General features: G+C 57.1%; 39 protein-coding genes and 1 pseudogene (1 of these 40 only partly in view). 23 read left to right on the forward strand and 17 right to left on the reverse strand.

The annotated features are described in order from the left end of the window. The 3 genes from PEH01S_RS14835 to PEH01S_RS14845 all read left to right on the forward strand — a co-directional run. Window positions 1-855, forward strand: the 3' portion of a protein-coding gene (locus tag PEH01S_RS14835; RefSeq protein ID WP_127486332.1) for an MBL fold metallo-hydrolase. It extends 18 nt beyond the left edge of the window; only the last 855 of its 873 coding nucleotides appear in the window; its start codon lies off the left edge, out of view; the stop codon is at window positions 853-855. Between the two features lie 296 nt (window positions 856-1,151). Further along, entirely contained in the window at window positions 1,152-1,952 is an 801-nt protein-coding gene (locus PEH01S_RS14840) for a putative protein N(5)-glutamine methyltransferase (RefSeq protein ID WP_127486334.1), read from the forward strand. A 309-nt stretch (window positions 1,953-2,261) separates the two neighbouring features. Beyond that, complete coding sequence (locus tag PEH01S_RS14845) at window positions 2,262-2,720, forward strand: hypothetical protein (RefSeq protein ID WP_127486336.1); 459 nt, start codon at window positions 2,262-2,264, stop codon at window positions 2,718-2,720. An 87-nt stretch (window positions 2,721-2,807) separates the two neighbouring features. On the opposite strand, the gene PEH01S_RS14850 is transcribed toward PEH01S_RS14845, so the two are convergent. After that, complete coding sequence (locus PEH01S_RS14850) at window positions 2,808-3,449, reverse strand: hypothetical protein (RefSeq protein WP_025845757.1); 642 nt, start codon at window positions 3,447-3,449, stop codon at window positions 2,808-2,810. 204 nt (window positions 3,450-3,653) lie between these two features. On the opposite strand from PEH01S_RS14850, the gene PEH01S_RS14855 reads away from it, so the two are divergent. From PEH01S_RS14855 to PEH01S_RS14895, 9 genes are all read left to right on the forward strand, one after another. Continuing rightward, the gene (locus PEH01S_RS14855) at window positions 3,654-4,670 is read left to right on the forward strand and encodes an NAD-dependent epimerase/dehydratase family protein (RefSeq protein WP_127486338.1); all 1,017 of its coding nucleotides are present in this window, start codon (window positions 3,654-3,656) and stop codon (window positions 4,668-4,670) included. Window positions 4,671-4,673: 3 nt separating this feature from the next. Further along, a complete protein-coding gene (locus PEH01S_RS14860; protein ID WP_127486340.1) occupies window positions 4,674-5,741 on the forward strand; it encodes a dihydrodipicolinate synthase family protein in 1,068 nt (355 codons plus the stop codon). A 101-nt stretch (window positions 5,742-5,842) separates the two neighbouring features. After that, a complete protein-coding gene (locus PEH01S_RS14865; RefSeq protein WP_127486342.1) occupies window positions 5,843-7,045 on the forward strand; it encodes a M20 metallopeptidase family protein in 1,203 nt (400 codons plus the stop codon). A 106-nt stretch (window positions 7,046-7,151) separates the two neighbouring features. Next, the gene (locus PEH01S_RS14870; RefSeq protein WP_025845751.1) at window positions 7,152-8,504 is read left to right on the forward strand and encodes a hypothetical protein; all 1,353 of its coding nucleotides are present in this window, start codon (window positions 7,152-7,154) and stop codon (window positions 8,502-8,504) included. A gap of 47 nt (window positions 8,505-8,551) precedes the next feature. Then, complete coding sequence (locus PEH01S_RS14875) at window positions 8,552-9,421, forward strand: sugar phosphate isomerase/epimerase family protein (RefSeq protein ID WP_025845749.1); 870 nt, start codon at window positions 8,552-8,554, stop codon at window positions 9,419-9,421. A gap of 40 nt (window positions 9,422-9,461) precedes the next feature. After that, complete coding sequence (locus PEH01S_RS14880) at window positions 9,462-10,520, forward strand: Gfo/Idh/MocA family protein (protein ID WP_127486344.1); 1,059 nt, start codon at window positions 9,462-9,464, stop codon at window positions 10,518-10,520. A 15-nt stretch (window positions 10,521-10,535) separates the two neighbouring features. Then, complete coding sequence (locus PEH01S_RS14885) at window positions 10,536-11,420, forward strand: sugar phosphate isomerase/epimerase family protein (RefSeq protein WP_127486346.1); 885 nt, start codon at window positions 10,536-10,538, stop codon at window positions 11,418-11,420. 4 nt (window positions 11,421-11,424) lie between these two features. Further along, complete coding sequence (locus tag PEH01S_RS14890; RefSeq protein WP_127486348.1) at window positions 11,425-12,327, forward strand: Gfo/Idh/MocA family protein; 903 nt, start codon at window positions 11,425-11,427, stop codon at window positions 12,325-12,327. A gap of 220 nt (window positions 12,328-12,547) precedes the next feature. Continuing rightward, window positions 12,548-13,711 carry a cation:proton antiporter gene (locus PEH01S_RS14895; protein ID WP_127486350.1) on the forward strand — a complete coding sequence of 388 codons (1,164 nt, stop codon included), beginning with the start codon at window positions 12,548-12,550 and terminating at the stop codon, window positions 13,709-13,711. A gap of 149 nt (window positions 13,712-13,860) precedes the next feature. Here PEH01S_RS14895 and PEH01S_RS14900 read toward each other — a convergent pair whose 3' ends face one another. The 6 genes from PEH01S_RS14900 to PEH01S_RS14925 all read right to left on the reverse strand — a co-directional run bounded on the left by PEH01S_RS14900 (window position 13,861) and on the right by PEH01S_RS14925 (window position 21,278). Then, window positions 13,861-14,625, reverse strand: a complete 765-nt coding sequence (locus PEH01S_RS14900; RefSeq protein ID WP_246062925.1) for an SDR family oxidoreductase — start codon at window positions 14,623-14,625, stop codon at window positions 13,861-13,863. After that, on the reverse strand, window positions 14,586-14,996 hold the full coding sequence (locus tag PEH01S_RS14905) for a MerR family transcriptional regulator (RefSeq protein WP_246062926.1): 411 nt from the start codon (window positions 14,994-14,996) through the stop codon (window positions 14,586-14,588). The genes PEH01S_RS14900 and PEH01S_RS14905 overlap by 40 nt, the downstream gene beginning before the upstream one ends. A 162-nt stretch (window positions 14,997-15,158) precedes the next feature. After that, on the reverse strand, window positions 15,159-16,748 hold the full coding sequence (locus tag PEH01S_RS14910; protein ID WP_025845737.1) for an extracellular solute-binding protein: 1,590 nt from the start codon (window positions 16,746-16,748) through the stop codon (window positions 15,159-15,161). Between the two features lie 82 nt (window positions 16,749-16,830). After that, window positions 16,831-17,706, reverse strand: coding sequence for a carbohydrate ABC transporter permease (locus PEH01S_RS14915; RefSeq protein ID WP_025845735.1), 876 nt, complete (start codon window positions 17,704-17,706; stop codon window positions 16,831-16,833). Window positions 17,707-17,735: 29 nt separating this feature from the next. Next, entirely contained in the window at window positions 17,736-18,716 is a 981-nt protein-coding gene (locus PEH01S_RS14920) for an ABC transporter permease (protein WP_036712629.1), read from the reverse strand. Between the two features lie 279 nt (window positions 18,717-18,995). Next, on the reverse strand, window positions 18,996-21,278 hold the full coding sequence (locus PEH01S_RS14925; RefSeq protein ID WP_127486354.1) for an AraC family transcriptional regulator: 2,283 nt from the start codon (window positions 21,276-21,278) through the stop codon (window positions 18,996-18,998). A gap of 189 nt (window positions 21,279-21,467) precedes the next feature. Between PEH01S_RS14925 and PEH01S_RS14930 the strand changes: the two genes are divergently transcribed. The 3 genes from PEH01S_RS14930 to PEH01S_RS14940 are packed head-to-tail and all read left to right on the forward strand — an operon-like array spanning window position 21,468 to window position 24,870. Continuing rightward, window positions 21,468-22,550 (forward strand): glycoside hydrolase family protein, encoded by a 1,083-nt coding sequence (locus PEH01S_RS14930; RefSeq protein WP_127486356.1) that lies wholly within the window; start codon window positions 21,468-21,470, stop codon window positions 22,548-22,550. Further along, entirely contained in the window at window positions 22,547-23,302 is a 756-nt protein-coding gene (locus PEH01S_RS14935) for an N-acetylmannosamine-6-phosphate 2-epimerase (protein ID WP_127486358.1), read from the forward strand. Before PEH01S_RS14930 ends, PEH01S_RS14935 begins: the two co-directional genes overlap by 4 nt. Further along, window positions 23,299-24,870 carry an FAD-dependent oxidoreductase gene (locus tag PEH01S_RS14940; protein ID WP_127486360.1) on the forward strand — a complete coding sequence of 524 codons (1,572 nt, stop codon included), beginning with the start codon at window positions 23,299-23,301 and terminating at the stop codon, window positions 24,868-24,870. Before PEH01S_RS14935 ends, PEH01S_RS14940 begins: the two co-directional genes overlap by 4 nt. Window positions 24,871-25,619: 749 nt before the next feature. Here PEH01S_RS14940 and PEH01S_RS14945 read toward each other — a convergent pair. The 3 genes from PEH01S_RS14945 to murQ form a co-directional block, all read right to left on the reverse strand. After that, a complete protein-coding gene (locus PEH01S_RS14945; protein WP_127486362.1) occupies window positions 25,620-26,564 on the reverse strand; it encodes an ROK family protein in 945 nt (314 codons plus the stop codon). Further along, entirely contained in the window at window positions 26,557-27,522 is a 966-nt protein-coding gene (locus PEH01S_RS14950) for a DUF4434 domain-containing protein (protein ID WP_025845723.1), read from the reverse strand. The genes PEH01S_RS14945 and PEH01S_RS14950 overlap by 8 nt, the downstream gene beginning before the upstream one ends. 74 nt (window positions 27,523-27,596) lie before the next feature. Next, window positions 27,597-28,514, reverse strand: a complete 918-nt coding sequence (murQ, locus tag PEH01S_RS14955; protein ID WP_025845721.1) for an N-acetylmuramic acid 6-phosphate etherase — start codon at window positions 28,512-28,514, stop codon at window positions 27,597-27,599. Window positions 28,515-28,719: 205 nt separating this feature from the next. On the opposite strand from murQ, the gene PEH01S_RS14960 reads away from it, so the two are divergent. From PEH01S_RS14960 to PEH01S_RS14995, 8 genes are all read left to right on the forward strand, one after another. Next, window positions 28,720-29,850 carry a mandelate racemase/muconate lactonizing enzyme family protein gene (locus PEH01S_RS14960; RefSeq protein WP_127486364.1) on the forward strand — a complete coding sequence of 377 codons (1,131 nt, stop codon included), beginning with the start codon at window positions 28,720-28,722 and terminating at the stop codon, window positions 29,848-29,850. A gap of 60 nt (window positions 29,851-29,910) precedes the next feature. Then, window positions 29,911-30,705, forward strand: a complete 795-nt coding sequence (locus PEH01S_RS14965) for a M55 family metallopeptidase (RefSeq protein ID WP_127486366.1) — start codon at window positions 29,911-29,913, stop codon at window positions 30,703-30,705. 37 nt (window positions 30,706-30,742) lie between these two features. Next, window positions 30,743-31,603 carry a MurR/RpiR family transcriptional regulator gene (locus PEH01S_RS14970; protein ID WP_010495463.1) on the forward strand — a complete coding sequence of 287 codons (861 nt, stop codon included), beginning with the start codon at window positions 30,743-30,745 and terminating at the stop codon, window positions 31,601-31,603. A 186-nt stretch (window positions 31,604-31,789) separates the two neighbouring features. Next, window positions 31,790-33,136, forward strand: a complete 1,347-nt coding sequence (locus tag PEH01S_RS14975; RefSeq protein ID WP_127486368.1) for an ABC transporter substrate-binding protein — start codon at window positions 31,790-31,792, stop codon at window positions 33,134-33,136. 64 nt (window positions 33,137-33,200) lie between these two features. Then, window positions 33,201-34,130 (forward strand): carbohydrate ABC transporter permease, encoded by a 930-nt coding sequence (locus PEH01S_RS14980; protein ID WP_127486370.1) that lies wholly within the window; start codon window positions 33,201-33,203, stop codon window positions 34,128-34,130. After that, window positions 34,130-35,011, forward strand: coding sequence for a carbohydrate ABC transporter permease (locus tag PEH01S_RS14985; protein ID WP_025845712.1), 882 nt, complete (start codon window positions 34,130-34,132; stop codon window positions 35,009-35,011). The genes PEH01S_RS14980 and PEH01S_RS14985 overlap by 1 nt, the downstream gene beginning before the upstream one ends. Window positions 35,012-35,074: 63 nt before the next feature. Then, on the forward strand, window positions 35,075-36,826 hold the full coding sequence (locus tag PEH01S_RS14990; RefSeq protein ID WP_127486372.1) for a DUF4855 domain-containing protein: 1,752 nt from the start codon (window positions 35,075-35,077) through the stop codon (window positions 36,824-36,826). Window positions 36,827-36,855: 29 nt separating this feature from the next. After that, window positions 36,856-37,872: a zinc-dependent alcohol dehydrogenase gene (locus PEH01S_RS14995; protein WP_127486374.1), complete on the forward strand. Its 1,017-nt coding sequence runs from the start codon at window positions 36,856-36,858 to the stop codon at window positions 37,870-37,872. A 63-nt stretch (window positions 37,873-37,935) separates the two neighbouring features. Here PEH01S_RS14995 and PEH01S_RS15000 read toward each other — a convergent pair whose 3' ends face one another. The 7 genes and pseudogenes from PEH01S_RS15000 to PEH01S_RS35415 form a co-directional block, all read right to left on the reverse strand. Continuing rightward, window positions 37,936-38,232, reverse strand: coding sequence for a spore coat protein (locus tag PEH01S_RS15000; RefSeq protein WP_127486376.1), 297 nt, complete (start codon window positions 38,230-38,232; stop codon window positions 37,936-37,938). A gap of 15 nt (window positions 38,233-38,247) precedes the next feature. After that, window positions 38,248-38,448, reverse strand: coding sequence for a type III PLP-dependent enzyme domain-containing protein (locus tag PEH01S_RS15005; protein ID WP_025845706.1), 201 nt, complete (start codon window positions 38,446-38,448; stop codon window positions 38,248-38,250). Window positions 38,449-38,482: 34 nt separating this feature from the next. Further along, window positions 38,483-39,619, reverse strand: a complete 1,137-nt coding sequence (locus tag PEH01S_RS15010; RefSeq protein WP_025845704.1) for a zinc-dependent alcohol dehydrogenase — start codon at window positions 39,617-39,619, stop codon at window positions 38,483-38,485. 20 nt (window positions 39,620-39,639) lie between these two features. Continuing rightward, the gene (locus tag PEH01S_RS15015) at window positions 39,640-40,002 is read right to left on the reverse strand and encodes a spore coat protein (RefSeq protein WP_025845702.1); all 363 of its coding nucleotides are present in this window, start codon (window positions 40,000-40,002) and stop codon (window positions 39,640-39,642) included. Between the two features lie 18 nt (window positions 40,003-40,020). Then, window positions 40,021-40,197, reverse strand: a complete 177-nt coding sequence (locus tag PEH01S_RS15020; RefSeq protein WP_084159430.1) for a spore coat protein — start codon at window positions 40,195-40,197, stop codon at window positions 40,021-40,023. 105 nt (window positions 40,198-40,302) lie between these two features. Then, entirely contained in the window at window positions 40,303-41,181 is an 879-nt protein-coding gene (locus PEH01S_RS15025) for a serine/threonine-protein kinase (protein WP_127486378.1), read from the reverse strand. Between the two features lie 170 nt (window positions 41,182-41,351). Further along, a pseudogene (locus PEH01S_RS35415) lies at window positions 41,352-41,516 on the reverse strand (transcriptional regulator); the annotation flags it as partial.

A 41,516-nucleotide genomic window follows, 5' to 3' on the forward strand; every position in this document is an offset into this window, starting at 1 on the left:
GATCGAAAAATGGAAAATACATTGGAGCACCGGTATATTCCGATCACTTCCGTCAACAGCGGAGCATTGCAGACGGTGGCGGAGCGGGTCTCTTGCTTGACAATTCAAGTGGTTAACGTATGCTTCATCGGGAACCGCGAACCGGTCGACGGATGGGTCCTCGTTGATGCGGGAATGCCGGAGTCGGCCGGGACGATCCAACAAGCCGTTCGGGAGCAATTCGGAGAACACAGCAAACCGAAGGCGATCGTGCTGACTCACGGTCATTTCGACCATGTGGGCGCCGCTGTCGAGCTGGCGGAGGCCTGGGAGGTACCGGTATACGCCCACGAGCTGGAGCTGCCGTATGTAACCGGGCGGCAAAGCTACCCGGACCCCGACGCGTCCGTTGAAGGGGGGCTGCTCGCCAAGCTGTCCCCCTTATTTCCAAACGAGCCGGTCAATTTGGGCAAGCATGTCCGGGCGCTTCCCTCCGACGGCACCGTTCCGGGACTGCCGGAGTGGCGTTGGATATCTACGCCAGGTCATTCGCCGGGCCATGTGTCGCTGTTCCGGGAGGACGACCGCACGCTGATCGCCGGCGACGCTTTCGTCACGGTACGGCAGGATTCCTTGTTTAAGGTTGTTTTGCAATATGAAGAGATTTGTGGCCCGCCCCGCTATTTTACGACAGATTGGAAGGCGGCCAAGGAATCCGTGCAGAGACTGGAGGCGTTGAAGCCCGCGGCCGCCGTAACGGGGCACGGGGTGCCGGTCTTCGGCGACGAGCTTGCCCAAGGGCTCGCCAAGCTGGCCGGACAATTCGACCATCTGGCGGTTCCGGATTACGGACGCTATGTCGACCGTACGCATTAGCGTACACATATAGCTGCAAAGATCGCATTGAACCGTCCTCAGATAAAGGAACGGCAAAGAGAAAAGCAATAGGTCTTACACTGCCTTATTTAGGATCAAGAGAGCCCATTCCCTTGCAAATTGGAATTTATTAACTTCCAAACTAGGGTGATGGGTTTATTTATTTTTTTCGGACTGACATATCGTTAAGCTGCCGTGCAGGATAGTTTAAATATAAGAGAATTCTACATTTTGAGAAACAGCGATAACTTGTAGACTGGTGTTGATACAAAAATCTATACAAAGTAGGATGAGATGTGGATTATCGCGAAGATGGAAGTGCCATATGGAAAACGATCGTTAGAAAGCTTCGTGCGGCCGGTTGTGTTTTTGCTGAGGATGAGGCCCGGTTGCTTATGTCTTCTTCAAAGAATACTGCCGAACTAGCCGAACTGGCGGATCGCAGAGTTGCTGGTTTTCCCCTTGAGCACATTATCGGATGGGCGGATTTCTGTGGTTTGCGGATTGAGTTGGATCCCGGAATTTTCGTACCCCGACAACGAACCGAGTTTTTAGTGCGACAGGCCGTGGCGCTCACACGACCAGGAGACGTAGTCGTTGACCTGTGCTGTGGTTCTGGGGCTGTGGGCGCGGCGCTTGTCGCTTCGATGGAGTGTATCGAATTGCACGCGGTTGATATCGACCCTGCTGCAGTACAATGCGCCCGTCGTAATATTCAGTTAGGCAAGGGCTTTGTGTATGAAGGGGATCTATACGATCCAATACCTGTTCAACATTATAACCGCGTCAATGTTATTATAGCCAATGCCCCATACGTACCTACCGAGGCCATAAAATTCATGCCAACGGAAGCCCGCGTCCACGAGGCAAGGATTGCGCTTGATGGAGGAGTTGATGGACTTGACGTCCAACGAAGAATAGTAGCTGAAGCTCCTCACTGGCTTACAAAGGGAGGCTTTCTGCTAGTCGAAACTAGCGAGAAGCAGGCGCCGTTGACTGCCGAACTCTTTGCTCAATACGGATTAATTCCAAAATGGGTTCGTTCCGAAGAACAGGACGCTAACGTTATCATTGGAATCCGAACAGACCAAGACTAAGTTAAGAAGAAAGTTGCTTCACTAACGAAGTCGATAGCAGTATGACGAGCAGGCTGCCGGGAATCATTGGCAGCCTGCTCAACTATCTCGAATCGATGTCCTTCATTCAGGAGCAGCTTGGTCAATACGGCACCCTCGATATGATATAGTTTTCTTATTCAGGACCATGAGTTCGCCTTAGGCCGCTGTCTTTTTGGCTTTAACCGGAAGAATGCTATGATCATCGAGTGTCTTACAAGGAATTATGTCTTTCCACGAAGAAGTTATGTAATTGGTTCGCTGACAACAGGAAGAGTGGGGGGGGAAACCATGACGGAAGAAGAGGCAAAGCGGCTGCTGATGCTGCACAGTTTCTCAATTGATGAGGCGATCGACCATCCGAAAGGTCAAACCGGATTTCTGATGTCGCTGCGCCCGTACCGCGGCTTGATGGAAGAGAATTTGCATGAGGTCATGTATGCTCTGTACATCCTGCAAAAGAAGCTTGGACCGGACGCCCCGCATCTGGATCGGGATATTGTCACCGCCGTGTGGGGGATGTGCCACTTAAGCCGGGCTTGGGGCGTTCATCCGGACGGCATGCTCCGTTCCAACCGGTTGATCTCGGACGAAGAAGTGTGCCGCTTGGAGGAGTGGATCGATATGATTTCGTATGCGTTCCTGAACCTGTTGGAAGGAAATGCGGAGGAGGCGTTCTTCGAATACTTGGAAAGCTATGGCGCATTCCGAGAGCCGAAGCTTGAAGAGGAAGGGGACTGTGATGCCTGACAATGATATACCGTACGGATTGCCCGAGGCGCAATTTCTGCAAACGGAAGAGCGCGGCTCGGGCTTGGGGGGATATCCAACCCGAAATTAAGCTTTAAAACGGCATTTCAACAGATAAACCTCGTCGTATGTTTTGATTAATTGTTCAGGGTCTGGTTTGAATATCATCACGCCCTGCTCCTTCTTTCGTATGATCGCGCTTAAGGTCATGGGCTCGTCCGGTACGATCATCTCTTGACTGCCAATGATCGAGCCCGACATGGAGGAAATATAGGCTTCTTTAGGTATGGAACCCTTACTGGAAGAGAAGCTGCCTCCGTCCCGCACCGAAACAATCCACATTTGCTCCTTATCGTTTACGTTGGTCAGGCTCCAGTACAGCTTATTCTCACGCTTGGGCCTGATACTTGTCCCCATCGATGCCATAGTTTCCTTAAACGCTCCGTTCACGTAATGCTCCACCCAGCAATCGATCTGGGTCATACTCTCGTCATCCGTTTGAAACTGATAAATAAATAAATTGTCCGTACCTGCTGCGCTTTGGATCGACGTATATTCGCCATCCGTCATTGGAATATAGCTTATCGTATTTGCTTTTTCAGTCGGAGAAGCATTGGCATTCGGGCTTGTATTCGCCGGCTTCGCAGGCTGCCTCTTCGGTGTGTCATGCCAGATCCCGGCCGCAAAGGCAAGCGCAAACAAACAGGCGAGCATTACTTTTATTTTCATAAAGATAAGACCTCCAAAAATGTACTTGAAAACGGAACGTTCCAGCACCAATATACCACGATTTGGTTATTTGTACCAATTGTGCAGCAAGTCGCTTGCCGGCTTGAATTAAAGACAATTTAAAGATTTGTCTCTAAATATCCGGTAGCGCTATGATGATATTGAAATCGTTATCAATCGTGAAGAAGGGAGCTGTCTTGTACGATGAGAACTGTGGAGGAACTGGAGCACAAGCTCGCCGAGCCGTCGCCTGCCTTGGTGCAGGAGATGAAGTCGCTGGAGGGAGACATCATGCTGCTTGGGGTGGGTGGCAAAATGGGACCGAGTCTCGCGAAGCTGGCGATCAACGCGATCCGGGAATCGGGGGTCGAGCGTAAAGTTTACGGCGTGTCGAGATTTTCCGAGCAAGGGCTGAAGGAAGAGCTGGAGAGCTTCGGCGTCGAAACGATTGCGTGTGATCTGCTGAACGATGAGCAGCTGCAAAAGCTGCCTGACGTGAAAAATGTCGTCTATATGGCCGGTACGAAATTCGGCACCACCGGCAGAGAATATTTTACATGGGCGATGAACGCTTATTTGCCGGGCCGCGTGGCGGAGAAGTTCCGCAATTCCCGGATCGTCGTATTCTCCACCGGCAACGTCTACCCGTTGACTCCTGTCATACAGGGGGGAGCGGCCGAATCGACAGCTCCGTCGCCGGTCGGCGAGTACGGACAGTCGTGTCTCGGGCGGGAGCGGGTGTTCGAGCATTTTTCCCATCAATACGGAACGCCGGTTTTGATCTACCGTCTCAATTATGCGATCGATCTGCGGTACGGGGTGCTGCTGGAAATTGCAAAATCGGTAAAGGAAGGCCGGCCGATCGACGTGTCGATGGGGCATTTCAACTGCATCTGGCAGGGCGACGCCAACGAAATTGCGCTTCGTTCGCTGCTGCGCTGCAAGCAAGGGGCGGAGGTGCTGAACGTGACCGGTCCGGAGACGGTATCGATCCGGTATGCGGCCGCGGAGCTCGCGAAGCGGCTCGGGACGGAAGCGGTGTTCACCGGCCAAGAGGCGGACACGGCGCTCCTCAGCAATGCGTCGAAATGCATGCAGCTGTTCGGGTATCCGCGGGTGTCGCTTTTGCAAATGATCGATTGGGTGGCCGACTGGGTGCTGCACGAAGGCAAAACGATCAACAAGCCGACGCATTTTCAGGAAAGGGAGGGGAAGTTTTAACGTATGGACGGCAGAAAACAATTGACGCCGGAGCAACTCCGGGCGCTTCATGAAGGGCTGGTCATACCGGCTCACCCGCTTGCGCTGGACGAACAGCGTCGGCTCGACGAGCGCAGCCAGCGCGCTTTAACCCGCTATTATATAGCCTCCGGCGCCGGAGGCGTCGCGGTGGGCGTGCATTCGACGCAATTTGAAATTCGCGATCCGCAGTTCAACTTGTTCGAGAAGGTGCTGCGGATGGCTTCCGAGGAGGTCGACCGGGCCAATATCGCGCGTCCGTTCCTGAAAATCGCCGGCATTTGCGGCCCGACCGAGCAGGCGCTGAACGAAGCGGAGACGGCGATCGGACTCGGGTATGACGCAGGGCTGTTAAGCATGGGCGGGCTGCAAAGCTTAAGCGAGGCGCAAATCCTCGAACGCACGGCGCGGATCGCCGAAAAGATGCCGGTTGTCGGCTTTTATTTGCAGCCTTCGGTCGGCGGGAAGGTATTCAGCTTCGACTTTTGGAAGGAGTTCGCCACCATCCCCGGCATCGTGGCGATCAAAATGGCGCCGTTCAACCGGTACCAAACGATCGACGTGGCGCGGGCTGTCTGCTATTCGCCGCGGCGCGACGAGATTGCGCTGTACACCGGCAACGACGATAACATCGTGAACGATCTGCTGACCGTATACCGCTTTATGGTCGACGGCAAGCCCGTGGAAAAGCGGATTGTCGGCGGGCTGCTCGGACATTGGGCGGTTTGGACGCGCAAAGCCGTCGAACTGCTTGAAGAGATCAAGCAAGTGCGGCAATCGGGTACGATCGGCAGCGAGTGGCTGACCCGGAACGTGACGGTGACCGATGCGAACGCGGCGTTTTTCGATCCGGCGCACGGGTTTGCCGGCTGCATCCCGGGCATTCACGAAGTGCTCCGCCGTCAAGGGCTGATGCAAGGCGTCTGGTGCTTGAACCCTCACGAAACGCTGTCCCCGGGACAGGCTGAGGAGATCGACCGCGTGTACCGGGACTATCCGGAATTGAACGACGATGCGTTCGTCCGCGAGCATGTGGCGTCCTGGATGGCTTGAGTAAGTTGAGTAAGCTAAGCCGGAGCCGCGGGCGAAGCTTGGAAGGAGATGCGCACGATGCATTTCCAAAAACGTATTTTCCAGGAAAAGGGGGTGAACGAATGAATCCGAGCATGGAGGAAGGCCAAGAACTGCTGGCGGCCGCAGACCGGCTTGCGGACTCGCTGGTTGCGTTTCGCCGCGACCTGCACGCCGAGCCCGAGCTGAGTCTCGACGAGCGGGAAACGTCCCGCAAGGTCGCGGAGCAGTTGACCGGGCTCGGGCTTGAGGTGCGGACCGGCGTCGGCGGCTACGGCGTGACGGCCGAGCTTCACGGCCGCGGACCCGGGCCCGTCATTGCGCTGCGCGCCGATATGGATGCGCTGCCGGTGACGGAAGAGACCGGCCTGCCGTTCGCCTCGCGCCGCCCGGGTGTCATGCACGCCTGCGGCCACGACGGGCATACGGCGATGCTGCTCGGCGCGGCCCGGCTGCTCGCGGAGCGCCGGGAACGATTGAACGGCAGCGTGCGGTTCCTGTTCCAAGCGGCGGAGGAGATCAACGCAGGCGCCAAAGCGATGATCGCGGACGGCGTGCTGGACGGCGTCTCGGAAATTTACGGGCTGCACAATTTACCGACGCTTGCGGCGGGCAGGATAGCGACCCGCGCCGGGGCGCTTATGGGCTCTGTCGACCGTATCGAGATCGACATCGAGGGAAAAGGCGGGCACGGGGCCATCCCGGACCAATGCATCGATCCGATCGTGGCGGCTTCGGCCGTCGTTCTATCGCTGCAAACCGCCGTAAGCCGCGAGCTTTCGCCGTTCGCCCCCGCCGTTGTGACCATCGGCAGCCTGCAGGCCGGAGAAGCGAACAACGTCATTCCGCACAGGGCTCGTCTGACTGGAACGGTGCGGACGTTTGCGCCGGACGTGCAGAGAGGCATGCCGGAGCGGCTGGAACGGCTCGTGACGCGGATTGCCGAAGGCTACCGGTGCCGGGCGGAGCTTCGTTGCATTCCGCAGACCCCGGTGCTTGTCAATCACGACGATTGCCTGGCCCGCGCCGAGAGAGCCATGGACAGGCTTCTGGGGCGCGAACGGCGCGTACAGGCGGAGCCGACGATGGCGGGCGAGGACTTTTCCGTCTATTTGCAGCAGGTACCGGGCTGCTTTTTTTGGCTCGGCTCAGGTCCCGAAACGGGAGCAGAGCAGGCTTACGGGCTGCACCATCCCCGATATACGCTTAATGAAGCGTGTCTCCCGGTCGGGGCGGCGGCGCTCGCCGCCATAGCCTTGGAGCGTCTGGCGGCAAGGCCGGCATAGGAAAGAAGGCTGCATTGAAAACGTCACCTTTTTGCAATTGGCAGATTCCTCCTGTCAGGTATAATGGAGATAGATTGAACACAAGCATGGGGAAGGCGGTGTTGCCATGTTCGGGACTTATCGTCCGTCCGCCGTAGAAAAAGGGATTCCGATCGCGCTGATCGGTCCGGAGCCGATGATTCCCGTCATGCTGCAGGCGATGAAATCGTTTCCGTCCTTCGTCCCCGTCACCGGGGCGTATGCGAATCTGGAGGAAGCGGTCCAATGGACCCGGGACCTGATGGACCGCGTCGAAGTGATCTTATATTCGGGACCGCTTCCATACCAGGTATGCCACGACCGCGTCCAGCTGCGCATACCCGCTCATTTCGTTCCGCTGAACGGCTCGGGATTGTACCGGTCACTGTTTCGGGCGGAGCGGATGGGACGGCTCGGCGCCATGTCGGTCGATACGCTGACCCGTCAGCCGTTCGTGAAAACGTTCCGCGAGCTGGGTCAGTCGCTACCGGATCTGACGTTCTATCCGGGCGTCGATCCTGCGGATACGGAAGCGATTGTTCGTTTTCATGCGGAGCAATATGCTGGAGGGAACACGGCGATTGCCTTGACCGCGCTCCGTTCCGTATCGGTGAAGCTTAGCGAGCTCGGCGTTCCGAACGAATGGGTGCTGCCGACCGAGCAGGATATCATCGTCGCACTGGAGCGGGCGCTGTTGTCGACGGAATCCCGCCGCAGCAAGGAATCGCAAATTGTGGTGGGCCTGATCGACGTGGACGGGTTCCGCAAAGCGGCCGATCTTCGCAAGTCGGAGCATGACGTGCAGCGGCTGAAGCTGGACATTCACCGGATGATGCTCGAGTATGCCGAAACGCTTGAAGGGCACTTGACCCCGCTGGGCGGAGACGAATATTTGTTCGTCACGACGCGAGGGACGTTCGAGCGCCATACGGGCGGGTACAAATATATCCCGCTGGCCAAAATGGCTCAGGACACCTTCGCCCTTTCGCTCAGCATCGGCATCGGCTTTGGACGGTCCGCCCACGAGGCGGGCTCGCATGCCCGGATGGCGCTTCGCCGGGCCAAGGACGCAGGCGGCAGCATCTGCTTCATTGTCCGCGAAGACGAGAGCGTCATCGGCCCGCTGGAAATGGCCGAGCCGCTCAACGCCGGGTTATCGCTGCTGGACGCCGCCTTGATCCGGAAGGCGGAGGAAGCGGGCTTGACCCAGACGTATTTGAGCCGAGTGGTCGCCCAGCTCACCCGTACGGGCAAGATGGACTACAACGTTCACGAGCTGGCGTCGGTTCTCGGCGTGACCGTCCGAAGCACCCACCGGCTGCTGACGCAGTGGATGGACGCGGGACTGGTCGAGGTGGCCGGAGAGGAACGGGGCAGAGCGAAAGGGAGGCCGAAGCAGATTTACCGGTTTTCCTTCCTGGACGACCTGCTGCGCCGTTAAAAGCATGCTTGTCGTTTATATCGGACTTAGCTGAGGAGGATGCACGCATGAAATTGGGATTGAGCACCTACAGTTTGTATAGGGCTATCGATAAGAAAGAAATGACCGTAACGGAAGCCATCCGCTGGATTGCCGACAACGGCGGCGAGCATGTGGAGATCGTGCCGATCGGGTACGACTTGACGAACAATCCGGGGTTGATTGAAGATATCCGCAAGACCGCAGACCAAGCGGGACTTGATATTTCCGGCTACGCGGTCGGCGCGAATTTCGTACAGGCTACCCTGGAAGCATACGAGCTGGAGATCGAGAAGACGATTCGCCAGGTCGACATCGCGCGCGACCTTGGAGTGAAGCGGATGCGTCACGACGTTGCGTCGCGTCCGATCCCCGAAACGTCGATCCGCCAGTTCGAAGCGGACTTGCCCCGGCTCGTCGAAGCGTGCCGCCGTATCGCGGACTATGCAGCGCAGTTCGATATCGTCACAAGCGTGGAAAATCATGGCTTTTACCTGCAGGCGAGCGACCGGGTGCTCCGGCTCGTGCACGAGGTGGATCGCGCCAACTTCAAGACGACGCTGGATATCGGCAATTTCCTGTGTGTGGACGAGGATCCGGTCAGCGCCGTTTCAAAAAACATTTCGTTTGCGTCCATGGTGCATTTGAAAGATTTTTACCGCCGTCCGTCATACCGCAATCCGGGCGAAGGCTGGTTCAAGTCGACCCACGGCAATTTCCTGCGGGGTGCCATCGTCGGACAAGGCGACATCGATATGCCGGAGGTCATTCGGGTGCTGAAGGCATCGGGGTACGACGGGTATTTATCCGTCGAATTCGAAGGCATGGAAGACCCGAGAACCGGTTCGAGAATCGCCATGGATAACGTCCGCCGGTTATGGCAGGAAGCGGTAGTGTAAACCGAAAAACAACGGGAGAAGCAGGAGGAACAGGGCAGCGATGAGTACAATCAAAATCGGAATTATCGGAGCGGGCTCCATTTCGGAGCAGCATTTCAGAGCCTACAGCCATCATCCGGAAGTGGAAATTTATGCCGTTTGCGATTTGAACGAAGAACGGGCAAAAGCGAAGGCCGAAGCGTACGGCGCGTCCAAAGTGTTCACCGATTACCGTGAACTTCTGGCGCTGCCGGACATTCATGGCGTCAGTATCTGCACATGGAACAATTCCCATGCCGAGATCAGCATCGCAGCGCTCGAAGCGGGCAAGCACGTGCTCGTGGAGAAGCCGCTGTGCCAGACGGTGGCCGAAGCCTTGAAGGTCGAAGAAACGGTTCGGCGGACGGGCAAGCTGCTGCAGGTCGGATTCGTTCGCCGGTACGGCAGCAATACGGAAATCTTGAAAAAATTTATCGATGCGGGCGATCTGGGCGAGATTTATTACGCCAAAGCCTCTTGTCTGCGCCGTCTCGGCAACCCGGGCGGCTGGTTCTCGGATATCAAGCGTTCGGGCGGCGGGCCGGTCATCGACCTTGGCGTGCATATTATCGATATTTGCTGGTACCTGATGGGCAAGCCAAAGGTCAAATCAGTCTCGGCCAATACGTACAACCGCCTCGGCAACCGCTCGAACGTGGAGCATCTTGCTTTCTACAAAGCAGCGGATTACAACGCGGCGCTCAATACGGTCGAGGACTTGGCCAATGCGCTCATCCGCTTCGAGAATGGGGCGAGTCTCATGGTTGACGTGAGCTTCACGCTGCACGCGAAGAAAGATGAGCTGTCCGTCAAGCTGTACGGGGACAAGGGCGGAGCGGAGCTGGAGCCGGAGCTTGCGATCATCGCGGAGAAGCACGATACGATTCTGAACGTCGCGCCGCAGGTAGACCATCCTTCGTTCGATTTTATCGCCGGGTTCCAGCAGGAGATCAACTATTTTATCGACAGCTCGCTCGGACGTGCGGAAACGCGGAGTCCGGTGGAGGACGGCGTCGAAGTGATGAAAATGCTGTGCGCCATTTACGAATCGGCCGCCCAAGGGCGGGAGATCGAGCTGTAGGAAGGAGCGAAGGTCATGGCATTGACGAACAAAATCGGCGTCATTTCGGACAGCTTCAAGCTGCCGCTGCGCGAGGGTCTGCAAAAGTCCAAGGAGCTTGGCGCCGACGGCGTGCAAATCTGGGCTACTCAAGGGGAAATGGACCCGGCAAATCTGAACGCGGCCGCGCGGAAAGACCTCAAGGCTTATCTTGATTCGATCGGGCTGGAAATTTCCGCTTTGTGCGGCGATCTGGGCGGACACGGCTTCCAAGACAAGGAGGCGAATCCGGCAAAAATCGAAAAGTCGAAGCGGATTCTCGATCTCGCGCTCGATCTGGGCACGAATATCGTCACGACGCATATCGGTCTGGTGCCGGACGACACGAGCGATCCGATCTATGCCGAGATGCAGGACGCTTGCGGTCAACTGGCCCGTTACGCTTCGTCCGTCGGCGGGTATTTTGCCATCGAGACCGGACCCGAGACCGCCACGCATCTGAAAAGCTTCCTGGACAGCCTCGGCTCCAAAGGGATGGCGGTCAACTTCGACCCGGCAAACATGGTCATGGTAACGGGCGACGACCCGGCCAAAGGCGTTCACACCCTGAAGGACTATATCGTCCATACGCACGTGAAGGACGGGCTCCGGCTGCGCGAAGCGGACCCTCGCGCTATCTACGGCTCCCTCGGGTACAAGCCGATGGACCATGAGGAGATCGCGCGGATGGTGAGCGCAGGCGAGTTTTTCCGGGAGCTGCCGCCCGGCGAGGGCGCCGTCGATTTCGACGCATATTTCCAAGCGCTGCAAGATATCGGGTATACGGGCTATTTGACGATCGAGCGTGAAGTAGGCGATCAGCCGGAGGAAGATATCCGCAAAGCGATTCAGTTCATCGAAGCTTACCGGAAGCGGGGCTAGGCGCATGGAGACGACGCTGCGCATAGGCATCATCGGGCTCGACACGTCGCACGTCACGGCGTTCACGAAGCTGCTGAACGACCCGTCGGATGCGAACCATGTGCCGGGAGGACGGGTGATCGCCGCTTATCCGGGCGGCTCCGCCGACTTCCCGCTCAGCATTGACCGGGTCGGCGGCTTTACACAAGAGCTGCAAGGGCAATACGACGTTTCTATTATGGAAACGCCGGAAGCCGTCGCGGAATCGGTTGACGCGCTGCTGCTCGAATCAGCGGACGGACGGGTACACTTGGAGCAGTTTCGGGCCATCGCCCCTTATGGCAAGCCGGTGTTTATCGACAAGCCGCTTGCGCTCAGCTCGCGGGAGGCGTATGAAATCGCGGAGCTTGCGCAACAATACGATATTCCGGTCATGAGCGCTTCCGCGCTGCGGTATTCCGAAGGGCTCGCCGGTGCGCTGGCGGAAGCTGACGGAGCCATTACGGGAGCCGATGCCTTCGGACCGATGCATTTCGAACCGACGCAGCCGGGATACTACTGGTACGGGATTCATACGGCCGAGCTGCTGTACCGTGCCATGGGGGCAGGATGCCGGGAAGTGTCAGTGACGGCGACCGGTGATTTCGACGTCCTTACCGGCGTCTGGCAGGACGGCCGGATCGGTACGGTACGGGGCAGCCGGCGGCCGGGTCAAAGCTTCGGCGCCACGCTGCATACTGGCAGAGGACCGCGCCTGGTCGATGTGTCCAAAGACGGCAGACCGTTTTACGCCAGCCTGCTGGTCGAGGTCATGAAGATGTTCAAGTCGGGAGTACCGGGCATTCCGTTGACGGTGACGCTGGAGATAATCCGCTTCCTCGAAGCGGCCAATGAAAGCCGGGGGACAGGGCGGCGGGTCAAGCTGTAGATTTTTTGCAACATTTTTGAAACCGGAATCGCCTCCTTGCGTATAAGTATCGTAACGTTTGCTATCCTTGGAAAATCAAATAGGAAATACTCGGAGGAGCCTGTCACCTTAGCTTTGCTATGTTTATTTAGCAGCTATGGTTGATGGGCTTCTTTTTGTATGTTTTTGCCTGAATATCCACAGGATAAGCACGATAACAAACAGAAGGGCGGTCGGTATTATGCTTATTTTTCAATTGGCTATCATTTTGCTTGCTTCCAAAATTGCGGGAGACCTCAGCGTTAAATTAGGACAGCCTTCCGTGCTCGGAAAGCTGCTGATCGGGATCGTGTTGGGGCCAACGGTGCTCGGGATCGTCACGAATACTGACATTTTAACGGAAATCAGTCAAATCGGCGTCATTCTGCTGATGTTCATTGCCGGACTGGAAACCGACGTCGAGGAATTCAAGCATACGGGGAAGCCTTCCGCTTATGTGGGGGTCGCGGGAATTATCGTGCCGCTGGTCGGCGGGTTTTTGGCCGGGCAAGTCATGGGGCTTCCGACGATACAGGCCGTTTTCCTCGGATTGCTGCTGTCGGCCACCAGCGTCAGTATTTCGGTGCAGGCGCTGAAGGAAATGGGGAAGCTGAAGTCCCGTGCGGGGGCTACGATTCTTGGGGCCGCGGTCATCGATGACGTTCTCGTCATCATTGCGCTGGCGTTTGTGATGAGCTTTGCAGGGGGAGATGTGAATCTGGGTGTCGTTGTCCTGAAAAAAGTAATCTTTTTCGCCGGGGCGATTCTTATTGCTTGGAAGGTCGTTCCTTGGGTGCTGAAAAAATTCGCGCCTCTCCGTGTCACCGAAGCGGTCATATCCGCCGCTCTCATCATCTGCTTCGCATACGCCTACTTGGCTGAGTATGCAGGGGTTGCCGCCATCATCGGAGCTTATATCGCCGGTGTAGCGATCAGCGTCACGAAATATAAGCACGAGGTGTTCGAGAAGGTCGAAACGATCGGCTATTCGATTTTCGTTCCGGTGTTCTTTACTTCCATCGGTGTGTCCGCGGAGTTCACGGGAATTGCCGGCAATCTTGGCTTGATCGTCGTTTTGAGCGTTCTGGCGATTCTCACCAAGCTGGTCGGCTCGGCGCTGGGTGCGAAATGGGCCGGCTTTGCCTGGAAACCCTCCTTGGGCATCGGGGCTGCGATGGTATCGCGGGGAGAAGTCGCGCTGATCATCGCCGCCATGGGGCTGGACGCCGGTTTGCTGAGCAAAGAGATGTTCGCCGTCCTCCTGGTGGTTGTCTTGGTGACGACTCTCGTAACGCCGCCGATGATGAAATGGTTCTTCAAGGAGTCCGCAACGGCGGGCGAAAAACATAACGGTCAATCCGCTTGAGACGACAGGGGCAAGGGGGAGGGGAGCCTGCTCGCTCCAAACCTATTCTGGAAATTGTTCCCTGATAGGTCGCTGCACAAAATATATAGATGATTATTCGCAGCCAATCCTCCCTTTATTTGCTTCTCAGAGCTGTATAAAAGCGACGGTTACCATTCCGCTGTCATGCGATTACGAAAAAAGCCGCCGGTTGGACCGTTCTCATCGAGTGTTGCCAGCCAAACGGCGGTATCTGCTCCTTCAGCGGCAGATAAAGGGGCGTCCGAGCCTCCCATATCTGTCCGTACACTTCCGGGGCAAGCTGCATTTACTTTTATGCCCATATCCGCCACTTCGTGTGCGACTAAACAAGTTAAGGCATTGACCATTGTTTTTGAGATGCGATAAGCGGACGATTTCCCCTTTAAACCTAGCAAGCCTTGGTGAACCTGAAAAGATCCTACGCCCGACGATACATTAACGATACGTCCATAATGATGTTCTTTCATTAAAGGGACTGCAGCTTGAATGAGATTCAGAACTCCAAAGTAATTGGTTTCCAACGTTTCTTTCATGACGGGCTCTTTCACATCTAAGACGGAAATTCCCCTGTCGAGAATAACCCCTGCGTTATTCACGAGTACATCGAGCCGGCCGTACTTTGTTTTCACACGCTTCATCAGCTCGTCGATGCTGTCGCGGCAACTCACGTCAACAACTTCTAATTCAACTGTCACCCCGTCCTTGCTCAATTGGTCAACTGCGAATGTCCCCTTCTCCGCGTCGCGACAACCGATCAAGACTCTTATGCCTTTCAAGGAAAGCTGGCGGGCGATTTCCAGCCCGATTCCCCGGTTCCCTCCAGTAACTAATGCAATCCGTGGTAGAAGGTTGTTCAATCTAGTTTCTCCGTTTGACTGATCATATTTTTCCACTTCAATAAACTCCTTTCTAATTGAGTCTCGGCTTTGCGCAGAAAATCGATTTGAGCTTTTATCTCATTTAATTTTCTTTCTCCTACTTCAATAGCATTAGGCAGGCATTGCAGCTTCTCTCCATCCTGGAACAGGCAGTCAAAGAAATCAGTGATTTCTTTCGTCGTAAGTCCAAGGCTAAAATAAAGTTGAATAAACTTCACTTTTTCAATATCGGATTCAGCATAATCCCGATAGCCATTTTCCAGACGGGTGGGGCTTAATAAATTTTTTTCTTCGTAATACCTTAAAGAACGCAAGCTTACACCTGTTCTTCTGGATAGCTCGCTAATATGTATACAAATCTCCTCCTTGATTTGATTAATTATCACAATAAACCATCACATCATGTGAAGGTCAAGAATCATTTTTCATTCGCGTTGCATGGTGTAGTATAACGGTGAACAATTGGAAAAGAGCCCCAGACACATCTGGAGCTCTTTTCATCTTTTATCACGTTCGCAAACGGGATGCGGCGCTGCAATGGAGCGGTATTACTTCCACTGCGGACCGGTGTAGCCGTTCGCCTTGAGGCCCTCGTTCACTTCCTTAATGATCTGGGCGCCGCCTTTATCGGACCATTCCTTGACCATTTTGTCCCAATCGGACAGCGGCTTTTCGCCGAAAATCATTTTTGTTTGCTCCGTGTACAGGAACTTGGACAGCTCGGTGTCTTTCGAGGCCCTCGTCTCGGAAAACACTGCGTTAATCGGGTTGATCAGATGCTTCGTCTCGCCGTGCATTTTCTCCAGGCTGGCCGCCAGATCGCGCAGCAGCGGGACGGTGTATTCCTTCGAGTAACCGTTGGCCGCGTCGTTAGGAGCCCACATCGTTTTGTCCGGCAAATAGTTGGCCGGCGCAAGACCTTTTTCCTCGACCTCTCGTCGCACGCTGCCGTTCTCGATTTTGTAGCCTTGGCCTTCTTTGCCGTTCAGCCAGTCAAAATCGGCATTGGCGGCGTTGCGCTGCTCCAGCGGCACAAACTTCCGGCCGTAGTCGAGCATCTCCATAATTTTGTTCACTTTGTCCGGCTCCTTCGCCAGCTTCGCATTCAGCATGACGATGCCGTAGTAGCCGGGGGAGGAGACGAAGCCTTGCGAGCCGTCCGGCGCTTGGAACGGGGGAATCGGCACGATTTTGGCGTTCGGGTTCACGTCGACCAGCCCTTGCATAGAGGTCGGGTTCATGCCGCGCGGCGTACCGATGAAGATGCCCGCCTTGCCGGAGTAGAATTCCTTGTTCGTCTGCGCCCAGTTGAGCAGGGCGAAGTCCTTCGTGATCGCGCCTTCCTTGTACAGGTCGGCCAGCCAGCCGATATGCTGCTTCCGCGCCTCGGAGATAATGCCGGGGATCACTTGTCCATCGGCGTTTTTATGGTACCAGGCTTCGAAATCCCAATAAGCGCCCATTCCGAAGCTCGGGTTAATGTTTGCGGACATGGCGAGCCCGTACGTATCGTTCTTGCCGTTGCCGTCAGGGTCGTCTTTGGTGAAGGCGATCGCCACTTTTTTCAGCTCGTCGTAGTTTTTCGGAACCTCCAGCCCCAGCTTGTCCAGCCAGTCTTTGCGGATGATCGGGGTCAACTGGTAGGTCTCGGTTAAGTACTTTTGGACCGCGTATATTTTGCCGTTCACCGTAACGGCTTTGCGGGTGTTGTCCGGAATCTGCTTCATCGTCGGGTATTTGTCGAGCAGATCGTTGAGAGGTAAAAAGGCTCCCTGCTTCGCCCATTTATAGAAGTTGGAGTCCGGACCTTCCATGACGATGATGTCGGGAATTTCGCCCGAAGCCACGACGGCGCTCAGCTTCTGGTCGTAATCGGAGCGGACCACGTATTGCGGCTTGAAATCGACGTTGAATTTCTCGTTGATCATTTCGAGGCCCTTGCCTCCGGTCGGAGGAAACGCCCCGTAACGATAATCGATCATCGTAATGGTGTGTTTCTTCTGGCTGTCCGCTGCGGTGCCGGTGCCTCCGGCGTTCGGTTGATCGGGCTTCGCTTCTCCGCCGCCGGTGCAGGCGGACGTTAACGTCATGGCCCCGACGAGTGCGGCGGCCGTCCATGTTTTTCCTCTGTAGTTCATTGACAAACCCCTCCCATGATTGGATCATACTCTGAAACCATTGATTTATACAAGTTCGCATGTCTGACGGGATGTTCCGAAGTCAGCCTTTGACGGACCCGAGCATCACCCCCTTGGCAAAATGCTTTTGCAGGAACGGATATACGACGAGAATCGGAACGGTCGCGACGATGATCGCCGCCATTTGGATCGTATCCGCCGGGGGAGCGTGTTCGAGCAAAATTTGACTGCTGCCGAGCGCCGTTTGCGCCTCGCCGACGACGACCATCTGGCGCAGAATGACTTGAATCGGCCATTTTTCCGGTTCGTTCAAGTACAGGATGCCCGTAAAATAATTGTTCCAGTGCAGCACCGCATAGAACAGGGCGAAGGCGGCCAATGACGGTTTGGATAAAGGGAGCATGATGTTCCAGAACACCTTCAGATCGTTGGCGCCGTCGATGACCGCCGCTTCGTGCAGCTCGCCCGGGATGCCGACGAAAAACTGCCGCATGACGATCAGGTTGAACGGATTGATGGCGATCGGCAGGATGAGTGCCCAGATCGAGTTCAAGAGGTTCGTTTCCTTCACGATCAGATACGTCGGAATCATACCCGCGCTGAACAGCAGTGTGAAGAGGACAAGCATCAGCATGATCCGTTGACCGATGACCGGGCGGGCCAGTGTATAAGCGAAGGTGGACGTAAACGCCAGATTGACCAACGTGCCGATCACGGTCACAAGCACGGTCACGCCGACCGAACGGACGAACGATTCCGAAGCGAAAATATATTCGTAGGCGCTGAGCACCCACTCTTTCGGAAACCAGATGATGTCATGCTGCAAAAATTCTTTGTACGAGGCGAAAGAGACGGCCAGCACGTACCAGAACGGCGCCAGCATAATCAAGGCGATGAGGCCGAGCAGCAGGACGTTGGCGATATCGATGAACCGGTCTCCCAAGGTTCGATGATGCAAGCGGATCATCCTTTCTTTAGCGGACGAGTCTAAAATACGCCGTCGTCGCCGAGTTTTTTGGCTATATAATTGGCCGACAGCACGAGTACAAGCCCGACGGCTCCCTTGAACAAGCCGACCGCTGTCGCGAAGCTGTAGTCCGATTGTCCGATCCCCTTGAAGAACACGTACGTGTCGAGGATATTACCGATCTCCATATTGAACGGATTCAGCATCAGGAAGATTTGTTCGTATCCGGCATCCATGACATGACCAAGCCGCAGGATGAGCAGGATGACGATCGTATTGCGGATGGCCGGCAGCGTGATGTGCCACATTTGGCGGAACCGTCCAGCGCCGTCCATGGTCGCCGCTTCGTAGAGCTGCGGATTCACGCCGGCCAGCGCCGCAAGGAACAGAATCGTTCCCCAGCCGGCTTCCTTCCAGATCACTTGGAGGATGACGATTGGCTTAAAATAGCTTGGATCGGTCAAAAACGGAACCGGCTGCGCGAGGCCGAATCCTTGCTTGAGGAGATCGTTGACGACGCCGTTCCCTTTCAAAAAGATCGTGCAGATCCCGATGACGACGACCCACGACAGGAAGTGGGGGAGGTAAATGACCGACTGGACGATGCGCTTATAGATTTGGTTGCGCAGCTCGTTCAGCATCAGGGCCAGCACGATCGGAATCGGGAAGGCGAATACGATTTGCAGAAACGAGATCGACAAGGTGTTCCACAACACCTGCACGATTTCCGGATCTTCGAAAATCCGGGCAAAATGCTTCCAGCCTACCCACTCGCTGCCCGCTATGCCTTGAAACGGGCTGTAATCGATGAACGCCATGTACAGCCCCGCCATAGGGACGTAGCGGTAAATCAGGAAATAAGCGATGCCGGGCAAGCCGAGCAGCAGCAGGTACCGGTCCTTCCATAGCCGGGCCCGCAAACGTCCGGGACGGCTCGTAGAAGAGGTCTTACGGACAGCGGGTGAGGAGTGGGGATGGGGGTTCAAGGTGTTCAAGCACATTCCTCCTTAGGGCCGCAACGAACCGGAGGCGTTTACATTCCGACGGTTGCGAATCGTTGTTGTTGATCCGATTATCGGGGAATGGGACAACTCACGGCAATTTTCTATTTTTCATCGGTAAGGAAAAAAAGGATAAAGATCCGCAAAAAAGGAAAAAGCCGAAAAACCGCGTCATGACGGGATTTATCGTTATGGGGAACGGCGAGGAAAATGAAAAAACGCCGGCTCGGAAGGACCCGAAACATCGGCGCTGAAGGAAAACAATGAGGACGGAAGAGGTCAATCGCCCCGAAACCGCTTGCGGTATTCGCCAGGCGGAAGCTGCTCGTACTGCTTGAACACGCGGGTAAAATTTTGCACGGAGGTGTAGCTGAGTCTCTCCGCAATATCTTTGATCGGCATCTCGGTATGCGCCAGCCATTCCTTGGCCTTGTCCATCCGGAACCGGATGAGGTAATCGATAAAGTTCATCCCCGTCTCTTCCTTGAACATGCGGCTGAGCTGGGAAGGGGACACGCGAAGCCGGTCGGCCAATTGCTGAAGCGACAAGTCCGTATCGAAATGGTTGTGGATGTACCGGATGACCTCGGCGGCCATGCGCTGCTGCTTGCCGGTATGCGCCAGCTCCAGCCGCTCGGCGATTGAGGGAAAAACCGTGCCTGCGAGCCATTCCGCCACTTCGTTCATCGTTGCCATTTCGTAAAGCCGCTTGTAAGGGTCTTCTCCGAACACCTCGGGCGGGGCCAGCTCCAGCTCCTGCATGTAAAGAACCAGCTCACCGATCAGGTGGGCGAACAGGCCGAGCGCCCCATTGAAATGCCGGACGACTTGCGGCATGTCCCGTACCCATTCGCGCAGCTGCTCTGCGCCTTCGTCCGCTTTTCCCTGCATGACGGCGGTGACGATCTGCTTCTCCCGTTTGATGAGGTCGCTTGCAAGCTGGTTTTCAGCCGGCGTGACCTGCTGCGGTGTCAGCAGCTTGCCCGGTCCGTAGAGCAGCCGGTAGCCGAGCAAATCCCGCGCCTCCCGGTAGGCGTCGTTGATGTCGCGATACGTCAGGACGGGGTGAGAGCAGGCGATGGTGACGGTAAATTGAAAATATTTTGCGGACGTATCGAGGAACTTCTGTGCGGTAAGCAGCAGGTTTTCCAGGGCCGCGTCGCCTTTTTCGAGCCCGACGATCAGGACCATTTGGCCTGGCATGGAAATGCCGGACGCGCAGGAAAACCACTCCTCGAACACCTCCTCCGTCATTTTGCGCAGGGCGAACATCATGAGGGACCGGTCTTTGTCCTGATACAGCTGCTGAAAGCGCGCATAGTCGTCAATATCGAGCAAGCATACCGCATACCGGCTGCCCCGGAGCTGAAAGCCGAACGTCTGCCGGACCCGCTCCGCCTCGTTGCTGTTGATTTCGCCGCGCAGCAGCTGCTGCACGATCGTTTCTTTTAAATAGGGCGATTGCTCGTTCAACTGCCGGCGCAGCTGCTCGTTCGTTTGGAGCATCCCGGTCACGTAGGCATCAAGCGCGTGCCACTCGTTGCCGGTCCCGGCAGAGGAATCCTCGCGGGACGCGGGCAGAAGCCGCTGCAGCAGATGTTGTACGGGACCGTACAGCCGGGTAGACCCGAAGCGGGCAACCAGCACCCAAAAAGCGGCGAGGAGCAGCACGATTCCGAAGGTTGTCACCTGAATCCGGTCGGCTTGACGGGTCAGCTCCTTCTTGGGCGTCATGGCCACGTGCGTCCATCGCGTATAATCCGACTGCCGGACGGTCAGCTGGTACGTTTCCCCGCCGATGTCCGTCTCTGCGGGCTCGCCGGAGTAGTTCCGGGGCAATCCGCCGGCGAACAAGGCAGGCCGGGTGCCGATTTCCCCGGGCGTCCTGCTGATCAGGACGACGCCCTTCTCGTCGAAGACGTACAGCTTGCGGTTTCCCCCTAAGGGGACATGCGCGGCAAAGTCGGCCAGCTTGTCCTTCTCAATATGGAGCACCAATATTCCGCTTCCCTGCATGTCGGAGAAGATCGGCACCGGCCTTAAGTAAAGCAGCTCGTTCTGCCCCGGATAAGTGTCGGGCGCGATGATCTCGGAGCGGAAATGAGGCGGAATCCGGTCGATAATATTGCGGTAAGCGAATTCATTCAGCTCGATGAAGCCGTGCTTGCTGGAAAACACTTTGCCGAATTTCAAGAAGATGACGGAAACGTCATATTGAAACTCGGATATGCTCCGCTGCTTCCGAATGGCTTCCTCCAGCTCCAGCATTTCGTTCAAATATTTGCCGGAGGGCCCAAGCTGCACCGCTTGCTCCAAAGCCCGGTGGTTGGCAAGCTGAATGGAAGCTTTATCGAGCCCGGCCCAGAACGAATCGACCTGGCGCTGCATTTCTTGTAAAATAATCTGCTGGTTTTGATTGACCTCGTCTTGAATGGCCGCGGCCGCCATGCTCGCAAGGACGGTTCCGGTCAATATGACGGGCAGCAGGCTGATGACGAGGGAGTAAACGAACAGCTTCCTTTTAAAAGACGTATTGCGAAACCATGGGATCGGTCTCCACATGGACGTGCACCCCCGGCTGGCCTAAAATGGTTCTCTCTTTGACTTTATTGTTACATTAAGAGTAGTCTGTCCGGATGCGGACTGTCAAGGAAGGAACGGGAATTTTTCTCCCGAAAACAAAAATATTAGAGGAGAAATCCTCCATTTTATGATATAGTAATGGAGAATGCAGTCAGAGGAGAGTGAGTCATGGATTCCATCGTTTCATCATTGGTTCGAACCTTAAGAGACTATTTTACGGATTTGCTGGAACCGCAGGCGGACGGCAGTCTCGGCATCCGGGATGACGAGCTCGGCGCTTTGGCGAGCTGCTGCACGACGGGACAGGCTGCGGCCTTCTACGTCTTAGATTATCGTCTCCATGGAGGAGACGGACTTACAACCGCTTCGCGCTTAGCGGCGAACGTGCTCCAGCGGCAGCGGCCGGACGGGGCGTTCGGCCAGCCCTATTATGTCAAGCACGGCGATCCGGAAACGGTCGACATCGCGGAGATCGGCGCGGTGGCGAACAGCCTGTACCTGCTGCACTGTCATACCGGCTCGGAGGAAGCGAAGGAATGCCTGATCCGGTCGGCCCATTATTTGCTCACGGAAGTCGCGGCGGAGAAGCCCGGGGCTGTCTATAAAAATCCGAATGCGCGGCATCACGACGTGCTGAACGGGGATATGTATGCGGCGCATACGTTCGCGCGGGCCTACGAGCTGACCGGGGATGCCCGCCTGCTGGAGCAGACCGTCTGCGTATTCCGCCACTTGATCGAGCGGTTCGGCAAGCACGAGCCCGATTGGTGGCCTTATATCGAGCACTGGGACGGAAGTGTGGCGATGGGCAACAGCGTCAGCTACCAGGGCATTATCGTCGCCTTTGCCGCCACGGCGCTGCCTTTGCTCCCGCAGGAGCTGCAGCGGCAGTGGCAGGAGACGGCGGAAGCGGCGGTGCGCCGGATGCTGGCTGCCATGAAGGAAGGGCCGCATGATGGCAACGAAGCGCCGTGGTGGTGCAGGGATTGGAGCAATGTGTGGGAGATCGATTTGGCGTTCACTCGTTACGCCCATCTCCCCGAAGCCCGCGATTACGCCGAAGGCCGGTTAAAGAAGCTGAACGACCGGCTGGCGCGCGAGGGCCGGTCGGTGTTCACGCCGAAAGGCTTGCAGCACGATCCGGAGCGGGCTCCGGTCAGCACGACGTTCCGGAAAGCGGCGACGTTTGCCGGTATTTTGGCCTCCATGAAGCTGGACGATTCTTGGGGCACCGGGAGGGAAAACCAATGACATCTATCGGTCCAAAGCGGCTGCCGATGCCGCCCGGCTTGATCGTATCGTGCCAGGCGTTTCCGGGGGAGCCGCTGTATGGCGAAGGGCTTATGGCCCGCATGGCGGAGGCGGCGGTTATCGGAGGAGCGGTGGCGATCCGCACGAATGGCGCAGATGATATCCGCAGCATCAAGGCTGCGGTACGGCTGCCCGTGATCGGCCTGCTTAAGCGGGATATTCCGGGCTCGGCGATCTATATTACCCCCGAGCTGGAAGACGTGGAGGCGGTGCTGGCGGCCGGAGCCGATATCGTCGCGCTCGATGTGACGAACCGGGAAGGCCGGCTGGAGCGCGTTGTTCCGCTGCTCGAGCGGATTCGCGAAGCGGGAGCGGTTGCGATGGCCGACGTGTCCACGGAAGAGGAGGGGCTCGCCGCCGAGCGGCTGGGCTTCGACATCGTCTCGACGACATTGTCTGGCTATACGCTGTACAGCCCGCAGACGAAGAAGCCGGACCTGGAGCTGGTCCGGCGGTTGTCCGCCCGGCTGACCGTTCCGCTTGCCGCGGAAGGGCGCATCTTCAGCACGGAAGAAGCGGACGCGGCGATCGAAGCGGGAGCGACGTTCGTGGTCGTCGGCGGGGCCATCACCCGCCCGCAGCTCATCACGCAGCGCTTCGCCGAGGCGGTCAAACGCCGGCTGGATGCAAAGCCGGCTGCTGCCGGAAGCGGTAGCGGTCAGGGCGAGGCGCAAGGGAGGTCCGGCTCATGAACCGGCAGTACGGATGTGACATTGCCGTGATCGGCGGCGGAATCGGCGGCTGCGCCGCAGCGCTGGCCGCGGCGGAAGCCGGGCTGCGGATCGTGCTGACGGAGGAGACGGATTGGATCGGCGGACAGTTCACGAGTCAAGCCGTTCCGGCGGATGAGCACCGTTGGATCGAACAGTTCGGCTGTACCCGCAAGTACCGGGAGTTCCGCAACCGCGTTCGCGGGTATTACAAAGCGAACTATCCGCTGACAGCGGAAGCGATGCGCAGCGACCGGTTCAATCCGGGCGCGGCCAGCGTCAGCCGCTTGTCCTGCGACCCGCGCGTCGCTCTGTCCGTGCTGCAGGATATGCTCGCCCCGCATATCCATGCGGGACGAATCACCCTGCTGCTCAACGTTCGCCCGACCGCGGCGGATACGGACGGCGATACGGTTCGCTCCGTCACGCTGGAGCATACGCCGTCCGGCGACCGTCTCGTCGTCGAAGCGCGGTATGTGCTCGACGCGACGGAATGCGGCGACCTGCTGCCGTTAACCGGCACCGAATATGTGACGGGAGCCGAATCGCGCCGGGATACCGGAGAACCGCATGCGCTCGAAGGGGAACCGGAGCCACTGGATATTCAATCGGTGACGTGGTGCTTTGCTCTCGATTACCGCGAGGGGGAGGACCATACAATCGAGAAACCGGCGGCGTACGAGTTCTGGCGCAGTTATCAGGCTCCGTTTCAGCGGGACCGGATGTTCAGTTGGACGCCGCTAAAAACGAACGAGGCGGTAAAACGCTTTTCGCTGTTTCCCGAGACCGGCGCTTTTTCGTTATGGGACTACCGGCGGATCGCCGACCGGACGCAGTTTGCGCCGGGGGCGTTCGACAGCGACTTGACCCTCGTCAACTGGCCGCAGAACGACTACTGGCTCGGAAGTGTCTATGAGGTGCCCGAGGAAGAGAGGCTGCGGCATTTGGAAGGGGCAAAGCAGCTGAGTCTCAGTCTGCTGTACTGGCTGCAAACCGAAGCGCCCCGGCCTGACGGCGGCAGCGGGTATCCGGGGCTGCGGCTGCGCGGCGATGTGACGGGGACGGCGGACGGACTGGCCAAGGCGCCGTATATCCGTGAATCCCGCCGCATCCGGGCGGAATTTACGGTCAAGGAGCAGCATATCAGCCCCGAGCTTCGCGGAGCGTACGGTGCGGAGCCGTTCCACGACAGCGTCGGCATCGGCAGCTACCGCATCGATCTGCACCCGACGACAGGCGGCCGCGAGGGCTTCTATATCCCGAGCCTGCCGTTTCAAATTCCGCTCGGCAGCCTGATTCCCGTACGGATGGACAACCTGCTGCCCGCCTGCAAAAACATCGGCGTCACGCACTTGACGAACGGCTGCTACCGCCTGCATCCGGTGGAATGGAATATCGGCGAAGCTGCCGGAGCGCTGGCCGCTTACTGCTTGCGGCGGGGAGTTTCGCCGCGTCAAGTACGCCGCGACTCGGCGAGGCTTGCCGATTTTCAAAACGCGCTGGTCCAGCGCGGCGTGGAGCTGGCGTGGCCCGTCATGGGGCCGGTGTAGCAGTGTGGCACGGGACGGCGGCGGGTCATTAGGGACCAGCTGGCGCTTGTTGCAGGCCGTTTATCGAATGGTGAAGCGATAGGGGGAGCGGGCCGCTTAGACAAGCGGTTAGCCATTGCCGGTCTGCTATCCCAATGCGCGCCTCTTGCGGCGTGCATTGGCAGCGCTGCATGTTGGAAGATCAGGTTCCATGACGATGAAGCTATCGTGGCGTGAAGATATGCAGGCCTGTTGACGGTTGTCTGCTAAGCAAACGAACGACAGTGCATTTTTTAATGGGAAGATCATGGCGTACAAATATGGGGCCATATGATTAATGAGATGAATTATTAACAATATTAATCATGTAAACAACGACAATTTCATCCCCGCCGTTTTTTGATCAAACTTCTATTCTGTGCCCGACAGCTCACAGCCACTCATTCGAAAGAGGGAGAGCCTTTACCGCTGCATAAGTTGGAAAGGCTCGCCTTTTCTTGTCTTGGACATCGTTCAAAAGAATTACGAAGCGGACCAACAAAAAGTTGGTCCGTCAAGGGCTTAAAATAAAGGAACAGCGGTGCGCTATGCGAAGCTTTAGAACGATTGCGGGAGCATAGAGGAGATCAGGTGCTTTAAGTGTGTCGAAAAAAAGTTATACTCCCTCGGGACGGTGGCGATAAGTCATTACGGGTGCGCTATTACGATTTTTCCGACCTATTGGGCTGGAATAGCGCATGCCAGTTCCTCTAAGCATATATGAAGCGCTCTTAAAAGTTGTTGCCGCTCAGCCGGTCCCATGCAAGCTTGGCGGCTCCGGCCACGCCTGCCGCGTTCCCGAGCTCAGCCGCGACGATCGGCGTTTCGCGGTATACCGGCATGGCGCGCTCGCGGACGATCCGGCGGATCCGTCCCAGCAGCGCGTCGCCCTGGGCGGTGACGGCTCCGCCGAGCACGATTGCCTGCGGATTCAGCACATGCGCGAGGCTGATAAGTCCGACCGCCGCGTATTCGGCGTACCGTTCGATGACGGCCGAGGCGGCAGAATGTCCTGCCGACGCCAAGTCAAAAATCGATTTGGCCCCGTCCGGCAGCTCTTCGCGGCGAAGTCCCGCTTCGGCGGCAAGCCGAAGCAGCGCCGTTACCGAGGCGTACTGCTCGTAGCAGCCGGACAGGCCGCAGTTGCAGGGCTGCCCGCCCCAAGCGGTAACCATATGGCCGAAGCCTCCGGCAAAGCCGCTGCCGCCGTAGTCCGGCCGGCCGTCAATAACCCGCGAGCCGCCGACGCCGGTACCCAGCGTGACGCAGATGAAGTCGCGGTACGGCCGTCCGGCTCCGAGCCAGGCTTCGCCGACGGCCATCGCGTGCGCGTCGTTCGCGACGGCGACCGGCAGGGAGGATGCCTGCTCCAAGGCCTCGCGCAGATGCAGCCCGGTCCAGCCCGGCAGGTTCGGCGTGGCATAGGCGACCCGGCCGCTCAGCGGCTCGACGTAGCCGGCAGTGCCGATGCCGATGCCCGCAGGCAGTAGTCCGGCCGTTGCGGAGTGCGCCCGAAAATCTTCGATGATGGCGCGCAGCCTGCCCAGCAGCGCATCGCGTCCTTGCTCGGCTTGAGTCGGGGTCACCATATGCTTCAAGACCTCGCCGCCATCGTCGACAATCCCCGCTTTGATGTTCGTGCCGCCCAAGTCAATACCCAATACAACCTTACGCATGAGACGAACGCTCCTTGCCAGGCGTACGCAGACCATGCCGGTCCAGAAACGCCATATAGTCTTCGTATAGCTTGACGGACGATTCATGTCCTGCATGAACCGGGCTGCCGGGCTTGTTCATCATGCCCAAATATTGATATCCAAGCACTTTGTCCACCCAAGGAGATACGGTTTGCAGCTGCCGTTCGATCCGTTCGAAGGAGGGAGGGTAGAGCACCTTCCCTTGAAAACGGAATAACTCCACGTCCGCCCATAGAGGCTTACCCGCACGGTCATGCGCTTCCCGCAGGGAAGCGAACGTTCGCTTCGCCTCCTCGTGGGTGGTCCGGTTGACGCCGAGCTCGTCCTGATAGGCGATATAATCGACCTCTAACGAACGAAGCTGCGCGACGAAACGGTCGTCCGCTTTAACCGTGCGGGTGCCGTAAGGCGCGATCAGCACTTTGTCCGGGCCATGCTTGCGGCACCGATCGGCCAGCTCGTTCGCATAAGCGATATAATTGTCCGGAAAATATTCACGGATTGCCGCTTCCACAGGGAAATACCATCCGGCAAAGGATGGATGGTGGCCGTATTTCTCCGCCAGCTCCTTCGCGACATCGATGCGCAGGCGGGAATAGTCGCCGTCGAGCGACAGCTGGCCCATAATCGGCGTCGTGAAAAAGCCGAGCCCGAGATAGAGCGAGACGTTCAGCTTATCTCCTGCGGCCAGTACCGCTTCGAGCGGATCCGGGCAGACGGTATCCCAGCGCCAAGGCATCACTTCCGACGGGTAGAACGCTTTGCCGTACAGCGCCACGCTGAGCAGGACGAAGGTGTCCATGCCGGCTTCCGCCATTTCCGTCATTTTCAGCTCCCAATCATGTGCTGTAAACTGCTGGGTCGCCGCATTCCAGGTGTCGCCTTCATACGGATTGCAATGGTAAAAATCAAACCACGTGCCCGTGATCGGTTTCATCGGCCGTTCCTCGCTTTGCTTGAAATAGGGGGTGTATGCGTTAGACTTGGATCGCTCACCGCTCCGCACGCAGATCAGGCTTCCTCCCGTGCGAGCCGGAGCGCCTCCCGCACGCTGCCGCCCGCCTGCCGCAGCAGGCGGCTTGCCTGTCCGGCATCCGGAGCCGGACCGAGCAGCATCACGATGGCGGTCTTCACGTCGCCGCCCGTCTGCCGCAGCGTGTGCGCCGCCGCTTCCGGCTTGACGCCGGTCGCCATCTCGACGATTCGCTCCGCCCGGCGCTGGAGCTTACCGTTCGTCGGCTGCATGTCGACCATCAGGTTGCCGTACACCTTGCCGAGGCGGATCATCGTTACGGTGCTGAGCATGTTCAGCACCAGCTTCTGCGCCGTGCCCGCTTTTAATCGGGTCGAGCCGGTGACAACCTCCGGTCCGACCGGCACTTCGATTGCGGTGTCGGCCAGCGAGCCGATCAGCGAGCCGCGAACGCAGCTCACGGCAACGGTAGCGGCGCCGACCTTGCGCGCGTAGCGCAGTGCGCCGGCGACGTAAGGCGTCCGGCCGCTGGCGGCGATGCCGACGACGACGTCCCGGGGCGAGAGCCCGCGGGCTTCGAGATCCTCCGCGCCGCCTTCCGCACGGTCCTCGGCGGCTTCGTCGGCCTGCAGCATGCCGCTCCCTCCAGCCATGACGGCTTGCACGAGGTCGGGCGGGGTGCCGAAGGTCGGCGGACATTCGTAGGCATCGAGCAGCCCGAGCCTGCCGCTCGTTCCCGCTCCGACATAGAACAGCCTGCCGCCGCCGCGGATCGCTTCGACGATGACGTTCACTGCTGCGACGATGTCGGGCAGACGTTCTCCGACATGGCCGGGCACCGACCGGTCGGCTTCATTCATATAGCGGACCAAGTCCGCTGTTGACATCAAATCCAGTTCGGGAGCTTGCGGGTCCCGGGTTTCGGTTTCGAGCCGGTCCGTCTCGTGCGCGTTCATAGGTCACCTGCCATCCGGTTCAATTTGAAAAAAAGCTCCTTAAATAAAGCTAAGTATGGAGATCAATTCCATTATATAAGGAGCAAATGGTTCCCGTAAACCTTTTTTCGGAGGAAAATTCCTCATTGGACCAAAAAAATGAAGATAATCTCTATTGCGTATAGTATAATGGAACCAGCATTCGCAAACGAAGGAGGTTTCTGCCATGATCCGCATTTCTTCCATTGACATATTCCCGCTCCGCCTCCCGATGAAGCAATCGTTCCGTATTTCCCAAGGAACGGTCGGGGCCGCATCCGCTGGGGCGCCGCATGTTTATGTCCGCATCACGGGAGACAACGGCGTCGAAGGCTGGGGGGAAGCCCGCCCGAGTCCCCGCTGGAGCTACGAGACGCCCGAATCCGTATGCAGCGCCGTTTCCAACTACCTGAAGCCGGTGCTGCTCGGGCAGCGCGCCGACGACTTAACGGCCGTTCACCGTAGGATGAACCGCGAGCTCGCAGGAAGCCTTCATCCGGGCCAGCCGATCGCCAAGGCGGCCGTGGATACCGCGCTTCACGATCTGATCGCCCGCAGCTACGGGCTGCCGATAGCAGCGCTGTGGCAGTCGGGCTCCTCGCAGCCGGTCCGCCTGTCTTATCTGATCAGCACCGACAATCCGGAGGAAGCCGCGCGTAAAGCGCGGGAGGCCGTGGCGGAAGGCTACGCCGGCGTCGATGTGAAAATCGGGCTGAATCCGGCGAACGATCTGGATATCGTTGCGGCGGTGAAGCAGGAAGCGCCGAATTTATTTTTTCGCGTCGATGCGAATCAGGCTTACCGCCTCACGCAAGCGATTCAGCTGGCCAAAGGCCTCGAACGCATCGGCGTCGACGTGCTTGAGCAGCCGCTGCCGGCCAATCAGCTCCACGGTCATGCCGAGCTGCGCCGCAAGGTATCCATCCCGATCGCGCTCGATGAGAGCGTCTGGTCGCCAACCGGCGTTCTGGAAGCTCTGCGCAGCGAAGCTTGCGATACCATTGTCATCAAGCTGACGAAGATGGGCGGACTTCGCGGCGCCAAGCTGTGCGGGGAAATCGCCCGCGAGAGCGGGCTCGGCTTGCTCGGAGGCGGGCTGACGGAATCGAAGCTCGGGCTGGTCGCTTCCGCACACTTGTTCCGTTATTTGGAGCTGGCGGACCCGGTCGACCTGAACGGACCGATGTTCCTGAAGGACGACGCCGTCGAAGGAGACTGGCCGATTCGGAACGGCGAAGTCGTCCTGCCGGAAGGCCCGGGGATCGGCTGCCGCATCTCGGAAAGCAAGCTGCAGGAATACGCCGCCGACGCTATGTAAGCAGGGCCGCCATTGAACGAGCCGCCCGTTGCCATCACTAAAAGCAAAGGGGAGCATCGCATGAAATTTTACGTCAGCTGCGATATGGAAGGGATTGCCGGCGTAACGCTGAGGGAACAACTGGTAAGAGGAGAGCCGCTGTACGAAGAGGCGCGGCGGCTGCTGACGCTGGAGACGAACGCCGTGACGGATGCGCTGCTGGCGGCGGGTGCGACCCGGATTATCGTGAAGGACGCTCACGGGAGCGGCTTCAACTTCATTCCCGAGCTGCTGCATCCGGGGGCGGACTACGTGATGGGCGCGACCCGGGTCGAGAACCGGTTTCCCGGTCTTGACGAAACGTTTGACGGCGCGCTGCTGATCGGGTACCATGCGATGGGGGGGACGCCTCTGGCCGTACGTGACCATACGATGACATCGCAGGGCTGGCAGTCGCTCCGGCTGAACGGCCGGCCGATCGGCGAAATCGGGCTGGATGGGCTGTTGTTCGGCTTGCAGGGCGTCCCGGTGCTGTTCGTCTCCGGCGACGACAAAACGTGTGCGGAAGCGGCAGACGAGCTTCCCGGCGTCGTCGCGTACGAGACGAAGACGGCGCTCGGCCGGCACGCCGCCTTGATGAAAGCGCCGCAGCGGGTACGCAGCGAGCTGCAGGCAGCGGTGCGCCGTGCCGTAGAGAACGGGAACCGTCCGAAGCCGCTCCGCCTTGACGGGCCGTACGAGCTGACCATCCGTTTCCTTCATACCGAACAGGCCGATGCGCGCAGATATGACGGGATCACAGCCAAGAGGACGGACGGGCTGACCGCCGTCTACGAAGCCGACCATTTAACCGGACTGCTGGCGGCAGCCTTCTAAAACGATGAAACGAATACGATAAAAAAGGTGGTTTTTTATGAACAAACAGTCAATCGGCGCCAAGGCGCTGCTGTGGATCGAAAGCAACTACAACTCGCTGACGAAGGCCGAGAAGAAGGTTGCCGACGTCGTTCTGCAGGATAAAGAAAAAGTGGTGTACAGCTCCGTCACCGACTTGGCCGAGATGGCCGCGACGGGGGAGACGACCGTGCTGCGGTTTTGCCGGAAGCTCGGTTTTCGCGGCTACCAGGAGTTTAAGCTGGCGGTTGCCCAAGACCTCGTCAGCCCGAGCGAGAACGTGCACGGAGCCATTGACGAGAACGACAAGATCGGCGAAATTGCCCAGAAAATCACGTCCAGCAACAGTCAGGCCTTGAAAGACACGATGAGCCTCCTGCAGGAAAAAGAGCTGCAAAAAACGGTCGATGCGCTGCTGTCCAAAAAACGGATTTTCTTTTTCGGCGTCGGATCGTCCGGCGTAACGGCCATGGATGCGCAGCACCGCTTCATGCGGCTGGGCTTCCAAGCTTTCTGCGCGAACGATGCCCATATCATCACGATGAACTGCGCTTTGACGGGGCCGGATGACGTGGTGGTCGGAATTTCGACCTCGGGAAGCACGAAGGATTTGGTCGATGCCGTTCGGATCGCGAACGAAAATGGCGCCACCATCGTCTGCTTGACGAATCATGCGCGCTCGCCCATTACCCAATATGCCGACGCCGTACTACTCGCTTCGTCAAAGGAAACACCGCTGCAGGGAGGGGCATTCGCTTCCAAGCTCGCACAAATTCACGTGCTCGATATTTTATCCACCATTGTGGCTCTGCGGCGCAAAGCAGAAGCGTTCCAAGCGATCGAGAAAACGGCCAAATCCGTAGTCGATAAATTGTATTAGAAAATAAATTCATAAAATTAAATAAAAAAGGAGGAAATCTCCGCCTGAATGTTGTATAGTTTAGTTAGAGGACAGCATGAAGGGGGGATTTTCTTTTTTCGGCTTTCCCAAACGAAACAAAGAATAAAGATAAACAAACGAATCGGAGTAGAGAGATCCACCTGAGACATGATGGAGGTGGCACAAATGAAAGCGTTTAACAGAGCAGGTGTCGCAGTGTTTTCCCTCATTCTGGCCTCAGTGGCCGGGGTGGCCGGGTGCTCCGGCGGGACCGCGAAGCCTCAAGCCGACGGCGCGGGCAAGACCGATGCCGCAGGCGGCAAGCCGAAGGAAAAGGTGGAGATCACCTTCTGGCACGTTTGGACCGACAAAGACGCCGGTCCGATCACCGCGCGGGTCGAGGCGTTCAACAAGAGCCAGGATCGCATCACGGTCAAGGTGCTGGGCAACCAGGACGCGACGAAGCAGCTCACGGCGATTTCCGGGGGGAATCCGCCCGACGTCGCGCTGACGTACTGGAACAATATCGGTCCGTGGGCGCATGCCGGCGCGGTGCTGCCGCTTGCCGATTACCTCAAGAAGAGCAAGCTCGATACCGCGAACTTTATCCCGGCGGCGTTGGAACGGATGAAGGTGAACGATCAATATTACGCGCTGCCGTTCACGGTCAGTATGGCCAGCACGCTCATGTACAACAAGAAAGCGTTCCAGGATGCGGGCATTGCGAAGCCGCCGGAAACGCTTGAAGAGCTGTTCGATACCGCCAAAAAGCTGACCAAGCGCGAGAACGGTACGATCTCGCAAATCGGCTTCATTCCGGATTATCCGTGGATCGATAACGTATTCTGGCCGATCATTTTCGGCGGCGGCTGGGTGGATGCGAACGGGAAAATCACCGCCAACCAGGAAGCGAATGTCAAGGCGATCGCCTACCAGCGTAAATTTTATGAGGAGTTCGGCATGGACCAGATCGGCAAATTCCGCTCCGGCATGGGACAGCGGGGGACGCCGAACGATCCGCTGCTGACCGGCAAGCTGGCAATGATGATCGGCTGGGAGTACAACTTCCCGGACGAACGGAAGCCTGACGGGCCGATTGGCATCGCTCCGTTCCCGTATCCTGCGGACCGGCCCGATCTGAAAGGCTCCGGGATGGTCGGACCGCGCGCGGTGTTTATTCCGAAGAAGGCGAAGCATCCGGAGGAAGCTTGGGAGTTCATGCAATATTTGATCGGCCAGGAGTCGCAGGTGGAATTCTCGATCGAGTCGAAGACGATCCCGAGCTGGCTGCCGGCACTTGACGATCCGAAGCTGCGGAAGAACGAAAAGCTGGTCATGATGCTTGATTTCTATGACCGGGCGAAAAGCAAAACGCTGCAAGGGTTCCCGAACAGCGTCTACATTAACGAATATTTGCAGGCGCTGACCGAAGAAACGGAAAAAGCGCTGAAAGGACAGGTGACGCCGCAGGAAGCGATGGACCGCGTCACAGCCAAAATCCAGCCGCTTGCGGACAAGGCGAAGAGCAAATAGCAGGGCGCCGGAGGGGGGAACCTTCCCCCTTCGATGAATCTGACACGAAGGGAGTGAGGCCGCAATGGCTCGCGCCGCTGCCGCAACGGCCGGATTCCGACACCGGAGGAATAAAGCGTTATGGACGGGATTACTATTTATCAGTCCGTGGATCGCCGGCTTTCTTTTGTTTCAACTCTATCCGATTGCCATGTCGTTTTATTATAGCTTGTCGGAATATAACTTGTTTTCCAAGCCCGAATGGGTAGGTCTGCAAAATTACAAGAATCTGTTCGCGGACAGAAAATTTTATTTGTCGATGTACAATACGGTCTACATCACCGTGTTCGGTCTGCTGCCGCATCTGGCGTTCGCCCTCGGCATGGCGATGCTGCTCAATATGAGCGTACGCGGGCAGTCGCTGTATCGCACGATCTACTTCCTGCCGACGCTGGTGCCTGCCGTAGCCAGCTCTCTGCTGTGGATGTGGCTGCTCAACGCACAATATGGGCTCGTCAACAAGCTGCTGGGCGCCCTCGGCATCGTCGAGCCGAACTGGCTCGTCGACCCGATGTGGACGAAGCCGGCCTTGGTGCTGATGGGCTTCTGGGGCACCGGCACGCAGACGGTCATGTACTTGGCGGCGCTGCAGGACGTGCCGAAGGTATTTTACGAAGCCGCCGAAATCGACGGCGCCGGCCGGTGGAGCCGCTTCCGCCACATCACGCTGCCGGCCATTTCTCCGATGACGCTGTTTTTGCTGATCAACGGACTCATCAACTCGTTTCAGTTTTTCACGCAGGGACTTATTTTTGCGGAAGCGTCCCAATCGGTGGGCGGGCCGGAAAACTCCATGCTGTTCTATGCGATTTATTTGTACCAAACCGCCTTTTCGTTCCTGAACATGGGATACGCCTCCAGCATGGCGTGGATCTTGTGCGCGATCGTGCTTGGCTTGACGCTGCTTATTTTCCGCTCGTCGGCCCGTTGGGTGTACTATGGAGGTGAGAAATAATGGCGCAGACGATGATCGCCCGTTCCGGCTCGGGGGCAGGGGTCCGGAAGAAGCAGGGCATGCGCAACATCCGCAAAACCGTGCTGCCGCATATCGGCTTGGCGCTGGCGGGCCTTCTGTTTCTGGCTCCGTTCGCTTGGCTGTTCATCACCTCCATCAAGTCCGAGCAGGAAATTTTCGCGATCCCGACGGTTTGGTGGCCGGACAAAATTCAGTGGATGAACTACGTGCAGGCGGTTCAGACGATTCCATTCATACAATATACGCTGAACACCGTGTTCGTCTGCGTGCTGTCCGCGGTCGGACAGCTTTTCGCCTCGCCCTTGGTGGCGTATGGCTTCTCGCGGATCGCGTTCCGCGGACGCGACTTCTTGTTTTTCGTCATGATGGGGACGATGATTTTGCCGTTTCAGGTGACGATGGTGCCGATCTACGTCATGTTCAACCAGATGAACATGCTCGATTCGTACTGGCCGCTCATTTTGCCGAACTTTTTCGGCGCCGCCTATTATATTTTCCTGCTTCGGCAGTTTTTTATGAACATTCCGTACGAGCTTACGGAATCGGCCAAAATCGACGGAGCGTCCGAGTTCCGCATTTATTGGCAGGTGGTTCTGCCTTTGTCCCGGCCGGCGCTTTATACCGTGGCGCTGCTCACGTTCCTGCACGCTTGGGGCGATTTTCTGGGACCGCTCATCTACTTGAACGATCCGGAGAAATGGACGCTGTCCGTCGGCCTCCGGTCGTTTATCGGGGAATACAAGGTGTCGTGGGGCCTTCTGATGGCCGCGTCCACACTCTTCACGGTCCCGATCATCGCACTGTATTTCTTCGTGCAGAAGCAGTTCATTCAAGGGATTACGCTGACAGGCTTCAAGTAGACAGGGCATCAAGGAAAATCACATACATCGCATAATTCAAAGAATTCCATTGGAGGGAAGCAAATGAAAAAACGATCCAACGTTACGGCAGCCATTCTGTCTTTGGCACTGGCCGGGGGGATGGTCATCCCTGCTGCGGGCGCATCCGCAGAACAAACTGCGCAGGCGGCTGCGCCTTTGGAAAATCTGGCGTTGAACAAGCCGTATACGTTCGAAACCCCGTATCCGCGCGACGCCCATTTCGGACCGACGGAAGACGCTCATGCCGACGATACCGGCAAGCAGCTGACGGACGGCGTTTTTGGCGGGACGGCCTTCTCGGACAAAGCGTATGTCGGCAAGCTGTGGCAGGGCTACCGCACCTTCAAGCTCGATCTGGGCGAGCCGGTGACGATCCAAGACATTAAGGTCAGCACGCTGCAGGATTTGCCGAACGGTATCTTTTTCCCGGAAGAAATCTCGTACTCGATCTCGGAGAACGGCAGCGCGTGGCAGCACCTGGGCGCAGTCAAAAGCGCGCTCCCGACGACGGAAAAAGGTCCCGTGAAGCAAACGATCGCCAAAACCGGCGTCAATACGGTCGCCCGTTACGTCTATATGGACATTCCGGTGGAGACCTGGCTGTTCGTCGATGAGATCGAAGTCATGGGTACGCGCGACAAGTCCGGCCACAAGCTGAAGCCGAACAAAGCGCCGAAGCCGGATCAAGGATATCCGCGCGCAGGCTCCAAGCAAGCGGGGGGCATCCGCAATGAAGTGCTCATCTATACCGGGGAGTGGCAGTACCAGCCAAGCGACTGGATTTCGTTCAAGAAGGAAGATTTCAGGCCTTACGTCTCTTATGTGGATCAAGACATGAAGCGCAAGGACTTTATGTTCGACGGCTTCCTGTTCATGCCTTACGCTCCCCTGATGGATGGAGCCAATTACGGGCCGACGACGGGAAAACCGACCAACAAAGCGCATTTCGAAAAATTCCTCGACCGTCTGTTCCGCGACGATTACGAGCTGGGAGCGCTCAATGAAGCGGTGAAGGAAGCGAAGTTGGAGCTCCCGAAAAAGAACTATGAGGCGAAGGTCGTTATCACGATCCCGTATCCGCGTACGGACCAGAGTGATTTCGGCGATGTGGATGGCGACGGCATCAGCGAGAACCTGAACGTCAAGGAGGTCGGAGAGGCGGAAGCGCTGAAAAACCGGCTGAAGGTGACAAAATGGTACGTCGACGAGGTATACAAACGTTGGAACGCGAAGCAATACAGCGACCTGAAGCTCGTTTCGTTCTACTGGTATAACGAGTACATTGCGCATCAGTTAAGCACGCTTGATCATGAGTTGGTGAAGCAAACCGGCGATTATGTCCGTTCGAAGGGCGCGAGATTCCAATGGATTCCGTATTATTTTGCCCGGGGCTGGAACGACTGGAAGGACAATGGCTTTGACACGGCGCTGATGCAGCCGAACTACTTCTTCCATGCGAAAGCCGGTGTCGACCGGATGAGTACGATCGCTCAAGCGGCGTACGACAACGGCATGGGCGTTGAGATCGAGCTGAGCGACGATGTGCTGACGAAAGAGAACATGCGCGACCGCTACTACGCGTATTTGGATGCCGGCAAAGAGCATAAATTTATGAAAAAGTCGCTTAACGCCTTCTACCAGCAGGTCAAGACGCTGCTGAAAGCGGCGCAATCCAAAACGCAGGTGGAGCGGGAAGTATACGACCTTACGTATCAGTTCCTGAAGGGCAAATATAAAGTAACGAATCCGCAGGAGCTTCAGACGTTGGAGCAGGAAGAGCAGGACGCGGAGTAACGAACTTCGAAGCAAAAGGGGAATGAAGCATGAAAACGATCGTCACTTGCCAAGGCGGGGTACGCCTCGAAGACCGGCCTGAGCCCTCCGTAAAGGAGCATCCCAAGCGCGTCCTGGTGAAGGTGAATTACTCTTCGATCAGTCCGGGAACGGAGCTCGGCCTGCTGGCAAACCCGGCCATCCCGGACGGCTTCGCGCTCGGCTACAGTGCCGCCGGTACCGTGCTGGAGATCGGCAGCGCCGTGGAGGGGCTGAGCCCGGGAGATTTCGTCGCCTGCTACGGCGGACCTTACGTTTATCATGCGGAGGTGTTGTCCGTGCCGGAGATGCTCTGCGCGAAGCTGAGCGGTCCCGAATCGATGCCGACAGCTTCGTTCGTCGGCCTCGGCTCCGTGGCCGTGCACAGCACGCGCAGGCTGGCCCGCCAGTTCGGCGAGACCGTATGGGTCGCGGGACTCGGCGTGCTCGGCCTGCTGATCGCGCAGCTCGGCGACCGGGCCAACTACCGGGTGTTCGCTACCGATATGAAGGACGAACGGCTGCAGCTTGCGGCCGAGTGCGGCATTGGCGACGCTCACCGCGCCGACGATCCGCTGCTCGCCGAGCGGATTGCCGCTTATACGGAAGGCCACGGCTTCGACAGCATTGCGCTGTGCGCGCACGCCTCGTCCCCGCAGCTGATCGAGTCGTGCATGCAGCACCTGGCGTTTCGCGGCACCTTCGCTTTGATCGGCAACGTGCCGATTCAATTCTCGCGCGATCTGTTCTTCGCGAAGGAAGCGGATTTCGTCATCGCCCGCGGAGGCGGTCCGGGGCGCTACGACCGTCAATACGAGGAAGAGGGGCTGGACTATCCGAAATCGTACGTCCGTTGGACGGAAGGCCGCAATATGCAAGAGTTTGTCCGCAACGTGGAAAGCGGGCGTCTGGCGATCCGGCCGATGATGACGCACGAGTTCGCGCTGGCCGACGCCGTCGAGGCGTATGAGGTGCTGAAGCGCGAAGCGTCCTCTGCGCTCGGCGTGCTGATCCGCTACGATTCCTAGAGAAGGCGAAAGAGGATTCCCGTGATATCCGATGGGAATCCTCTTTTTGTTGGAAGGGTGGGATTAAGTCGGCAGATTTAACGCCGTTTGAATATTTTTCCGGTCCAGCTCGATTTGTTCAGGAATATGATACGGACGGTAATACTCTTTGCGCATCATATAATTCGTAATTCGCTCGTGGGTCGAGATCGCTTCGTCCAACTGCCTGCGCAGGACTGCTTTGATGTCCGGACTGGCGGTTTCCGTCAGCGCGATGGCGTAGTTTTGAATGCCCGTTTTGGCTGCGATTAAGAAATCCATAGCAATGACTTGATCGGTCATCGTGCCCATGCCGGTTAAATTCTTGATCAGCGTATTCATGCGTCCGCTCCTTTCCTACACGTTGACATTGGCCAGCAAAGCATCCAGCTCTTGCAGCTGCCGGGTCGACAGCTCGACGTCCTGATCCAAAAGCTGCCTCAGGTCCTCGTCCGAAACAAGACCCCGCATCGTCGCCGATTTGGTCATGCAAATCGTCTTGAAAGCCGCGATTTCGTGCAGATCCAACGTTTCGTGCAGACCATACGTTTTTTTCATATTGGGTTATCCTCCACGTTCAATTCGGTATGATTCAGGGCTTCAGAACGACTTTGATGCAGCCGTCCGTCTTGGTGTCGAATACCTCGTAGCCGTGCTTCGCTTGATCCAGCGGCAGCACGTGCGTAACGATATCTCCGGGATCTACCTTGCCCTCCGCAATCAAATTGTACATTTGCGGCATGTAATGGATCACCGGCGCTTGTCCCGAACGGATGTTCACATTCCGTTGAAAAATATCTCCTAGCGGGAAGGCATTATAGCGGGCTCCGTAAACGCCGGTTATTTGGATCATTCCACCTTTGCGAACGGCTTGGGAGGCGATGACGACGGCTCCAAGCGAACCGCCCTGAAGCTTGAGGCCCGATGCTAGAAACTCCAGCGGGGTCATCTTTCCGTCCATTCCTACGCAGTCGATGACGACATCGGCTCCGCCGTGGGTCATTTCTTTCAAATGGCTGCCGATATGTTCCTCCTGCTCGAAATTGACGGTCTCCACTTGATTGTGCCGTTTCGCATGCTCCAGCCGGTAATCCACGTAATCGACGGCGATGACGCGTTTCGCTCCTTTGAGCCAAGCGAATTTTTGCGCCAGCAGCCCGACCGGGCCGCACCCCAGCACGATGACCGTATCCCCGCTCTTCACGCCGGCGTTGTCTACGCTCCAAAAGGCTGTCGGCATGACATCGGCGATCAGACACAGCTTCTCGTCTTCCACCTCGCAGTTTTCCGGAAGACGGAAGGGGACGAAATTGGCATAAGGAACCCGCATATATTCGGCTTGCCCTCCGGGATAGCCGCCAGTCGTTTCGGAGTAGCCGAAAAAACCGCCCATGTCTCCGTTCGGATTCGAATTGTCGCATTGGCTTTCCAGTTGATTTTTACAATAGTAGCATTCACCGCAGCTTACATTAAACGGGATGACGACCCGGTCGCCTTTTTTTACTTTGGTTACTTCGGGACCGACCTCTTCCACAATGCCCATCGGCTCGTGGCCGATAATATAATCCGTGGGGAGATTAGGAATCATGCCGTGGATGAGGTGCAGGTCCGATCCGCAGATGGCCGTGGTGGTTAGCTTGACGATAATATCGTCCGGTTTTTCGATTATAGGGTCTTGCACCTGCTTGACCTGCACGTTCTTGATGCCTTGATACGTAACGGCTTTCATGGTGTAGGCTCCTCCAAGGATTATTTTTCCGGGGTCGCGAACAAGCCTAAGCGGGAAGTATCTTTAGGGAACAGCTGCATTTCGGCGATTTGCATCGTCGTCTTCGCCGATGTCAGATCCAGCTTGAACTGCTCGTTCACCCGATTGGGGTGCAGCCAGCCTTTGCGGATCATCAATTGCGAAATTTCTTCATGCAAATCCAGAGCTTCGGATAAAAGACGGCGCAGCAGCATTCTGACCTCGGCCGTTGCCGTCTCGGACAGGGCGATCGCACAGTTTCGCACGCCGGTCTTCGCTGCCAGCAAAAAATCGAGCGCAAGCGCGGAGTCGGCCAAATTCGGCATGCCTTCGGCATTGATCGGGTCCAAGTAGTCTTTATTCATCGTATCGTTCACCGCCGTTTATTGAATTGGGGTTGCCGGATAAAGGCTTTGCAGATCCTGGAGCGCTTTGACGGATTGCTCGACGTCTTTTTGCATCAGGGCTTTCAGCTCTTGGTCAAAAACGAGTCCCTGCATCATTTTCGATTTGGCCAGACAGATCGTTTTAAAATTAAACAGCTCGTGAACTTCCATCATCTCATGCGGAGCCAACGTCAGTTTGGTCAAGGGAATCACCTCCGGTTGCTTGTACACGGTTAGGGTTTCCTTAACATTTTCCGCCTATACCCGGACATTCAGTCGTCAGGGATTGAAGCTGCGGGCAGAATTCCAGGCTGCATAAAACTCGGCAACGGAAGCAAAGCGTTCGTTCCGGTCCGGCTGAACCGCCTGCAGAGCTGCTTCGTACAGCTTCTTGCCCGCTTCCCACTTCGAATTGGAGCGGTCCCGTTCGCCTCCGAGCAGGCCGAAAGCGATGGCCCCCATGTTAAAGACATTGGTTCGTGCGTCAATGTCCGCGCCGAGCTCGAATTCTTCAGGCGACATGAAGCGCGACGAGCCCCAGAGCCTGCCCATCGTATTGATAAAAGGCTTTCTCCGGTACAAATCGATATCGCAAATTTTTGTCAAGCCCTTTTTGAAATCGTACAGGATGCTGCCGTCGTAAAAATCGATTGCGACATATCCGCTGGCTTCTACATGAACGTGGAACGAAAAGATATCGTCCAACGAACGCAGCCGGTCTATGACAGGCAACTGTCTGAAACGAAAAAACGGAGAATCCGGGTGCGTATACTTTTGCGGCGGGGGAAAGGACCAGTGCGGATGGAGACATTCGCCGTCAAACCAGTCAAATACGGCCGCATAGCCGTTGTTTGCTTCAAAATGCTCCTCCAAGCGAATGAGCTGAGGATGATGTAAGGCTTCATAAAGCGGGAGAGCCTGCTTTAATCGGGTGACGGCCTCTTGAGGGGTTCCGGTGAAGGCCACTGTCGGCGCCCCTGCGTACTTTACGAACTTCTTGCGGCCCCCCTGTTGAACACCGAAGGACAGGTTTCCCGAATCCTGCCGGTCGAAGACGCAAAATACCCGGCCGAGCTCTCGCAGCCAATCGAAAGGGTGAGGTTCTTTGAGTTGGAATGATATGCCGTCCAGACTAACGGTAACGGAATGATTCGTCATGGCACGCCTCCATGGATTCGATAATAGGAAAGCACTCCCACATTTTATCACATGACTCTGGCGCTTCCTTGGCAAGCTTTAGGTAAATCCAAATTTTCCGCGAGTCGGCATAGCGCAATAAGAAAGAGAGGCGTCCGTCCGCCGGAAGCGCCTCTCCTTCTCGTAAAACCTTACTCTTCAGTACGGGTCCCGTCTTGTTCCTTAGCTATCAGGGATAGCGTATCGTCCGTTTCGTCGCCTTCGACCAAACGCTGCAGCGCCAGCAGCTTGTTATCCCAATATCTATCGTAGTAGGCCAGCCAGCGCTTCAATTCGAGCAGCGGCTCGGGCTCCAG

It is taken from the genome of Paenibacillus ehimensis NBRC 15659 (genome assembly GCF_004000785.1).
GTDB lineage: Bacteria > Bacillota > Bacilli > Paenibacillales > NBRC-103111 > Paenibacillus_G > Paenibacillus_G ehimensis.

Excerpts from the sequence above, each read along its gene's own strand:
- PEH01S_RS14845 (WP_127486336.1), top strand. The coding sequence starts at position 2,262 with ATGACGGAAGAAGAGGCAAAGCGGCTGCTGATGCTGCACAGTTTCTCA.
- PEH01S_RS14850 (WP_025845757.1), bottom strand. The coding sequence starts at position 3,449 with ATGAAAATAAAAGTAATGCTCGCCTGTTTGTTTGCGCTTGCCTTTGCG.
- PEH01S_RS14855 (WP_127486338.1), top strand. The coding sequence starts at position 3,654 with ATGAGAACTGTGGAGGAACTGGAGCACAAGCTCGCCGAGCCGTCGCCT.
- PEH01S_RS14860 (WP_127486340.1), top strand. The coding sequence starts at position 4,674 with ATGGACGGCAGAAAACAATTGACGCCGGAGCAACTCCGGGCGCTTCAT.
- PEH01S_RS14865 (WP_127486342.1), top strand. The coding sequence starts at position 5,843 with ATGAATCCGAGCATGGAGGAAGGCCAAGAACTGCTGGCGGCCGCAGAC.
- PEH01S_RS14870 (WP_025845751.1), top strand. The coding sequence starts at position 7,152 with ATGTTCGGGACTTATCGTCCGTCCGCCGTAGAAAAAGGGATTCCGATC.
- PEH01S_RS14875 (WP_025845749.1), top strand. The coding sequence starts at position 8,552 with ATGAAATTGGGATTGAGCACCTACAGTTTGTATAGGGCTATCGATAAG.
- PEH01S_RS14880 (WP_127486344.1), top strand. The coding sequence starts at position 9,462 with ATGAGTACAATCAAAATCGGAATTATCGGAGCGGGCTCCATTTCGGAG.
- PEH01S_RS14885 (WP_127486346.1), top strand. The coding sequence starts at position 10,536 with ATGGCATTGACGAACAAAATCGGCGTCATTTCGGACAGCTTCAAGCTG.
- PEH01S_RS14890 (WP_127486348.1), top strand. The coding sequence starts at position 11,425 with ATGGAGACGACGCTGCGCATAGGCATCATCGGGCTCGACACGTCGCAC.
- PEH01S_RS14895 (WP_127486350.1), top strand. The coding sequence starts at position 12,548 with ATGCTTATTTTTCAATTGGCTATCATTTTGCTTGCTTCCAAAATTGCG.
- PEH01S_RS14910 (WP_025845737.1), bottom strand. The coding sequence starts at position 16,748 with ATGAACTACAGAGGAAAAACATGGACGGCCGCCGCACTCGTCGGGGCC.
- PEH01S_RS14920 (WP_036712629.1), bottom strand. The coding sequence starts at position 18,716 with ATGTGCTTGAACACCTTGAACCCCCATCCCCACTCCTCACCCGCTGTC.
- PEH01S_RS14925 (WP_127486354.1), bottom strand. The coding sequence starts at position 21,278 with ATGTGGAGACCGATCCCATGGTTTCGCAATACGTCTTTTAAAAGGAAG.
- PEH01S_RS14930 (WP_127486356.1), top strand. The coding sequence starts at position 21,468 with ATGGATTCCATCGTTTCATCATTGGTTCGAACCTTAAGAGACTATTTT.
- PEH01S_RS14935 (WP_127486358.1), top strand. The coding sequence starts at position 22,547 with ATGACATCTATCGGTCCAAAGCGGCTGCCGATGCCGCCCGGCTTGATC.
- PEH01S_RS14940 (WP_127486360.1), top strand. The coding sequence starts at position 23,299 with ATGAACCGGCAGTACGGATGTGACATTGCCGTGATCGGCGGCGGAATC.
- PEH01S_RS14945 (WP_127486362.1), bottom strand. The coding sequence starts at position 26,564 with ATGCGTAAGGTTGTATTGGGTATTGACTTGGGCGGCACGAACATCAAA.
- PEH01S_RS14950 (WP_025845723.1), bottom strand. The coding sequence starts at position 27,522 with ATGAAACCGATCACGGGCACGTGGTTTGATTTTTACCATTGCAATCCG.
- murQ (WP_025845721.1), bottom strand. The coding sequence starts at position 28,514 with ATGAACGCGCACGAGACGGACCGGCTCGAAACCGAAACCCGGGACCCG.
- PEH01S_RS14960 (WP_127486364.1), top strand. The coding sequence starts at position 28,720 with ATGATCCGCATTTCTTCCATTGACATATTCCCGCTCCGCCTCCCGATG.
- PEH01S_RS14965 (WP_127486366.1), top strand. The coding sequence starts at position 29,911 with ATGAAATTTTACGTCAGCTGCGATATGGAAGGGATTGCCGGCGTAACG.
- PEH01S_RS14970 (WP_010495463.1), top strand. The coding sequence starts at position 30,743 with ATGAACAAACAGTCAATCGGCGCCAAGGCGCTGCTGTGGATCGAAAGC.
- PEH01S_RS14975 (WP_127486368.1), top strand. The coding sequence starts at position 31,790 with ATGAAAGCGTTTAACAGAGCAGGTGTCGCAGTGTTTTCCCTCATTCTG.
- PEH01S_RS14980 (WP_127486370.1), top strand. The coding sequence starts at position 33,201 with ATGGCTCGCGCCGCTGCCGCAACGGCCGGATTCCGACACCGGAGGAAT.
- PEH01S_RS14985 (WP_025845712.1), top strand. The coding sequence starts at position 34,130 with ATGGCGCAGACGATGATCGCCCGTTCCGGCTCGGGGGCAGGGGTCCGG.
- PEH01S_RS14990 (WP_127486372.1), top strand. The coding sequence starts at position 35,075 with ATGAAAAAACGATCCAACGTTACGGCAGCCATTCTGTCTTTGGCACTG.
- PEH01S_RS14995 (WP_127486374.1), top strand. The coding sequence starts at position 36,856 with ATGAAAACGATCGTCACTTGCCAAGGCGGGGTACGCCTCGAAGACCGG.
- PEH01S_RS15000 (WP_127486376.1), bottom strand. The coding sequence starts at position 38,232 with ATGAATACGCTGATCAAGAATTTAACCGGCATGGGCACGATGACCGAT.
- PEH01S_RS15005 (WP_025845706.1), bottom strand. The coding sequence starts at position 38,448 with ATGAAAAAAACGTATGGTCTGCACGAAACGTTGGATCTGCACGAAATC.
- PEH01S_RS15010 (WP_025845704.1), bottom strand. The coding sequence starts at position 39,619 with ATGAAAGCCGTTACGTATCAAGGCATCAAGAACGTGCAGGTCAAGCAG.
- PEH01S_RS15015 (WP_025845702.1), bottom strand. The coding sequence starts at position 40,002 with ATGAATAAAGACTACTTGGACCCGATCAATGCCGAAGGCATGCCGAAT.
- PEH01S_RS15020 (WP_084159430.1), bottom strand. The coding sequence starts at position 40,197 with ATGATGGAAGTTCACGAGCTGTTTAATTTTAAAACGATCTGTCTGGCC.
- PEH01S_RS15025 (WP_127486378.1), bottom strand. The coding sequence starts at position 41,181 with ATGACGAATCATTCCGTTACCGTTAGTCTGGACGGCATATCATTCCAA.